Annotated in this window: 53 protein-coding genes, 6 tRNA genes and 1 other RNA gene (1 of these 60 running past the window's edge); 43 read left to right on the top strand and 17 right to left on the bottom strand. The window is 45.3% G+C overall.

Annotation, left to right across the window (positions count from 1 at the left end; translation table 11 throughout):
* From carB to dnaA, 17 genes are all read right to left on the bottom strand, one after another.
* Positions 1 to 3,262, bottom strand: the 5' portion of a protein-coding gene (gene carB, locus PHV44_04285) for a carbamoyl-phosphate synthase large subunit (protein ID MDD5592500.1). Its footprint begins 32 nt before the window's first position; 3,262 of the gene's 3,294 nt are visible here — the first part of the coding sequence; its start codon is at positions 3,260 to 3,262; its stop codon lies off the left edge, out of view.
* Positions 3,263 to 3,265: 3 nt separating this feature from the next.
* Positions 3,266 to 4,345 carry a glutamine-hydrolyzing carbamoyl-phosphate synthase small subunit gene (gene carA / locus PHV44_04280; protein ID MDD5592499.1) on the bottom strand — a complete coding sequence of 360 codons (1,080 nt, stop codon included), beginning with the start codon at positions 4,343 to 4,345 and terminating at the stop codon, positions 3,266 to 3,268.
* Positions 4,342 to 4,806, bottom strand: coding sequence for a TIGR00725 family protein (locus tag PHV44_04275; GenBank protein ID MDD5592498.1), 465 nt, complete (start codon positions 4,804 to 4,806; stop codon positions 4,342 to 4,344). Before PHV44_04275 ends, carA begins: the two co-directional genes overlap by 4 nt.
* Positions 4,807 to 4,828: 22 nt before the next feature.
* Positions 4,829 to 5,245, bottom strand: a complete 417-nt coding sequence (locus tag PHV44_04270; GenBank protein MDD5592497.1) for a hypothetical protein — start codon at positions 5,243 to 5,245, stop codon at positions 4,829 to 4,831.
* Positions 5,246 to 5,491: 246 nt separating this feature from the next.
* A tRNA-Arg gene (locus PHV44_04265) sits at positions 5,492 to 5,563 on the bottom strand.
* 4 nt (positions 5,564 to 5,567) lie between these two features.
* On the bottom strand, positions 5,568 to 6,806 hold the full coding sequence (locus tag PHV44_04260) for an endonuclease Q family protein (protein ID MDD5592496.1): 1,239 nt from the start codon (positions 6,804 to 6,806) through the stop codon (positions 5,568 to 5,570).
* Positions 6,807 to 6,836: 30 nt separating this feature from the next.
* Positions 6,837 to 8,117: a dihydroorotase gene (locus tag PHV44_04255; protein ID MDD5592495.1), complete on the bottom strand. Its 1,281-nt coding sequence runs from the start codon at positions 8,115 to 8,117 to the stop codon at positions 6,837 to 6,839.
* Positions 8,101 to 9,048 carry an aspartate carbamoyltransferase catalytic subunit gene (locus PHV44_04250; protein ID MDD5592494.1) on the bottom strand — a complete coding sequence of 316 codons (948 nt, stop codon included), beginning with the start codon at positions 9,046 to 9,048 and terminating at the stop codon, positions 8,101 to 8,103. The genes PHV44_04255 and PHV44_04250 overlap by 17 nt, the downstream gene beginning before the upstream one ends.
* Before the next feature lie 96 nt (positions 9,049 to 9,144).
* The gene (gene pyrR, locus PHV44_04245) at positions 9,145 to 9,684 is read right to left on the bottom strand and encodes a bifunctional pyr operon transcriptional regulator/uracil phosphoribosyltransferase PyrR (GenBank protein MDD5592493.1); all 540 of its coding nucleotides are present in this window, start codon (positions 9,682 to 9,684) and stop codon (positions 9,145 to 9,147) included.
* Positions 9,685 to 9,966: 282 nt separating this feature from the next.
* Positions 9,967 to 10,620, bottom strand: coding sequence for a 16S rRNA (cytidine(1402)-2'-O)-methyltransferase (rsmI, locus tag PHV44_04240; protein ID MDD5592492.1), 654 nt, complete (start codon positions 10,618 to 10,620; stop codon positions 9,967 to 9,969).
* A 65-nt stretch (positions 10,621 to 10,685) separates the two neighbouring features.
* Positions 10,686 to 12,527: a glutamine--fructose-6-phosphate transaminase (isomerizing) gene (gene glmS / locus PHV44_04235; protein MDD5592491.1), complete on the bottom strand. Its 1,842-nt coding sequence runs from the start codon at positions 12,525 to 12,527 to the stop codon at positions 10,686 to 10,688.
* Between the two features lie 150 nt (positions 12,528 to 12,677).
* Positions 12,678 to 12,752, bottom strand: a tRNA-Glu gene (locus PHV44_04230).
* A gap of 352 nt (positions 12,753 to 13,104) precedes the next feature.
* Positions 13,105 to 16,860, bottom strand: coding sequence for a DNA gyrase subunit A (gyrA, locus tag PHV44_04225; protein MDD5592490.1), 3,756 nt, complete (start codon positions 16,858 to 16,860; stop codon positions 13,105 to 13,107).
* A gap of 162 nt (positions 16,861 to 17,022) precedes the next feature.
* Positions 17,023 to 20,793, bottom strand: coding sequence for a DNA topoisomerase (ATP-hydrolyzing) subunit B (gene gyrB, locus PHV44_04220; GenBank protein ID MDD5592489.1), 3,771 nt, complete (start codon positions 20,791 to 20,793; stop codon positions 17,023 to 17,025).
* Positions 20,790 to 21,071, bottom strand: a complete 282-nt coding sequence (locus tag PHV44_04215) for a DciA family protein (GenBank protein ID MDD5592488.1) — start codon at positions 21,069 to 21,071, stop codon at positions 20,790 to 20,792. Before PHV44_04215 ends, gyrB begins: the two co-directional genes overlap by 4 nt.
* The gene (dnaN, locus tag PHV44_04210; protein ID MDD5592487.1) at positions 21,071 to 22,162 is read right to left on the bottom strand and encodes a DNA polymerase III subunit beta; all 1,092 of its coding nucleotides are present in this window, start codon (positions 22,160 to 22,162) and stop codon (positions 21,071 to 21,073) included. The genes PHV44_04215 and dnaN overlap by 1 nt, the downstream gene beginning before the upstream one ends.
* A 142-nt stretch (positions 22,163 to 22,304) precedes the next feature.
* On the bottom strand, positions 22,305 to 23,639 hold the full coding sequence (dnaA, locus tag PHV44_04205; GenBank protein MDD5592486.1) for a chromosomal replication initiator protein DnaA: 1,335 nt from the start codon (positions 23,637 to 23,639) through the stop codon (positions 22,305 to 22,307).
* Between the two features lie 440 nt (positions 23,640 to 24,079).
* Between dnaA and rpmH the strand changes: the two genes are divergently transcribed.
* From rpmH to PHV44_03990, 43 genes are all read left to right on the top strand, one after another.
* Positions 24,080 to 24,217, top strand: coding sequence for a 50S ribosomal protein L34 (gene rpmH / locus PHV44_04200; protein MDD5592485.1), 138 nt, complete (start codon positions 24,080 to 24,082; stop codon positions 24,215 to 24,217).
* Positions 24,217 to 24,432, top strand: a complete 216-nt coding sequence (yidD, locus tag PHV44_04195) for a membrane protein insertion efficiency factor YidD (protein ID MDD5592484.1) — start codon at positions 24,217 to 24,219, stop codon at positions 24,430 to 24,432. Before rpmH ends, yidD begins: the two co-directional genes overlap by 1 nt.
* A 63-nt stretch (positions 24,433 to 24,495) precedes the next feature.
* Positions 24,496 to 26,013: a membrane protein insertase YidC gene (yidC, locus tag PHV44_04190; protein ID MDD5592483.1), complete on the top strand. Its 1,518-nt coding sequence runs from the start codon at positions 24,496 to 24,498 to the stop codon at positions 26,011 to 26,013.
* Positions 26,010 to 26,240, top strand: coding sequence for a Jag N-terminal domain-containing protein (locus tag PHV44_04185; protein MDD5592482.1), 231 nt, complete (start codon positions 26,010 to 26,012; stop codon positions 26,238 to 26,240). Before yidC ends, PHV44_04185 begins: the two co-directional genes overlap by 4 nt.
* Before the next feature lie 90 nt (positions 26,241 to 26,330).
* Positions 26,331 to 27,143: a ParA family protein gene (locus tag PHV44_04180; GenBank protein MDD5592481.1), complete on the top strand. Its 813-nt coding sequence runs from the start codon at positions 26,331 to 26,333 to the stop codon at positions 27,141 to 27,143.
* On the top strand, positions 27,125 to 27,988 hold the full coding sequence (locus PHV44_04175; protein ID MDD5592480.1) for a ParB/RepB/Spo0J family partition protein: 864 nt from the start codon (positions 27,125 to 27,127) through the stop codon (positions 27,986 to 27,988). The genes PHV44_04180 and PHV44_04175 overlap by 19 nt, the downstream gene beginning before the upstream one ends.
* Positions 27,985 to 28,491: a nucleoside-diphosphate kinase gene (locus tag PHV44_04170; GenBank protein ID MDD5592479.1), complete on the top strand. Its 507-nt coding sequence runs from the start codon at positions 27,985 to 27,987 to the stop codon at positions 28,489 to 28,491. The genes PHV44_04175 and PHV44_04170 overlap by 4 nt, the downstream gene beginning before the upstream one ends.
* 15 nt (positions 28,492 to 28,506) lie before the next feature.
* On the top strand, positions 28,507 to 29,331 hold the full coding sequence (locus PHV44_04165) for a YicC family protein (protein MDD5592478.1): 825 nt from the start codon (positions 28,507 to 28,509) through the stop codon (positions 29,329 to 29,331).
* Positions 29,328 to 29,939, top strand: a complete 612-nt coding sequence (gene gmk, locus PHV44_04160; protein ID MDD5592477.1) for a guanylate kinase — start codon at positions 29,328 to 29,330, stop codon at positions 29,937 to 29,939. The genes PHV44_04165 and gmk overlap by 4 nt, the downstream gene beginning before the upstream one ends.
* A gap of 3 nt (positions 29,940 to 29,942) precedes the next feature.
* Positions 29,943 to 30,149, top strand: a complete 207-nt coding sequence (gene rpoZ / locus PHV44_04155; GenBank protein ID MDD5592476.1) for a DNA-directed RNA polymerase subunit omega — start codon at positions 29,943 to 29,945, stop codon at positions 30,147 to 30,149.
* A gap of 12 nt (positions 30,150 to 30,161) precedes the next feature.
* Positions 30,162 to 30,707, top strand: a complete 546-nt coding sequence (locus tag PHV44_04150) for a flavoprotein (protein ID MDD5592475.1) — start codon at positions 30,162 to 30,164, stop codon at positions 30,705 to 30,707.
* A gap of 4 nt (positions 30,708 to 30,711) precedes the next feature.
* Positions 30,712 to 30,786, top strand: a tRNA-Cys gene (locus PHV44_04145).
* Positions 30,787 to 30,814: 28 nt separating this feature from the next.
* Complete coding sequence (locus PHV44_04140) at positions 30,815 to 31,462, top strand: LAGLIDADG family homing endonuclease (protein MDD5592474.1); 648 nt, start codon at positions 30,815 to 30,817, stop codon at positions 31,460 to 31,462.
* Between the two features lie 6 nt (positions 31,463 to 31,468).
* Positions 31,469 to 31,551 (top strand) — tRNA-Leu (locus tag PHV44_04135).
* 13 nt (positions 31,552 to 31,564) lie between these two features.
* A tRNA-Val gene (locus PHV44_04130) sits at positions 31,565 to 31,639 on the top strand.
* A gap of 80 nt (positions 31,640 to 31,719) precedes the next feature.
* Entirely contained in the window at positions 31,720 to 33,444 is a 1,725-nt protein-coding gene (thrS, locus tag PHV44_04125) for a threonine--tRNA ligase (protein MDD5592473.1), read from the top strand.
* A gap of 80 nt (positions 33,445 to 33,524) precedes the next feature.
* Positions 33,525 to 34,040 (top strand): translation initiation factor IF-3, encoded by a 516-nt coding sequence (gene infC, locus PHV44_04120; GenBank protein MDD5592472.1) that lies wholly within the window; start codon positions 33,525 to 33,527, stop codon positions 34,038 to 34,040.
* Positions 34,041 to 34,093: 53 nt separating this feature from the next.
* Positions 34,094 to 34,294: a 50S ribosomal protein L35 gene (gene rpmI, locus PHV44_04115; GenBank protein MDD5592471.1), complete on the top strand. Its 201-nt coding sequence runs from the start codon at positions 34,094 to 34,096 to the stop codon at positions 34,292 to 34,294.
* Positions 34,295 to 34,383: 89 nt separating this feature from the next.
* Positions 34,384 to 34,731 (top strand): 50S ribosomal protein L20, encoded by a 348-nt coding sequence (gene rplT, locus PHV44_04110; protein ID MDD5592470.1) that lies wholly within the window; start codon positions 34,384 to 34,386, stop codon positions 34,729 to 34,731.
* Between the two features lie 106 nt (positions 34,732 to 34,837).
* The gene (locus tag PHV44_04105) at positions 34,838 to 35,482 is read left to right on the top strand and encodes a TrkA family potassium uptake protein (GenBank protein ID MDD5592469.1); all 645 of its coding nucleotides are present in this window, start codon (positions 34,838 to 34,840) and stop codon (positions 35,480 to 35,482) included.
* A 79-nt stretch (positions 35,483 to 35,561) separates the two neighbouring features.
* Complete coding sequence (locus PHV44_04100) at positions 35,562 to 36,224, top strand: NAD-binding protein (protein ID MDD5592468.1); 663 nt, start codon at positions 35,562 to 35,564, stop codon at positions 36,222 to 36,224.
* A 114-nt stretch (positions 36,225 to 36,338) separates the two neighbouring features.
* The gene (locus PHV44_04095; GenBank protein MDD5592467.1) at positions 36,339 to 37,844 is read left to right on the top strand and encodes a TrkH family potassium uptake protein; all 1,506 of its coding nucleotides are present in this window, start codon (positions 36,339 to 36,341) and stop codon (positions 37,842 to 37,844) included.
* The gene (locus PHV44_04090; protein MDD5592466.1) at positions 37,844 to 38,347 is read left to right on the top strand and encodes a DNA-binding protein; all 504 of its coding nucleotides are present in this window, start codon (positions 37,844 to 37,846) and stop codon (positions 38,345 to 38,347) included. The genes PHV44_04095 and PHV44_04090 overlap by 1 nt, the downstream gene beginning before the upstream one ends.
* Positions 38,317 to 39,363: a phenylalanine--tRNA ligase subunit alpha gene (pheS, locus tag PHV44_04085; GenBank protein ID MDD5592465.1), complete on the top strand. Its 1,047-nt coding sequence runs from the start codon at positions 38,317 to 38,319 to the stop codon at positions 39,361 to 39,363. Before PHV44_04090 ends, pheS begins: the two co-directional genes overlap by 31 nt.
* Positions 39,364 to 39,365: 2 nt before the next feature.
* Positions 39,366 to 41,438, top strand: a complete 2,073-nt coding sequence (pheT, locus tag PHV44_04080; GenBank protein MDD5592464.1) for a phenylalanine--tRNA ligase subunit beta — start codon at positions 39,366 to 39,368, stop codon at positions 41,436 to 41,438.
* 58 nt (positions 41,439 to 41,496) lie between these two features.
* Positions 41,497 to 41,656, top strand: a non-coding RNA gene (gene ssrS, locus PHV44_04075) — 6S RNA.
* Between the two features lie 118 nt (positions 41,657 to 41,774).
* Positions 41,775 to 43,106 (top strand): replication-associated recombination protein A, encoded by a 1,332-nt coding sequence (locus tag PHV44_04070; GenBank protein ID MDD5592463.1) that lies wholly within the window; start codon positions 41,775 to 41,777, stop codon positions 43,104 to 43,106.
* Positions 43,107 to 43,182: 76 nt separating this feature from the next.
* Positions 43,183 to 43,839: a methylenetetrahydrofolate reductase C-terminal domain-containing protein gene (locus PHV44_04065; protein MDD5592462.1), complete on the top strand. Its 657-nt coding sequence runs from the start codon at positions 43,183 to 43,185 to the stop codon at positions 43,837 to 43,839.
* 4 nt (positions 43,840 to 43,843) lie between these two features.
* Entirely contained in the window at positions 43,844 to 44,263 is a 420-nt protein-coding gene (gene nifU, locus PHV44_04060; protein MDD5592461.1) for a Fe-S cluster assembly scaffold protein NifU, read from the top strand.
* Positions 44,264 to 44,280: 17 nt separating this feature from the next.
* Positions 44,281 to 44,913 (top strand): 5-formyltetrahydrofolate cyclo-ligase, encoded by a 633-nt coding sequence (locus PHV44_04055; GenBank protein ID MDD5592460.1) that lies wholly within the window; start codon positions 44,281 to 44,283, stop codon positions 44,911 to 44,913.
* Between the two features lie 74 nt (positions 44,914 to 44,987).
* Positions 44,988 to 46,541 (top strand): ribonuclease Y, encoded by a 1,554-nt coding sequence (rny, locus tag PHV44_04050; protein ID MDD5592459.1) that lies wholly within the window; start codon positions 44,988 to 44,990, stop codon positions 46,539 to 46,541.
* 96 nt (positions 46,542 to 46,637) lie between these two features.
* Positions 46,638 to 47,417, top strand: a complete 780-nt coding sequence (locus tag PHV44_04045) for a TIGR00282 family metallophosphoesterase (GenBank protein ID MDD5592458.1) — start codon at positions 46,638 to 46,640, stop codon at positions 47,415 to 47,417.
* Positions 47,418 to 47,419: 2 nt separating this feature from the next.
* On the top strand, positions 47,420 to 49,246 hold the full coding sequence (locus PHV44_04040; GenBank protein MDD5592457.1) for a hypothetical protein: 1,827 nt from the start codon (positions 47,420 to 47,422) through the stop codon (positions 49,244 to 49,246).
* A complete protein-coding gene (gene xseA / locus PHV44_04035) occupies positions 49,227 to 50,537 on the top strand; it encodes an exodeoxyribonuclease VII large subunit (protein ID MDD5592456.1) in 1,311 nt (436 codons plus the stop codon). Before PHV44_04040 ends, xseA begins: the two co-directional genes overlap by 20 nt.
* Positions 50,515 to 50,754 (top strand): exodeoxyribonuclease VII small subunit, encoded by a 240-nt coding sequence (locus PHV44_04030; GenBank protein ID MDD5592455.1) that lies wholly within the window; start codon positions 50,515 to 50,517, stop codon positions 50,752 to 50,754. Before xseA ends, PHV44_04030 begins: the two co-directional genes overlap by 23 nt.
* A complete protein-coding gene (gene dxs, locus PHV44_04025) occupies positions 50,754 to 52,607 on the top strand; it encodes a 1-deoxy-D-xylulose-5-phosphate synthase (protein ID MDD5592454.1) in 1,854 nt (617 codons plus the stop codon). The genes PHV44_04030 and dxs overlap by 1 nt, the downstream gene beginning before the upstream one ends.
* Before the next feature lie 20 nt (positions 52,608 to 52,627).
* Positions 52,628 to 52,831 carry a 4Fe-4S dicluster domain-containing protein gene (locus PHV44_04020; protein ID MDD5592453.1) on the top strand — a complete coding sequence of 68 codons (204 nt, stop codon included), beginning with the start codon at positions 52,628 to 52,630 and terminating at the stop codon, positions 52,829 to 52,831.
* 88 nt (positions 52,832 to 52,919) lie between these two features.
* On the top strand, positions 52,920 to 54,014 hold the full coding sequence (locus tag PHV44_04015; GenBank protein ID MDD5592452.1) for a 3-methyl-2-oxobutanoate dehydrogenase subunit VorB: 1,095 nt from the start codon (positions 52,920 to 52,922) through the stop codon (positions 54,012 to 54,014).
* A gap of 8 nt (positions 54,015 to 54,022) precedes the next feature.
* Positions 54,023 to 54,751: a thiamine pyrophosphate-dependent enzyme gene (locus PHV44_04010; GenBank protein ID MDD5592451.1), complete on the top strand. Its 729-nt coding sequence runs from the start codon at positions 54,023 to 54,025 to the stop codon at positions 54,749 to 54,751.
* Between the two features lie 41 nt (positions 54,752 to 54,792).
* Complete coding sequence (locus PHV44_04005; protein MDD5592450.1) at positions 54,793 to 55,329, top strand: 2-oxoacid:acceptor oxidoreductase family protein; 537 nt, start codon at positions 54,793 to 54,795, stop codon at positions 55,327 to 55,329.
* Positions 55,326 to 56,633, top strand: a complete 1,308-nt coding sequence (gltX, locus tag PHV44_04000) for a glutamate--tRNA ligase (protein ID MDD5592449.1) — start codon at positions 55,326 to 55,328, stop codon at positions 56,631 to 56,633. The genes PHV44_04005 and gltX overlap by 4 nt, the downstream gene beginning before the upstream one ends.
* Before the next feature lie 38 nt (positions 56,634 to 56,671).
* Positions 56,672 to 57,490, top strand: coding sequence for an LAGLIDADG family homing endonuclease (locus tag PHV44_03995; GenBank protein ID MDD5592448.1), 819 nt, complete (start codon positions 56,672 to 56,674; stop codon positions 57,488 to 57,490).
* Positions 57,481 to 57,554, top strand: a tRNA-Gln gene (locus PHV44_03990). The genes PHV44_03995 and PHV44_03990 overlap by 10 nt, the downstream gene beginning before the upstream one ends.
* Positions 57,555 to 57,671: the final 117 nt, after the last annotated feature.

The following is a 57,671-nucleotide window of genomic DNA, read 5'->3' as shown; positions in this document are numbered from 1 at the left end:
TTCCTTTTTTATGGTATTCCTGCAGCGATTTTACCCCTAAGTCCTTTTTGGCTAAGGCCTCAATGCCGTTGACGGTAGCCTGCGCTCCGGAGATAGTGGTAGTATAAGGTATGTTGTAAAGAATGACCTGTGAGCGGATCTTCACCTCATCTTGCCGCGGGACCCTGCCCGACGGCGTATTAATCACCAGTTGAATTTTACCGTCCTTCATCAAATCCAGGATATTGGGCCTGCCTTCAGCTATCTTAGGAAGCACTAAAACTTTAATGCCATTCTTCTCTAAACCGATGGCCGTTCCGGAAGTAGCATAGATATGGAATCCCAAATCCCGCAGTTTCTTGGCAATAAATACCACTGCCCTTTTATCTTTATCCCGCACAGAGATAAAGACATTTCCTTTACGCGGTAGATTCTGGCCTGCGGCAATCTGGCTCTTAATATAAGCCCGGCCAAAATCCGCATCTATGCCCATTACTTCGCCCGTAGATTTCATTTCCGGGCCCAGGATAATATCCACCCCGGGGAAACGGCTGAAAGGAAATACTGATTCCTTAACCGCAACGTGCTTAGGTATAATCTCTTTGGTAAAACCCAAATCTTTTAGTTTGGCTCCTAAGATAACTTTAGTAGCTAGTTTTGCCAAAGGAACGCCGATGGCCTTAGAAACAAAAGGTATGGTCCTGGAGGCTCTGGGGTTAACTTCTAAGACATAGACTTTATCCTCTTTTACTGCATACTGTACATTCATCAGGCCCACGACCTCTAGCTCCTTGGCCATTTTGTAAGTCGCTTCCCTGATCTTCTCTAATATTCCGCCTGGTAAGGTATAAGTAGGAAGCGCCATAGCCGAATCTCCGGAATGGATGCCGGCTTCTTCAATATGCTCCATTATTCCGCCGATGACAAAGGTTTCGCCGTCACCAATCATATCTACATCCACCTCAATGGCATCCTCTAAAAACTTATCAATGAGCACAGGATGCTCTCCGGAAACTTCAGCCGCCTCTTTAATGAAGCGCTCTAAGGTGGATTCATCATAGACAATCTCCATGGCCCGGCCACCTAAGACATAAGAGGGCCGCACTAAAACCGGATAGCCTATTTTCTGCGCCACTTGCTTCGCCTCTTGGAAAGTGAAGGCCGTGCCATTATCCGGCTGCAGGAGATTTAATTTATGGAGCATCTCCTTAAAACGCTGCCTGTCTTCGGCAATATCGATATTCTCCGCGCTGGTACCTAAAATGTTTACTCCGGCCTTGCGTAGAGGTATGGCCAGGTTAAGCGGGGTCTGGCCGCCAAACTGCACAATTACTCCGATGGGTTTCTCTACTTCAATGATATTCAGGATGTCTTCCCGGGTGAGCGGCTCAAAATATAACCGGTCCGAAGTATCATAATCAGTAGAGACTGTCTCGGGGTTACAGTTAACCATAATACTGTCAATGCCCTCCTCTTTCAAAGCATAAGCAGCATGGCAGCAGCAATAATCAAATTCAATACCCTGGCCGATGCGGTTAGGCCCGCCGCCTAAAATCACTACCTTTTTATTTTTGCTGGGCCGCGCCTCATCCTGGGTCTCATAAGTAGAATAAAAATAAGGCTGCTTGGCCGGGAATTCTCCGGCGCAGGTATCCACTAATTTATACACTGCCGTAACCTCCTCTTTCTTACGCAATTCGCGCACCTTTTCTTCGCTGGAGTTTAAAAGATAAGCCAGTTGTTTGTCGGAAAAACCGTCCTGCTTGGCTTCTTTAAGCAGCTCTAAAGGCATGTCCAGCTCATCTTTAGGCTGGTTATGCTTAAACTTTTTGATTTTCTCCTCCATCTCTACCAACTCTTTCATATTTTCAATAAACCAGGGGTCAATCTTAGAGAGGCCGTATATTTCTTTGACCGATAAACCCGCCTTAAGTCCGTATCTGATATAAAATAGCCTCTCATCGTTAGGGATGCGGATTTTATCCTTGATAATTTTCAGCAAACCGTTCTGGGGCTTCTTGAGCATCTCATCGGTAATCTTATCCTTGCCGTCTGCGCCAAAACCAAAGCGGGAGATCTCCGTCGAACGGATGCCTTTTTGCAGGGCCTCTTTAAAATTACGGCCGATGGACATTGCCTCACCCACTGCTTTCATCGAGGTATTCAGCAGGCGCTCTGCCCGTGGGAATTTCTCAAAAGTAAACCTGCAGATTTTAAAAACACAGTAGTCTACGGTAGGTTCAAAGAAAGAAGTAGTCTTCCCGGTAATCTGGTTCATTACTTCCGGCAGCGTCAGGCCCACAGCCAGCTTTGTCGCTACTCTGGCAATAGGAAATCCGGTGGCCTTAGAGGCCAAAGCAGAGGAACGCGAAAGCCTGGGGTTGACTTCAATAATCACAATGTGGCCGTTCTCGGGATTCTGGGCAAACTGGATATTCGCACCGCCGCCGGTGATACCGACTCTGCGGATTATCTTCTTGGAAAGATTAACAAAATTATTGTATTCTTCAGTAGTCAGGGTCTGGCTGGGCGCAACTACAATGCTATCTCCGGTATGCACACCCATGGGGTCAACGTTCTCCATGGAGGTAATCATAATCACGTTATCTACGCAGTCACGCATGACTTCAAATTCAATTTCTTTCCAGCCCAAAACAGACTGCTCCACCAGAATTTGATGCACCGGGCTGGTCTCTAAACCTTTGTCGAGGAATTTTTCTAACTCTTCCTTATTATAAGCTGTGGCGCCGCCGCTACCGCCTAAGCAATAAGCCGGCCGCAGGATTAAAGGAAAACCGATGTTCAGGCCGATCTTCATCCCTTCTTCCACTGTAGTAGCAATGCCGCTTTTAGGCACGTCTATACCGATCTCCTGCATGGCCTTCTTAAAGAGCTCGCGGTCTTCGGCGCAAGCAATCGCTTCCACTGATGCCCCGATAGACTCTACCCCGTATTTTTTCAAAATACCTTCCTTCATCAGAAAGAAGGCCAAATTTAATCCGGTCTGCCCGCCTAAAGTCGGCAGGATGGCATCCGGCCGCTCTTTAGCAATAATCTTAGTCACTACATCTACATTCAGCGGCTCTATATAGGTAATATCCGCCAAGCCCGGGTCAGTCATAATCGTCGCCGGGTTAGAATTGACTAAAATCGTAAAGTAACCTTCCTCTTTCAGGGCCTTGCAGGCCTGAGAGCCGGAATAATCAAATTCACAGGCCTGCCCGATGACAATCGGGCCTGAACCAATCATAAGAACCTTTTTAAGATCTTTACGCCGGGGCATCTGTTACTCCTTTTTTAACATTTTCATAAATCTATTAAACACGTTGTTTATCTCATCAAAACCGGGGCTCACCGGATAATACTGGATACCGATAATTTTCAGTTTCCGGCTCTCTATTTCTTCGACGCTGCGGTCATTGAGGTTACGCGCCGTAATCTTTATCTCTTTTATTTTATGGAGCGAATCAGCGTCTACTACGCAGGCATGGTTCTGCACGGTGATCTCGCCTTTATAAGAAACGGGGTTATTTATAGGATAATTGACGCCGCGATGCCCCAGCCTTAACCTAGTTATCTTAGCACCCAACGCCGCTGCCAGGACCTGATGGCCGGTAGATATTCCTAGCATAGGCAGCTTATTAATCAGAGGCTTGATATTATTAGCCACTTCTTTTAAGGCCGGGTCTTCTTCGGGGCCGTTTGAAATAATCAACCCCTTAGGTTTGTGGCGCAGGATTTCCGCTGCCGGAGTATTATAAGGCAAAACTGTGAGAGAAAAACCCAGCGCTTCCAGTTGCCTGATGATACTATTAGCGATACCCAAATCCAAGATAGCTATTTTTTGCTTTGCCTTGGCCTTGCCCAAGTGCAGGGGTCTTGTAACGGAAATTTTAGGCAATAGGCTCTCTATGGATTTCTTTTTAAAGGTATTTATCTTGGCTAAGAGTTCCTTACTTTCAAAATTCTGAGTAGAAATTATCCCGAAGAGAGAACCCTTTTGCCTTAAATGCACGGCTAAAGTGCGCGTATCCACTGCGCTAATCCCTACCAGCTTATGCGCGATCATAAAATCTTCCAAACTCCCCTTTGCCTGCCAGTTAGAATAGACGCGCGAAATATTTTTCACTACCAGGCCGGAAAGCCAAATATTTTTGGACTCATTGAACTTTGGCGCGACTCCGTAATTACCGATTAAAGGATAAGTAAGGACCAAAATCTTGCCGGCATTAGCCGGGTCAGTGATCATCTCCTGATAACCCACTACTGCGGTATTAAAAATTACCTCGCCAATCCTTTCTCCTTCTGCGCCCAAACTCTCACCCGTAAAAATCTTACCATCTTCCAACATCAGAATTGCCTTCATTGCTTGCTCTCCTTTAAGAGTTGTTTGACTTTATCTACTGCCTCCTCAGCTGTCGCCACTTTGATTACACCTTTTATATCCCAAGAATGAAGACTGATTATTGGTATGCCAAACTGTATACAATAAGCAATCTCAGAAAGCGTCCCTGCTTCCCCGGGAAGCGCAACCACCACATCCGCGCTCTTTACCACTAAAACATTTCTCGCTAAACCCATACCTGTAGGGATAGCTATATCTACAAAAACATTGGCATCGTGCTTATCGTAACCTGGTAGAACGCCTATAGTTAGGCCTTCTCCAACCTTAAAACCCTGACAAACCGCCTTCATCGTTCCACTTAAGCCCCCACAAACCAGAATATCCACCACTTTTGCCAACTTTTTACCCAATTCTTGGGCTATCTGCTCCACTTCCTTCGTACACTCATGCCCCCCAATCACCCCTACCACCTTTTTACGCATATCTTCTAAAAATTAATCAGCGTTATTTAAACTGTTCTTTTATCCTAGGGCGGGTAAGAAAAAGAATAATAAGTAAACAAACTAACGCTGGAACGATACATAATATCCTCTTAAATAAAGGTTCTGCGCGAGCAAGAATAGCAAAGAGTAATCCAATTGGAACTGATAAATATAATCCCCAAGAATAAATAATTAAATTATATTTTCTTGCACTTGTTTTTAGTCTTAAAGATTGAATACCAGCCCAGAATATAAAAAAGCCTATAGAAATAAAAAACGGTGAGGCAATTAATGGCCCAATAACAAAACTTTCCATTTCTTTTGGATGTAATATAAAATGAGTAAGCAGGTTGCCGCAATATAATACTAAACGCGCCCCTATTATCAAATCTAATAAACCTATAATAAACATACATATTTTTATTTTCTTATCCATCATTTTGGCTACCTCCCTTTAAAATGAATCTGGCGAATTTTCATCCGGTTACTAATAAGCTAATTTTTGCGGGTGACGCGGGGGATGCCTCGAGGAAAATTTGACGAGAGGCTCACCTCGCGGTGAGGACCCGCAAAACTCAATTTCAGCACGCGAGCAAATCCCGCAGCAAAATCATTAAGTTATCAAAGTGCGCCTGGCGGGAGTCCCTGCCTGCCGGCAGGCAGGGAACCTGCACAGTGCTTACCTTGCGCCTGGACAGAGTCGAACTGTCACCACTAGCTCCGGAGGCTAGTGCGCTATCCATTGCGCTACAGGCGCGCGATTAAAATAAGCTTAATTGTTTCTCCGTAGTATCTTTTTTATCTTCATCCGAGAATATGGAAATTTTTCCATATTCTCCGTCGTAACCTGCCTGGATATTCACTTTACTTTCTCTCACCCTGAATATACCTTCGGCGATCCTGGGATTTACATTCTTTAACAAAACTTCTTTGGGTGTCCTATTTAAAATCTCAAATTCCGTCCCTAATCTCGCCAGGCAGGCGCGGTATTCTTTCTCTACGCCCTGCGAGGCCTTACCAATACCTTTTGCCTCGGCGATAATCTCATCCAAAGGAATCAGATTCTTAAAAGGGATGCTGTTTGAAGGAACGTATCCCTGCGGCCTATCGGCTAACTGCTCCACCCGGTTCATCACGCCCACAGTAACGTTTTTTCCGCACTTGGGGCACTTGCCTTTATTGGCGCGGGTTTCATCCGGAGAGAGCCGCATACTGCAAAGCCGGTGGCCGTCATAATGATATTTGCCTTCCTCCGGGAAGAATTCCACGGTGTATAAGAATCTTTTTTTGTCTTTGGTTTTGAGCACTTCCCTGATGGTTTTATAATTTAGCTCGCAATCAAAAACATTGGCCTCGCGGCCTATCTTAGAAGGCGAATGAGAATCGCTGTTAGATACGAGAGTATATTTATCCAGCGCGCTTAGCCGCCAATTCATGGCAGGATCCGAGGAGAGCCCGGTCTCTAAGGCAAAGATTTTGGGTGTCTGGTTCTCAAAACAATCTTCAATCCTGTTAAAACCGGACATGGAGCCAAACAAACTAAACCAGGGGGTCCAGATGTGCCCGGGTATAACCATGCAATTCTCATCAATATCAAAAATAATCCGCGCCAGCTCTTCGGCATCCATCCCTAATATCGGCCGGCCATCTGAAGCCAGGTTTCCGTAGCGGGCGAGGGTCTCGTTTATTTTATCCGTAGTTTTCAAAGAAGGGCTGAGCACCATATTATGGATACGGTAGGTCTTGCCTTTTTTAGAATAAATGCTGCTGATCTCCGAAGTCAGGATAAAATATACCTCCTTATATTTAAACAGGCCGTTACCCAAATCTTCTAAATTATTCCTTAATTCTTCCAGCCACAAATGGTGGGTAAAATCGCCTGTGCCCATTAAGGTGATACCTTTTAATTTCGCCCAGTCGGCAATATGCGCTACGTCCATATCACGGGAGGTGGCCCGGCTATATTTAGAATGAATGTGAAAATCAGCTATGAATTCCATTTTTGTTATTGGGTTACTTACGTTTAAACACTATAACGAATTTGTATATACGATCTTGCCCGCACAGATAGTGTATTCCACTATGCCGGACAATTGTTTCCCCAGAAAAGCCGAGTTTTTAGATTTGGAAACAAATTGTTCTTTAGTAACTATCCATTCCTTATCCGGGGAGACGATAATAATATCTGCGCCGCATCCGGCGTCTAATGTGCCTTTATCTATGCCTAAAATTCGCGCCGGATTAAGGCAGAGTTTTTTGACTAAATCTATCCAACCCAACAAGCCGGTCTTCACCAATTCGGTAATGCTTGCGGCCAGTTCAGTTTCTAAACCAATAGTGCCGAATTCTGCCCGCTGGAATTCAATCTCTTTTTCGTTTTCGGTGTGCGGGGCATGGTCAGAAGCAATGGCGTCTATTATCCCGCTCTTTAAGCATTCTTTCAAAGCCTCTGTATCTGACTTGCTTCGTAAAGGAGGGTTCATTTTCATATTGGCATCAAAACCCAGCACTGCCTCTTCAACCAAACTAAAATGATGCGGCGTAACTTCTGCCGTGATATTTATGCCTTTCTTTTTGGCGGCGGCGATTAACTGCACTGACTCTTTAGTGCTGACGTGCGCAATGTGCAGGCGGGATTTGGTTTCTTCGGCTAAGCGAATATCCCTTTCTACTCTTTTATATTCTGCCTCAGCCGGCATCCCCCGTAAACCCAGCCGCGTAGAGATAATCCCCAAGTTTACTACTCCCGAATTGCTCAGCGATTTATCTTCGCAATGCGAGATGACTAAAACGCCTTCATCTTTGGCTTTTAAGAGAGCTTGGCGCATCAGTTCTGCATTCTCTACAGACGCACCATCATCGGAAATGGCTACCACTCCTTCTTTTTTCAGGCTGGCTATATCGGTTAATTCTTTCCCCAGCCTTCCTTTAGTGATGGCGCCGGCAATAAAAACATTGGCCTGTCCGCTCCTCTGTATAATATTCTTGAGCAGTCTTATATTTTCCGGGCAATCCATAGCCGGCGCGGTATTAGGCATGGCTAAGAGGCTGGTGACCCCGCCCTTTAACGCTGCTTTGGTGCCGGTAGCAATGGTCTCCTTATCTTCCCTACCCGGTTCGCGTAGATGCACATGCATATCCACGATGCCCGGCATGACTATTTTACCCCTGGCTTCTATGACATTATCCGCATCCGCTTTAATGTTTTTGGCTACCCTGGATATTTTAGCGCCCTCCACTAAAATATCACAAATACCGTCTATATTATTTGCCGGGTCAATTACCTGCCCGTTTTTAATGAGTATCTTCATGGCTGATATTCTCATTCGCCTGCGCTACTAAAAAGAGCGCGGCCATCCTCACGGCAATGCCGTTGGTCACCTGTTCCAGTATCACAGAGTTTGCGCCGTCGGCTACGCCGCTGGAAATTTCAATCCCGCGGTTTAAGGGCCCCGGATGCATGACAATAATATTCTTCTTAGCCTTCTCTAACCTTTCTTCGGTAATCCCGAAGTTTTTAAAATATTCTAATTGCTCTGGGAAGGCATTACCCTCATCGCGCTCAAACTGCATCCTTAAGACATCCACTGCATCAGCATCTTTTAGCGCCTCATCTATATCATTAGTCACTCTAACGCCCATTTCTTCAATGGCCGGCGGCACCAACATTTTGGGCGCGCAGACCGTCACTTGAGCGCCTAATTTAGTCAACCCCCAGATATTGGAACGGGCCACGCGCGAGTGCGCGATATCTCCGACAATACTCACCCTTAACCCTTCAATCCTGCCTAGTTTCTCCTTTAAAGTAAAAATATCCAAGAGCGCCTGCGTAGGATGTTCGTGCCAGCCGTCTCCGGCATTAATCACGCTGGCCTTGACATGGCGCGCCAGTATTGCCGCTGCCCCGGAATAATTATGCCGCACTACGATAATATCTACTTTCAGGGCCTCTATGTTCCTGCCGGTATCAATTAAGGTTTCCCCTTTTTTGACGCTGGAGGTCTCTGAGGCAATATTAATCACGTCTGCGGATAAGCGTTTTGCTGCTAGCTCAAAAGATACCCTTGTCCTTGTAGAGGGTTCATAGAACAAATTCACCACGGTCTTACCGCGTAAGGCCGGGACTTTTTTAATCTCGCGGGTAGAAACCTCTTTAAAGGAATCCGCAGTAGCTAAGATAAACTCCAGCTCTTCCCGGCTTAAATCTTCTAAACCCAGTAAATCTTTTCTCGTCCAGACCATATTGAGTTTTTTGAGTTTTTTGAGTTTTTTGAGTTTTTTGAGTTATGATATATACAACTCAATGGACTCTATGAACTCAATAGACTCAATGAACTATTAGTCCTTTTCTACAATCACCACTTCATCGCAGCCGTCCACTTCGCTCAAGCGCACCTCTACGGTCTCCTTCTGGGCGGTAGGGACATTCTTGCCGACATAATCTGCGCGCACCGGTAATTCCCGATGCCCCCTGTCTACCAGCACAGCCAGCTGTATGGACTTAGGCCGGCCCAAATCCATTAAGGCATCCAGCGCTGCCCTGACGGTCCTGCCGGTATATAAGACATCATCCACTAAAACAAGGTTCTTATCTGTGATAGAAAAATCTATCTCTGTCTTATGCACCACAGGCTGGCTGGCAATCAGGGTTAAGTCATCGCGATATAAGGTAATATCTAAAACCCCCACCAATACGCTGGCATTATCAATTTTTTTAATGCAACCGGCAATGCGGCTGGCTAGAAAGGCCCCGCGGTTTCTGATACCTACCAGGCACAAATCCTGCGTGCCCTTGTTCTTCTCCAGGATCTCGTGGGCAATGCGCATCAGGCTGCGGTTAAGCATCTCTTTATCTAATATTTTAGCTTTTTCTCGCATGCCTAATCTGCCTCTGTTTATCCCGCTCTATGCGTTTAATGTAACCGGTATATACTGTTTAACGGGCGGGATTATTTCGCGCATATAACTTACTCACACTTTGTGTTCATAAGTTATGCGCTCAATAAAAAACCCAACCGCTTTCTTTTGCAGTTGGGTGTTCTGATTTTAGTTTACCCTGATTCATGATCTTGTCCTTGCTAGTTTCTCAAGAACTAGCTTAAAGGCCTCGTCTAATTTATTCAAATATACCATCTAAAGCGCTCCCTGTCAAGGAAAAATTTATACCACCACCACGAATTCTCCGCGCGGTTTTTCTTTTTCCAGTTGCCCTAAGATATCCTGGCTACTGCCCCGTTTTATCTCTTCGAACTTTTTGGTCAGTTCCCGGCAGCAGGCTATTCCTCTGTCACCGAAAACGCACCCCATATCCTCCAGGGTCTTCATGATTCTGTGGCAGGATTCATAAAATACAATAGTGCATTCTAGTTTTGCCAGTTCTTTCAGGCGGTTACGCCGGGCTAACGACGTGCGGGGCAGAAATCCGGCAAAGATAAAATTATGCGTGGGTTTGCCGCAGAGAACCAGGGCATTGATAAAGGCAGCCGGACCGGGGATACAAGTGATAGCGATATTATTCTTGATGGCTAAATTAATCAGGTGATAACCCGGATCGAGTATGCCCGGCGTGCCGGCATCCGAAATCAGGGCAATGGATTTGCCCTCTTTGAGCAGGTTGATAAGGTATCCACCTTTAGTAAGTTTATTATGTTGGAAATAGCTGGTAGTAGGAACATGGATACCATAATGCTCAAGCAGGATCCTGGTGTGCCGCGTATCCTCGCAGGCGATTAAATCTACGCTCTTTAATACCTCTAAGGCGCGCAAACTGATATCTTTTAAGTTACCGATAGGGGTAGCAACGATATAGAGCATTCTCTTTAAGGGACAGGTACAATCTCAGTTTCGCACCTGGTGCCCGATTGGATTTGCACCTGGTGCTATTCGACGGTTACGGACTTGGCTAAATTACGCGGCTGGTCCACATCGCAATCGCGCTTGACGGCAATATGGTAGGCTAATAACTGTAATGGCAGCGCTACTATTAACGGAGAAAATAACTCCTCTATTTTAGGCACATAGATAACTTCGCGGGTGAGTTCTTGTATGTTTTCATCCCCTTGGCTGGCAATAGCGATAATCTTGCCCTGGCGGCTGCGTATCTCCTGGATATTAGAGGCCATCTTTTCGTAGACGCCCGATTCAAGCGCAATACAGACCACGGCGCGGTATTCATCAATTAAGGCAATAGGCCCATGCTTCATTTCGCCAGCAGCATAGCCCTCAGCCGGAATATAAGAAATCTCTTTTAATTTCAGCGCGCCTTCCAGCGCCGAAGGATAATTGATGTTCCTGCCCAAAAATAAAAATGAACCGAAATGGGAATGCCGGCGGGCAACCTCTTTGATAACTTCCTGATTCTCCAGGACCTGCTTTTGCAGATGAGGAGTTTTCTTGAGAACGCTAACAATCCGCTCTATTTTATCCTCGGCTAAAACCCGCTTCAGGCCTGCCAGATACAAGGCGAACAGATACAGAATAGCTAGCTGCGCCGTATAGGCCTTGGTGGAGGCCACGCCTATCTCAGGGCCGGCATGGGTATAGATTGTAGCGTCAGATTCGCGCACCAGGCTGGCACCTAAAACATTACAAATAGCTAATACCGCTGCGCCTTTTTTCCTGGCTTCCCGCACTGCTGCCAGGGTATCTGCGGTCTCGCCTGACTGGCTGATAGCTACTACCAGTGTATCCGCATTAATCAGGGGGTTACGGTAGCGAAACTCACTGGACACATCTACGCTTACCGGCACCCTACAGAGTTCTTCTATAATATACTTACCGCATAAGCCCGCATGATAAGCAGTGCCGCAGGCCACAATAATAATATTTTGTTTTTTCTTCAGCTGCTCTTCGGGAATCCCCAAATCTTCAAAGAATATTTTGCCGGTTTCTTTCCTGATGGTCATACCCAGGATATTCTCCAGTATCTTGGGTTGCTCATTAATCTCCTTGAGCATAAAATGCCTGTACCCTTGTTTCTGGGCCTGGTCAATATCCCAGTTCAGGCGCACCGTATTCTTAGGGATGTTTTTGCCGCTAAAGTCCGTTACCCGAACACTATCCTTCTCCAGAACCGCCACTTCATTATCATTTAAAAAAATCACTTCGTTCGTAGCATCTAATATCGCCGGCGCATCCGAGGCAAGAAAATTCTCCTTCTTGCCCACGCCGACAATTAAAGGACTGCCTAGGCGCGCGCCGATTAGCTTATCGGGTTCTTTTTGTGAAACAACCGCAATGGCAAAAGAACCCTCTAATTTACCAAGCGCCTTCCTAAACGCCTCTTCTAAGGGAGTGCTGTTACAATAAAACTTTTCTACAAGATGCACGATTACCTCGGTATCGGTCTGGCTTAAGAATTTATGGCCTTCCTTAATAAGCTCATTTTTTAATTTAGCATAATTTTCAATGATGCCGTTATGGACAACGGCGATTTCGTCGTGACAATCGCTATGGGGGTGGGCGTTGATTTGGTTGGGCGCTCCATGCGTCGCCCATCTGGTATGGGCAATACCTAGATTCCCGGCCAGGGGCTTTTTATGCAGGAGATTTTCCAGCGCGCTGATCTTGCCCGCAGATTTTCTGACGGAGAGGGCATTTTTGCCAGACAGGATGATAGCCATGCCACTGGAATCATAACCGCGATACTCCAGGCGCTTCAGGCCGTTGAGTAAAATCTCCTGGGCTGACCTTTGGCCGATATAACCGATTATTCCGCACATAATATTAACGTCCCCAACCGGATTTTCCGCCTTCGTTCTTTGGTAGATTTCCTTCTTAGCTTTGGTGAGCTACGGCGGACCCGCGAAGTACACCATAGCGCTTTACGAAGTAAATTCAAGGTGCGTAGGCGGGGAACCGGTCAATATTAACGTCCCCAACCGGATTTGAACCGGTGTCGAGAGCTTGAAAAGCTCTTGTCCTAGACCAGGCTAGACGATGGGGACAAGCTCGTTATTAATCTATCAAACTTACTGTTGCCTTTGTAGCCCTTTAACTGGCTCTCTCGTTTACGTGCTTCTGTTTTTGTGGCACAATCTTCTTTGTAAACTATTATAAATGGCCCTTTATTTTTTGTCGAACTAACACAGTTTTGATTATGCTGTTTTAGCCGTGCCGATAGATTTTCGCAACTGCCTATATAGTACTTACCCTTCGCGTTCTCAAGAACATAAACATAGTACATGTCCTGCAACAATTTGTCATAGACCAGGCTTCCCGCCAAACAACCTATATATTCAGGCGGGATCCCGCCTGCTATTGCATAGAATGGCGGGAAGACGATGGGGACTTTAGGGGTTATTCTTCCTCTTCTGCAATCACCGGCGCCACGCAAGAAACGCGGTCTTTCTCCTGTAGCTTAATCAGCCGCACTCCCTGGGCAGACCTGCCGGTAGTGCGGATATCTTTGACCGCACAACGTAAGAACATGCCGTTCTGTGTAATAACCATCAGCTCGTCGTTGTCGCTGACAGTCTTTAAACTTACTGCCTCGCCGTTCTTACTGGTGACTTTTATATTAATAATGCCTTTGCCGCCGCGGCTGGTCAGGCGGTATTCTTGAATGGGTGTACGTTTGGCAAAGCCTAATTCCGTAACGGTTAATACTGTGGTATCCTTCTGGGCTAAAACCATGGCAATCACTTCGTCTTTCTTGGCTAAAGAGATGGCGCGTACGCCTCCTGCCTGCCTGCCCATATCCCGCACCTTGCTCTCAGAAAATCTTATGGCCTTACCCTGGCGGGTACCGATAAGCAGCTCCTGTTTTCCGTCGGTTAACTCTACGCCGATCAGCTCATCGCCCTTATCCAGGCTAATGCCGATAATCCCGCCCTTGCGCGGATTACCGTAGGCGTCAAGCCTTGTCTTTTTAATCTGGCCGCACTTGGTGACCATTACCAGGTATTGGTCAGCGGAGAATTCCTTCACCGGTATGGTCGAGCTGACTTTAGAGCCTGCTTCCATCTGTAAAAGATTAATGATGGCCTTGCCTTTGGAAGTGCGGCTGGCCTGCGGGATTTCATAAACCTTGAGCCAATGCACCTGGCCCTTATCAGCGAAGGTCAATAAATAATCTTTGGTCGAGGCCACAAAAAGATGTTCTATAAAATCCTCTTCTTTGACTTCTGCGCCCGTTGCCCCTGTGCCCCCGCGTTTCTGTTTACGGTAGGCGCTCACCGGCAAGCGCTTGATATAACCGCCGTGGCTTATTGTCACCACTACGTCTTCTTCGGCGATAAGGTCTTCCACCTCTAATTCTTCTGCTTCGGCGACCAGGTCGGTCCTGCGTTCATCGCCGTATTTTTTCTTTAAGGCCTCCAGATCCTCTTTGATGATGCCTTCAATTTTCTTCTCCGAGGCGAGTATGGCTTTACACAGTTCAATTTTTTTCAGGAGCTCTAAATATTCGGCGTCAATCTTATCGCGCTCTAAAGCAGTGAGGCGCTGCAACTGCATTTCTAATATCGCCTGCGCCTGCACATCAGAAAGGCCGAATTCCTTCATCAGGCGCTCTTTGGCATTCTCCGTATTCTTGGAGGTCTTGATGACCTTGATAATCCGGTCGATGTATTTCAGGGCAATCTTTAAGCCCTCTAAGATATGCGCCCTCTTTAAGGCCTTATCTAATTCAAATTGCGTCCTGCGCCGGATGATAATCTTGCGGTGCTCGATATAATATTCCAACATCTGACGTAACGTCAAAACCCGCGGCCTGTTGTCTACCAGCGCCAGCATAATAATCCCGAAGGTAGTCTCCAGTTGCGTATGTTTAAAGAGCTGATTCAAGACAATCTGCGCTTCCACGTCGCGCTTGAGTTCTACCGCGATACGCATCCCGTCTTTATCGGATTCATCGCGGATGTCAGAAATACCCTCTATTTTTTTATCGTCCACCAAAGCGGCGGCGGCCTCAATTAACGCGGATTTCTGCACCTGGTAGGGAATCTCAGTAATTATAATCAGGTCCTTGCCGTTCTTCTGGCGCTCGATAGTGGCCCGCGCGCGCACGGTGAGCTTACCTTTTCCTGTGGTATAGGCATCTTTGATACCGTTCCTGCCGCAGATTACGCCGCCCGTCGGAAAATCCGGACCCTTGATATAACGCATCAGGTCCTTGATTTCGGTTTCCGGATGATCTAATAGATAGATAATGGCATCGGCCACTTCATTCAAATTGTGCGGGGGGATATTGGTAGCCATACCCACAGCTATACCGCTTGAGCCGTTCACTAACAGATTAGGCAAGGCCGCGGGCAATAAAAGCGGCTCTTTGAGGGAGGAGTCAAAATTGGGCCCGAAATTTACGGTGTCCTTATCAATATCCGCGAGTATCTCATCGGAAATAGCAGCCAGGCGCGCTTCAGTATTATGACTTATGAATCCATTGGATACAAATGAGTGGCACGGGCTATCCACTTTAATTGAATAGACTCTTTTCTTACCAGCATCTTCTACCGAAACAATTTTATCAAAGATATATCTATTTTTTATCAAACCCTCAAACAAACTAACATCGTCTTTATCAAGAACCCTTCTTAGCCTGGGCCAGTATTTTTCTATTTTTGGGTACCTATCGATGTTGTGTTTTTTTAGCCATTCTATGTTCCCCCAATATTTTCTCTTGCACCGTGTGCTTTTTTTACGAAGATAGTCGGCGATGTAGGGAATACAATCTGTCTTGGACATAACCCAATCAGTTTTATTGCGATTACAAATATCTATCAACCTTTCACGACTTTTCCTAGTAGCAAAATTTATTTGATTTTTAAATAAATCGAGATTGTTGCGGCCTCTAATAAACAACCTAAAATAGTTTTTTTGCTTATGAAATCTATGCGAAGAATCAATGCCAAACATTAGGAGGAAAACCTGTAAACCTTGAATCAATTTTCCGCTGGTTGATATCAAGCTGATATCAGGGTTTCTTTTGCCAACACAAATACTACCATCTCCCTCTGCATAACCTTTTATAAACGCGGCAACCGATTTTTTCGAGGAAGAAAAAATTATATCTGGAATGGTTTTATCATAAGCTCGCAACTGACGTAACCCTAGATTTTTCAAAAAATCTATAACATGCATTGAATGAATTTCTAAATAAGTACATTTCTTTTTCCCATAACTCAACGGTTTTCTTACAAATTCATGCAGCCTGCAATCGGGGAATACTCGCTGGAAACACGATTTAAATTCCCGTAGAAACTCTTTATCCCCATTACAGAATCCAATTTGTTCCCTGCTTATAGAACCTTCTGCAATTAGCGCTCCCAAAATAAAAGCCAGATCTACATTCATAGCGCGAGGAAGCTTATGCTCCTGCCTTCTGTTTCGAAGTTCTGGATAAAATTTTTTTAATAAAGGTTCCCTTGAAGGGAATAACGAACCGCTCCTACTGACTACGACAAAATCGCCATTTTCTACATTATTCAATAGTGTCCAAACTAATTTTGGCTTTGTTCCATTACGTTGCCACGTTAAAATAGGATGATTCCGGCTCCCGCATAAGCTAAAACCTCTAAAGGTAGTAATTTTTTTAGTTAAATGCTCTCCGGAATCAAACCATTTTGAAACATGATTTATCTTATTATTTAATGAAAGTACCCGAAAATCTGTTTTGGAATGATGAGGAAGTTTGTCTATTCTTTGCAGTCCTTTATCTGTAACAATCAGAGTATCTCCGGTGACGCAATATCTCATCGCGGCAGCTGCATCCCCGTCGACCGATCCAAAATTTCCCTGCCCGTCTACCAAAGGATAGCGCAGGGAAAAACCCTGGGCCATCCTGACTAAGGCATCATAAACCGCGACATCGCCGTGGGGATGGTATTTACCCAGGACCTCGCCGACGATACGCGCGCATTTCTTATAAGGCTTAGAGTGGTCAAGATTAAGCTCCTGCATGGCATAAAGAATGCGCCTGTGCACCGGCTTTAAGCCGTCGCGGATATCGGGCAGGGCGCGGCCGACGATGACGCTCATGGCATAATTTAAATAAGAGTCCTTGACCTCATCCTCAATATAAACCGGGATAATTTTTTCGTTACGCGTATACATTTTTAATAAAAGTTAAGGGGCTGCGTTTCTGTGTAACGTTAAATGTGTAACGTGTAATGTAGGTTTAATATTTTACCGTGTAATGCAAGTGTTTTCCCCATTACACCTATCTTTTGCATTACACCCGCTTTACACATTACACTTTACACATTACACAAATTTTTATATATCTAAATTCTTAACCTGATGGGCGTAATTCTCGATAAATTCGCGGCGCGGTTCAACCGCATCGCCCATTAAAACCGTAAACATCTTGTCCGTTTCCACCGCATCCTCTAAGGTGACCTTTAAAATCGTGCGCTTTTCCGGGTCCATAGTAGTCTCCCACAGCTGCTGGGGGTTCATTTCGCCTAAGCCTTTATACCTTTGAATATGCATGCCTTTAGTCGCCATCTCTTTGATGTAGGCCAGGACGTCTTTGAGCGCCAAGAGGTCTTTATATTCTTTCTCATTACTAATCCGGTATAAAAACTTGGGCTTCTTCTCTGCTACCTTAGCGGTAACATCTTTTTGGCTGAATTCCCCTGCGCCATAACTAGAGATCTCTAAACCCATCTTCTCTATCTTGGTGACCACCTTCTCTACTTCCTGCGCTTCATAAAGTTCCAGCACATCCTTTTCCATATCCTTGTCTTCTTTATCCGTCAGACTAGCTAATTCCTTATCTGAATAGAGAAAATGGTCTTTTCCCTCCACTTTTACCCTATAAATAGGCATTTTTTTGGTCTTAGGATGCCTAAATTCCAGATATTTTATTAATCCTACTCCCTTTTTCTCTAAAATCTTGCCCAATTTCTCTAATTCCACCAGCAACTCTAAAAGGTCCTTAAATTTATTGTCGGTAAAAGCCTCTTTATCTTTCAGGCGCATAAAGGTATGGCCCTCTCTGCCTAATTCTAAAAGCAGCTCATCCATCTGCTGTTCGGTCTGGATGTATTCCTCGCGCTGGCCCCGCTTTATCTTATATAAAGGCGGCTGGGTAATATAAACATGCCCTTCTTCTATGAGTTTAGGCATATGCCGGTAGAGTAGCGTCAAAAGCAGGGTCCTGATATGCGAACCGTCTATATCCGCATCTGCCATGAGCATGAGCTTATGATAACGTAATTTAGTCAAATCGAATTCCTCGCCTACGCCTGTACCCAGGGCAGTAATGATGGTGCGGATTTCTTCGTTGGACAATATCTTATCCAAGCGGGCCTTCTCTACATTTAAAATTTTTCCTTTAATGGGCAGGATGGCTTGGAATCTCCTGTCCCTGCCCTGTTTAGCGCTATTATGCACAAAGACGCCGCTAGCCAAAGCAAAATTATGCGTATTGGGGACTTCTATATCATAAACGTCCGCTTTCTCTTCTATTTTTTCTATGCGCTTTATTTTGTGGTTGTAATTCTTCACTACTTCCAGCAAATCATTTTCGCTATTAGAAAAAAACCTGTTTAAAAGTGTGCTGAATTTTACCACGTTGTTATCACGTAAGGGGAGCACGCTTCTTTCGTCATCATAAAAAGAAAGGCTGCCATGGCTTTCATAAACCATTCTGGCAAACGCCAGGCTATGTTCTAAATAGGTCCGGTCATAAGCGAGCCTTCTTTTTTGCCTAAAGCTGTTTGTCCATTGCTCTCTTGTCTTTTGTCTTCTCCACTGCAGAAGCTTGGCATCAGACCATTCGGATTTTGCTTTCTGCAATAAATATTCTTTAGCTTCAGGATGGTTCATAAAATACTTTTTGGCCTTATCAGCCTGTTTTAATCTGTTTTCTTTTTGAGACCAGTAATTTTTCTGTGCCGAGTTCAAGGTTTGAGAGTTTTTAGTCTGGTAATCTGGGTGGCTACGATAAAATTCTAAAAACTTCTTAGTCATATAAGCCTTATAGGCCGGGTTTTCCCACTGCCTCTTGGCCCTTTCGCTTAACATTTCACGCATCTGGGGCGTTGTCATAATGTTTCTTACCTTTTCCCGGTATGCCGCTGATTGATGGGCTTTTTTGGCTTTTTCTTTTATTGCGTTGCTGTGAAGCGTCTTTTCAAGAATAGTCGTATGATATAAAAAGTGTTCCCTATTATTCATCCTTATTAAATTATCTGGATTATTATTTAATTTGTTGAAGTCTCTATGATGGATCGTATCTCCTCTTTCTTTTAAATAAGCACCTTTATCTAAATTATATCTATCGGATAATACATGGGTAAAAAACCATCTATTCGTCTTGGGATCAAAAACCATTTCGTACCCTTCAATAGTAATTCTTCCGCCAAGACTAGAATACCGGCGATAAAGTGGCATTAAAGAGTCGCCCGGAGTTAAATCTTGTGCCATCTTATAGCTGCCATCCCTTAACATAAACTTATGGTCGGGAGTACAAATGATTTCTTCGTTATTATCCAGTGCGACTTTGATAACACTAGCTGCGTGTTTTGTTATTCTTGGGTTTTTTATTTCTTCAACCTCGATTGTTCCGCCGTGACCGAAGGTATAACAATAATTTTTTTTGCCAAGCCCGTCTTCCCTGACCAATTCTTTAAAACTGATATTTCTCCCGTCGGTTAGGGCCACCTTGGTATCTCCAAAAAAACAGCCTCCAGCGGAATCGCCTTCCACAATATACAATTCGCATAAAGCCGCGTCTCTTTCGGAACAGTCAGCTAATTTCCCGGGCAGGCCGGCGCCTTCCAATGCCCCTTTTCTACGCGTAAGTTCCCGCGCCTTACGCGCTGCTTCGCGCGCGCGCGAAGCCACAATCACCTTATCAATAATTTTATTGGCTACCGCAGGGGTCTCTTCAAAATAACTGGCCAGGGCATCAAGGCTGGCTGAGGCCATTAACCCTTCTACCTCGGAATTGCCGAGCTTAGTTTTGGTCTGGCCTTCAAACTGCGGGTTAGGCACTTTAACGCTCACCACCGCGGTCAGGCCTTCGCGCACATCTTCTCCGGCGATGGCAATCTCGTTATCCTTGATTAAGTTTTTATTTTTGGCGTATTGGTTGATGGCCCGGGTCAAGGCAGACTTAAAGCCCGAAAGGTGGGTGCCGCCTTCAACGGTATTGATATTATTGGCGAAGGAGAACAGGGTCTCGCTATAGCCATCATTATACTGCAGGGCTACTTCAATAATAACGTCGTCCTGCTCTTTCTGGAAATAAACCACCTTGTTGTGCAGGGGGTTTTTGTTTTTATTGAGGTACTCCACGAAAGAAACGACCCCGCCGGCAAATTCAAAGACCGCCTCTTTATCCGTACGCTCGTCCTCTATCTTGATCTTCAGGCCCTTGTTCAAAAAGGCGAGCTCTCTTAAGCGCTGCGATAATATGTCGTAAGAAAAATCCACCTTATTGAAAATGGTCTTGTCAGGTTTAAAGGTTACTTTTGTACCCGTAGAATTACTCTTGCCTATTACCGTGAGTTTGGAAGCGGTCTTGCCGCGCTCGTAACGCTGGTGGTAAATTTTCCCGTCCCTTTTGACTTCCACTTCCAGCCAATCCGAAAGCGCATTCACTACGCTCACGCCTACGCCGTGCAGGCCCCCTGAGACCTTATAAACCCGGTGGTCAAATTTACCGCCGGCATGCAACGTAGTCAGGGCCACTTCTACGGCAGGTTTTTTTTCTGTCTTATGCATATCCACGGGGATGCCCCGGCCGTTATCGGTAACGCTTACGCTATTGTCAGGATGGACCACTACACCGATATAATTACAGTAGCCTCCCAGGCTTTCATCTACGCTGTTATCTACCACCTCATAGACTAAATGGTGCAGCCCGCGTACCGAGGTGTCGCCGATATACATAGCAGGCCTGCGCCTGACTGCTTCTATACCCTCCAAAACCTGGATATTGGTAGCGTCGTAGACTTTGTCTTTGGGGGCGGCAACAGTTACGCCCGCAGGCGCCTCAACCTTGGGCTCTTTTTTCCTGGTGGTTTTTTGTTTCATGTTGTTTCTCCGATATAAAAACGTATATCTTTGATCACCGGTGATTTTTTCGCCAATTTAGCCAAGAGGCCGGATTTGTGCAGATTTAAATTATAAAGCCGCACGGATGAATCTACCGCAATACCCAGTATGCCGCGGCGGAAATAGCGGAATTTGGTATGCCGCAGCTCCTCTTTGGATAATGCCTTTTTTAAAAGTAACTCCGGGTCATCTTTGGGGGGCTTGCGGTTTTTTAACCCCCGCATCAAATCCGCCACTATATCTTTTACGCTATCCATCAACTTAAACGCATGGGCAGCACAATATAAACATATCCACTCAACCGTATAACCCCGGGTTTTTCGCTATCGGTTAATTCCAGCTCCACATTCTCATCCTGTAAATTCTTCAAGACATCCGCCAGGTACGCGGGGTTAAAACCAATGGCCATCTCTTTGCCCCGGTATTCTACAGCCAATTCTTCCCGGGATTCCCCGATATCAGGAGTAGATTTTGAAACCACTAATTTATTTTTGAAGGTCTCTAATTTTACCGCCTGGTAATCCGGCGTTGACAACAAAGCCGCCCTGCGTACAGCCCATAAAAACTGTTCGCGGGGGATATGTATTTTATTCTCTGATAATGGCGGGACTACCTGCTGGTAATCCGGAAATTCCCCCTCAATAAGGCGGGAAATCACTATGGTACCATTAAAATCAAATAACACCTGATTATTCCCTAACAATAACGCCAGCTCTCCTTCTTCTTTAAGATTGCGGTTCAATTCCTGTATGGCCTTCAAAGGCACAATAATTTGTATGTCTTTCTCTAAGGGCTGCTGTAGTGTTTTCTCAGCTACCGCCAGTCTTTTACCGTCTGTGGCTACTAAGGTCAGGCTATTATGATGGAGTTTAAATAATATACCATTTAAAATATACCTGGTTTCGTCCAATGATACCGCAAATGCGGTTAAATTCAACATTTCTTTTAAGGTAGCCTGCTCTAAGTGGATTACTGCCATATTTTTAAACTCGGGTAGTTTGGGAAAATCCTCGGGAGCTAAACCCATAATTTTAAACTGACAGGTTTCGGTCTCCACAATTACCAGGTTATTTTTTTTGGTATTAATACTAACATTATCTCCGGGTAATTCTTTAATAATATCGCTAAATCTTTTAGCGGGGACTGTTATGATTCCGGGTTCCTGGGTTTCCACAGGTATTACACAGCTTATCCCTATGTCTAAATCGGTTGCGGTTAACTTAAGATTGTTCTGTTGCGCTTCAAGTAATATATTGGATAATATGGGTAATGTAGCTTTAGAGGTAATAACATTCTGTACTTTTTGTATGCCGCTTAATAAAACATCTTTTGTAACCTTAATTTTCATTTAAAACTCCTTTTATTATTAATTATTATATATAATATATATCATATTAAAAGTAATAGGGTTTTGTTTTATGTGTAAAATTTTTTAAGTGCATTATTTTACGTTGGTTATATAAAACACATTACTATCATAACCCTTGGATTTACTGTTGAATAACTTGTATAACCCTTTCTACCTTGTTTTTTAATATCTCGTTACTATTTAAATCATTTTTGATTTTATTATAGGAATGTAATACGGTAGTATGATCTTTGCCCCCGAAAAAATTACCTATTTCCGGCAAAGACAGGTCTGTAAGTTCCCTGCTCAGATACATAGCTACTTGCCGGGGCAGGACAATATTTTTGCTCCTACGCCTGGTCTTTAAGTCCGCAAGCGACACCCCGTATTCTTCCGCCACGCAACGCTGTATAAAATCCACGGTAATTAATTTTTGTGGTTCTTTTAAGAGGTCTTTTAAAACCTCTTTGGTTAATTCTAAGGTAATTGGTTTCTCTTCCAACAGAGAATAAGCTATGGTGCGTATGAGAGCGCCCTCCAATTCCCGGATATTAGTTTTAATCAGCTGGGCGATAAAAAATATGACTTCATCCGGCACTGCCACCGGCTCTCTCTCGATTTTTTTCTTTAATATCGCCACCCGCGTTTCTAAATCCGGGGGCTGTATATCCGTAGTCAACCCCCAGCCAAACCTGGAGACGAGCCTGTCTTGCAAGTTAGATATCTCTTTGGGCGGCCTATCGGAGGAAATAATAATCTGCTTGTGGGCGTCGTATAATGTATTAAAGGTATGGAAGAATTCTTCCTGGGTAGATTCCTTGCCGGCAATAAAATGTATATCATCTATGACCAATATATCCACGTTTCTGTATTTCTGCCTGAAGGCAGGTGTAGAATGGTGCTGTATGGCGTCGATGAGCTCATTGGTGAACCGCTCTGAAGTCATATAGCAGATCTTAAGATTCCCCCCGGCCTTGTTTTTAGCATGATGGCAGACCGCCTGGATCAGGTGCGTCTTGCCCAGGCCCACCCCGCCGTATATAAACAAAGGGTTATAAGTTTTGGCCGGGGATTCTGCCACTGCCAGAGAATAAGCATGGGCATGGCGGTTAGACGGGCCGATGACAAAATTTTCAAATGTATAACGGGAGTTCAGGCCGGAGATATCCTTTATATCCTGGATTTTAGTTGTGGCCAGTGGGGGTAGTCGGGATAAACTATCCTTGGCAGCAGAGGCGGCTTCTAAATGCAGACGGATTACCTGCTTGGCGAAACCATTAATTGCTTCCTGGATGGGTTGGCCATAGTGCGTATTTACCCAGTCCCGGAAAAAAGTATCCGGGGCTGCCAGGGTCAGCTCAGTTTCGCTTGTGTATTTTGGCTTCAGAGGCAGTATCCACGTGTCAAAAGTAGTCTTACCCAGCTTATCTTGTAAATGGCTCTTCGCCTTCTCCCAAAGCCCTTGGACGTCCAGCATGGCTTAATTGCCCCACTTATCTACATTATTCACAGCTTATGCACAACTTGGATAAACCTGTGGAAATATTATAACAAAGCCCAATAATAGCGCAAGAGAAAATAAGGTGTGTGCATTATTATACAATAATTTTTGTGTCAGTCAACAAAAATCAAGTTAAGTTTAAAATTAGCATACTGTTTATAGATAATGCTTTTAGCGGGTGACGCGGGGGATGCCTCGAGGAAAATTTGACGAGAGGCGCCCCCGCGGCAGGACCCGCTAAAACCGTTCGCCCATGGATCAATACTTTAAATATCCTTTTCACCCGTGGTTATCTTGATTCAAGTGGTTAGGGGGCGCGGGATAATATTTTAAAAAGCGGTATTGACTTGGCGTTGGCTTATGTTATAATTACTGCACTATTCTAAACGCCATACAATACAAGGACGAGCCCCCGCATGAAAAAAAATTTAAAGACGCCCACAAATATCGTCGGTCAACGACGGCACGGGTTCCGGCGCCGCATGGCCACAAAGGCAGGCAGAGCAGTTTTAGCCCGTCGGCGCCAAAAAGGCAGACACAGTATTTCTCTTTAATGTTAAAAAGAGCAGCGCTCGGTCTCCTTAATATATATCAAAGCTGCATACGCAGGATGCTGCCTTCCTCTTGCCGCTTTCTGCCCAGCTGTTCAGAATACACTAAACAGGCGATCAGCAAATACGGTTTCTTGCGCGGGACTTTAAAGGGTGCGCAGAGGCTATTAGCGTGCCATCCTTTCTCGCGTAAAAGTGGTTGGGATCCCTTACTATAAATAATCACTCCCGCCAAAGAATGTGGTTGCGGCGGGATAACCTTTATCTAGCGGGGTAAAATTATGGATAGACGTTTAATTTTAGCTATAGCGCTTTCGTTGCTGGTTTTATTAAGCTGGTCCGCCTTGGTTTCTAAGACTTATAATATTGATAATAAAGGAGTTACACAAAATATATCAGCGCCGGGTGCGGTTAAGCCAGTAGTTGTAGAAGCGTTGGCGTTACCCAAACCCGACCCCATTACTCCTACCCTATTGAAATTTTCTCAAGCAAAATACGACCTTATTTTTAATGAATCTCAGGCAGCGATTCAGGAGGTAGTCTTTAAATCTTATCAGGATTATGCCTTTCCCATAAAATACGGGCTCTTATCAGGCGATGCCAACCTTGTCTTCCGTAAGGAAAGCATTACCCCGCAAGGCGTGAATTTTATCTATCGCGATAACGCCAAACAGATTACCAAACGCTTCGTTGCCGTCGGAGATTACGAAATCCGCCTGGAAATTACAGCGCAGAATTTATCCGGTCAGCCCCTCTTTGTTGGCCTGCCTTTAACCCTGGGTGTCTTAAATTTCGCAGCCGGGCCTGCGCAGTCCCGGTTGCAGGATCTCACCATAGCCGCCGGTGATAAGATAGTGCATTCTAATCTGCGCAAAGAAATTAATTTTAGTGCTGTGAAATTTATGGGTTTGCGGGATAATTATTTTTGTATGATTGTCGAACCGGATCCTGATAATTACACCGGCTTTGTGAAAAAACTGAATGCGCAGGAATCACTGGTAGGTTTAGCTAGTGGGGAACTTGCTTTAAATCCCGGTCAACAAGCGCGGCGTACATTTCGTATCTATTTGGGGCCGCAAGAGTTGCGACAAATCACTGCGGCGAAATCAGAGTGGGCAGCAGTGATGTATTATGGCACCTTTGATTTTATTGCCCGGCTCCTCTTGAAATTATTAGACCTGCTCTATTCTTTAGTGCATAATTGGGGCGTTACTATCATTATATTAAGCTTTTTGATCTATTTGCTCCTCTATCCCCTCTCCATAAAACAAATGCGCTCTATGAAGCAGATGCAGGCCTTACAGCCTGCCATAGAAGAATTAAAGAAACTCCACAAAAACAATCCGCAAAAACTCAATACTGAGATTATGGCTTTATATCGCGAGTATAAAGTAAACCCCCTCAGCGGTTGCCTGCCTATGGTCCTGCAAATACCCATATTCTTTGCTCTTTACCAAGTGCTTATCCGCTCTGTAGCCTTAAAAGGCGCTAACTTTTTATGGATCAAAGACTTATCCTCGCCGGACCGCTTATTTGTTTTGCCGACATCTATCCCCATATTAGGCAATGAAATTAATATCTTACCGATATTAATGGCTATCGGGATGTTTTTCCAGCAAAAAATGTCCATGTCTGCTGTCAGTGGTGGTTCTGCCGACCAGCAGAAATTAATGATGATTATTTTTCCCCTGATGTTCGGCTTTATTTTTTATCGGATGCCTTCAGGGTTAGTCTTATATTGGTTTATTAATAGTACGCTGATGTTGTTACAGCAGGTGCTGATGAGCAGGAAAAGATGACCCCTAAATTTAGCCTGGAAATTGAAGGTAGTACTGTAGAAGATGCAATCAAGAAGGCCTTAAAACAACTCAAGCTTCCGCGTTCTAAAGTAAAAATAGAGGTGCTCTCCGAGGAAGAAAAAGGGCTTTTTGGTATGCCTGGCGCCAAGCCCGCAAAAGTCAGGGTAAGTATTATAAGAGATTCCGCCGCAGGCGGATCCGCCTTCGGCGGAAAAGAAAATACTTGACAAGCTGTTTTCTTGTAATAAAATAAAGATAAAATAAACGTTAGTAAATATATGTTCCCCGTACAACAATTTGTAACTATATAAATTGCAATGGGTAAGGTAATCAGTATCTGTAATCAGAAGGGTGGCACAGGTAAGACTACCTCAGCCATTAATTTAGCCACTTATTTTGCCTTAGCCCAAAAAAAAGTTTTACTTATTGATTTAGATCCTCAGGCCAATGCTACCAGCGGCATAGGTATCAATAAGCATGATATCAAAAAGAGCACTTATCACGTCCTTTTAGAAGAGCTGGACATTAAAGAAATATTGCAGCCTACTGCTGTGCCCAATCTTGTTTTAGCGCCGTCTAATTTAGATCTTACCGGTGCCGAAGTGGAATTAGTAGGCACGCTCGGCCGGGAATACAGGTTAAAGAGGGCCCTTGCCAAAGAGCGGGAAAATTTTGATTTTATCATTATTGATTCCCCGCCTTCTCTGGGGCTTTTAACTATTAATGCATTATGCGCATCTGATTCTATTCTTATCCCCGTGCAATGCGAATACTATGCCCTGGAAGGATTAACGCAACTCGCTAATACTATTAAACTTGTGAAAGAAAATCTTAATCCTGGCCTCGACATTGAGGGAGTATTATTAACTATGGCAGATTTCCGTACCAACCTCACCAAAGAAGTAATCCAGGAAGCGCGGGTTTATTTTAAAGAGAAAGTTTATAATACAGTCATACCCCGTAGTATCCGTTTAACTGAAGCGCCGAGTTTCGGCAAGCCCATTGCCCTCTATGATAAAGAATCTATCGGCGCGCAAAAATACGAGGAATTAACCAAAGAGATTTTGGGGATTCCTCTTGCCGGCAATACTCAGCCAGAAGGAGAAGTAGAATGGAAAGAAAAGCCTTAGGCAAAGGAATAAGCGCTTTAATCCCCGGTAAGGAATTGCCGGATTCCGTCGGAAAACAGGCAGGAGTCCTTTACGTTGAATTAGGGCATATCAAGCCCAGCCCTTTTCAACCGCGCGAGGATTTTGATGGCCAGGGTATGGAAGAGCTGACCCAGTCCGTAAAAGAAAAAGGGGTAATCCAGCCGGTCTTAGTCAGGCGCCGGGGCGATGATTATGAATTGATTGCCGGAGAAAGGCGATTCCGTGCAGCTAAGTTATTGAATTTAAAAGAGATACCAGTTATCGTCAAAGACGTGGAGGACCGCGATTCCCTGGAGATTGCCTTAATAGAAAATATTCAAAGGCAAGCGCTTAACGCCATTGAAGAGGCACATGCCTACCAATTTCTTATTGAAAAATTTCAGGTTACGCACGAAAAAATTAGCCAGGTCCTGGGTAAGTCCCGGGTTTCGGTGACCAATACCTTGCGCTTATTAAATCTACCGCAGGAAATTCAAGAGGAGATTAAGAAGGGGCGTATTTCTTTTGCCCATGGCCGGGCCCTGCTGGAGGTAGAAGATTTAAACCAACAGCGCCGCTTGGCCCAGGAGGCTATTTCTAAGAGCCTGTCGGTCAGAGAGCTGGAGAACCTGATCAAAACACAGCGTAGGAGAATGCCCAAGCGCAAGATAGGCCAGGGATTACGCGACCCTTATGTAGCGGTTTTAGAGGAAGAGCTGCAGCACATCTTAGCCACAAAAGTCAGGATCAGCAAGCGCAAGAAACGCGGGCACATCCTTGTGGAATTTTATTCACAGGAAGATTTAGAAAGAATTCTGAAGATTGTCAGAGGAGGCTCGTTATGACGAATCAGGCAACCTTAATTCTGATCAAGCCCGATGGCCTGAAAAAATCTTTAACCGGGAACATCCTCACTCGTCTCTCTGAGACAAAACTGGAGATTGTGGCAGCCAAAATTGTGCGTGTGTCTAAGGGTTTGGCAGAAGAGCATTATCAGCACCTTAAAGATAAGCCATTTTTCGGGGAGATAGTAAAGTATATCTGCGGGGAGCTGCATAACCGCCGTAAAGTCATGGCATTGGTTTATTGGGGAGAGAACGCGATTACTAAATGCCGGCAGCTCGCCGGAGCCACCAATCCCGAGGAGGCCGACCCCACGAGCATCCGGGGTTCTTACGGCAGGATCACTACTTCCGGGGTTTATGAGAATGTGATACATGTCTCGGCAAACGAGGCTGATACCGAAAGGGAAATCAAACTCTGGTTTACGCCCGATGAGATTATTGTAAATTTATATCCCACCAAAGAAGTAGTGGAAAAAGAGAAGAAGGTTAAGGTCTGGGCCTAAGGAGAGGTTATTAAGATGAAGAGCATGACTGGCTTTGGCAGTAAAGAGATGCTGATTTTGCCTTTTGGCAAAATTTGTCTGGAAATCAGGAGCACTAACCATAAATTTTTAGAGACGGTCTTTCATCTTCCGGCGGGGTTTTTATCGCTGGAGGATAAGTTAAAGCAGGAAATAGAGGCGCGCGTCAAAAGGGGCCGGGTGGTATGCGCGATGAATATCACAGGCGGGAGCGCCAATAATATTTTTGTTAATAAGAGGCTGCTAAAAAATTATATTTCCACGCTGCGTAAAATCCAGAGAGATTCCCGCCTGAAAGATGAAGTGCGCCTGGATACGTTAATACACTTACCCGGAGTTTTATCTTTGGCGGAAAATCAAATTTCCAAAACCCGCATCTGGCCGCGCTTGAAGGTGCTAGTACAGAAGGCCCTCGATGAATTGGTGCGCATGCGCCGTAAGGAAGGCCAGGCCTTGGGGCGTTATTTAAAAATAAGGGCGCAGGCATTAGAAGCGTACCTCAATAACATAAAGAGGAGATTGGGCAGGGTTATACGGGATAAGGCCACGCGCTTTAAAACAGAGGAAGAGCGCAGCAGTTTCTTAAAAGATGCCGATATCTCAGAAGAGATGGAACGGTTGATTTTTCATGCCCATAATTTTCACGAGCAACTTTTGAAGGACGGCCCTATAGGCAAGGAACTGGATTTTATTGCCCAGGAGATGCAACGCGAGGCCAACACTATGGGCGCTAAGTCCTGCGATGCAATGGTTTCTTCACAAGTGGTGCAGGTCAAGAGCCAAATCGAGAAGATGCGCGAACAACTGCAGAATATAGAGTGAGCAAAAGCCAAAAGCGTAAAGGATTGATATTTGTCGTGTCCGGGCCGTCGGGTTCGGGTAAAACCACGCTTGCTAAAAGGCTGCTCTCTGACAAAAGCCTGCGCAATAAACTGGTGAAGTCTGTTTCCTGGACCACGCGGCCGAAGCGCTCCGGCGAGCGGAGGGGGAAAGATTACTTTTTCGTGAGCCAGAAGCAATTTGCCGAAGCGCGCAAGGCGCGTAATTTACTTGAATGGACCGAATATCTGGGGTATTATTACGCCACACCCGGGGATTTTATTGACGGGCAGATTAAAAAATCCAAAAATGTTATTCTTTGTTTAGATTTAAAGGGTGCGCTTACCCTGAAGCGGCTCTATCCACATAATGCCGTAACAATTTTTATCATGCCCCCATCACTAGGTGCGCTTTTAGAGAGGATGACAAAACGCTGCCGTAAGACCAAGGGTGCAGAGGTCAGGCAGCGCCTGAAACTGGCGCAGGGAGAGGTCAAGGCAGCAAGCAGGTATGATTATTGCCTGGTGAATAAGGACCTGCGCCAGGCAGTAAGGCAGTTAAAGGATATTATATTAGAAGAAATTGCAGGCCTAAAAACAAGGAAAGGTTAAAATATGGTTTACGTGCCCTTAGAGAAACTCTTGGATAAGAGCGATAACTCAATTTATAAACTAGTCATCCTGGCCTCTAAAAGGGCCCTAGAGATTGCCGAAGGCCAACCCAAACTTGTGGAGGTAGATGCGTCCATAAAGCCCTCCACCGTAGCTTTGTTTGAGATTGCCGAAGGCAAGGTGCGTTATAAGAAGGCCAAGGCTTCTTAAAGAAGGTGCATAATGGCGGATAAAGAGAAGAGCGTTGTTTTAGGGGTAACGGCAAGCATTGCTATTTATAAGGCCTGCGATATTCTCCGGCGGCTCAAAAGCGGCGGGTTCTCGGTTACGGTCGTCATGACGCAGGAGGCAGAGGAGTTTATCCGGCCCGCGCTCTTTCAGGGGCTCTCCGGGAATAAAGTCTATCGGGGCTTATTTGAGGAGCCAGAGATTTGGGAGATAGAGCACGTGGCTTTGGCTGAGAAGGCGGATCTTGTTTTAGTTGCGCCGGCAACGGCGAATATTATTGCCAAGATCGCCTCGGGGATATGCGACGATTTATTGACCTGCGTCTGTTGCGCAACCCGCGCGCCGATATTGATTTGCCCGGCGATGAACGAGAATATGTATAAGAATCGCATTACCCAGGCTAATATTCAGAAATTAAAATCATTAGGGTTTAGATTTGTCGAGCCGATAAAGGGCAGGCTTGCCTGCGGTAGAGTGGGTGCGGGTTGTTTGGCAGAGGTTGAGACGATAGTTAAAGAGGCCAAAAAAATTTTGAGATAATGTTGGCGCGGTAGCCAAGTGGCAAGGCAACTGTCTGCAAAACAGTTATTCAGCGGTTCGAATCCGCTCCGCGCCTCCAAAATTACATGCCGAATAAGCGAAAAGAATTGAAAATTGAAGGTTCAAATCTTTGGTATTTGGTAGGTTTGATTGCAACTGATGGGTGTTTATGTCCGGATGGGAGACATATAGACATAACCTCTAAAGATTCTCAATTCCTTCAGGCGATTAAAGACGCAACCGGGCTCAAGAACAAAATTGGTATCAAATATAATAGTAAAAATCAGAGATGTTTTCATATTCAGGTAGGAAACAAAAATTTATACAATTTCCTTTTATCGATTGGGCTAACACAAAATAAATCTCTGACATTGGGTGCTCTAGAAATACCAAATCAATATTTCGTTGATTTTTTAAGAGGAGTAATTGACGGTGACGGATGTATCCGTCGCTGGGTACACCCGACCAATAAAGGAGAACAATGGAGCCTGAGGATATATTCTGGCTCCGAAGAATTTGTTCACTGGTTAAGCGACACAATAGCGGGGTTATTAGAAGTTTTCGGTAAGATTCATAACAGCAGAAATAATTTTTGGGTATTAAAATACGGTAAAATGGCGGCAAGAGAAATTGCTAAACAGTGTTATTATAAACATTGCTTTGGGCTTGAGAGGAAGATAAATTTGGCTCAACAGTGCTTGAGTTCGTATACAGGTTGGGATAAAAGCACAACTGTTTATTGCGAACCATCATGAAAATTTGGGCAAGTGGTGGAATGGCTTACACGATGGCCTTAAAAGCCATTGGCCGCAAGGTCATGAGGGTCCGACTCCCTCCTTGCCCACTTTGAATTTATCGGGCGCTTAGCTCAGTTGGTTTAGAGCGTTTCCTTGACATGGAAAAGGCCACAGGTTCAAGTCCTGTAGCGCCCATTTTAGTTATTGGTTAATAGTTAATCGTTAATGGATAAGTTAGCCATCTAATAACGATTAACGAATAACGATTAACGACGATGAATTTAGATACCTTAAGACATTCGTGTTCCCACATTATGGCTCAGGCGGTAAAAGAGCTCTGGCCGCAGGCGAAGCTGGGCATCGGCCCTTCTATCGAAGACGGCTTTTACTATGACTTTGATAAGAAAGAGCCATTTACCGACGAGGATTTAGAAAAGATAGAAAAAAAGATGCGCGCAATAATCGCTAAGGATGAGCCTTTTATCAGAGAAGAGCTCTCCAAAAAAGAGGCGCTCGCCTTATTCAAAAAATTAAAAGAGGATTATAAAATAGAACTTATCCAGGCGCTCCCCGGGGAGACAGCCTCCATCTACAAGACAGGCAAAGATTTTATAGACTTATGCCGCGGGCCGCATCTGGCATCCACCGGCAAAATCCAGGCCTTTAAATTGCTCTCTGTTGCCGGATCTTATTGGCACGGGATTGAGACAAATCCGATGCTGCAGAGGATTTACGGGACTTGTTTTGAAACCAAGCAAAAATTAGAAGAATATTTAAAAAATTTAGAAGAGGCAAAGTTGCGCGACCACAGGAAGCTGGGGCCGGCAATGGAATTATTTGATATCTATCATGAAGAGGCAGGGGCAGGGCTGGTCTTTTATCATCCCAAGGGCGCGCTACTGCGGACGATAATCGAGGATTACGAAAAGCAGGAGCATCTGCGCCGCGGCTATCAGATAGTGATTACCCCGCATATTATGCAGGCAGAGCTCTGGAAGACCTCCGGCCACTATGAATATTACAAAGAGAACATGTACATCTTAAAAATCGAAAACCGGGAGTTTGTTTTAAAGCCGATGAACTGCCCTGGCCATATCCTGATTTATAAATCCAGGATACGCAGTTATAAAGACCTGCCTATACGGTTATTTGAACTGGGCACGGTTTATCGCCATGAAAAGACAGGGGTCCTCCACGGCCTGCTTCGGGTGCGTGGCTTTACCCAGGACGATGCGCACATATTTTGTTTACCCGAACAACTGGTGCAGGAAATACAGATGATTATAGAATTTGTCTTTGATACGATGAAGGTCTTCGGTTTTAGTGACGTGGGGATTGAGTTAAGCACGCGTCCGGAAAAATATATCGGCTCAGAAGAAGACTGGCAGCTGGCCACCGAGGCGTTGGAGGCGGCATTAAAAGAAAAAGGCTTAACCTATACGGTAAATGCGGGAGAGGGCGCATTTTATGGGCCGAAGATTGATATAAAATTAAAGGACGCCCTGAAGCGCCAATGGCAATGCGCTACTATTCAATGCGATTTCGCGCTCCCCAAAAGATTTAATCTTACCTATGTGGACTCTCAAGGAAAAGAAAAACAGCCTATAATGTTGCACCGCGTGCTCTTGGGCAGCCTTGAGCGTTTTATCGGCGCTTTGGTAGAACACTATAAGGGTGCGTTTCCTCTGTGGCTAGCCCCCACGCAAGTCATGGTTATCCCGGTAAAAGATTCATTAGAGGGGTATATCAGGGGCAAGATTAAACCCGAATTAGAAAAATCTCATATAAGATTTGAGGTGGATGAGCGTAACGAGACTCTGAACAAAAAGATACGCCAGGCAGAATTAGCAAAGGTTCCTTATATCCTGATTGTGGGCGAGCGCGAGGAGATAAACGGGACCGTTGCCGTGCGCCAAAGAGGCAAGGGTGACTTAGGGGCAAAGCCTATAGAAGAATTTGTAAAACAGATAAGGCAGGAAATAGAAAATAAAGTTCATTGAGTTTATAGAGTTTGTAGAGTTCATAGAGTTAACTCAACTAACTCAACAAACTCAAAGAACTCAACAAACTCCAAAAGGAGGTGGTTACGATAAAAAAGTTTATCCGCACCAACGAAAGAATACGCGTACCAGAAGTGCGCCTGGTGGGGCCAGACGGTAACCAGTTGGGAGTAGTCCCTATTCAGCAGGCCCTGGAGATAGCAAATCAACACGAGTTAGACTTAGTTGAGGTTGCGCCTGCGGCCAGCCCTCCGGTATGCCGGGTAATCGATTTTACTAAATTTAAATACGACCAGGAGAAGAAAGAACGCGAGGCCAAGAAGCACCAGCACCAGTCCCGCATAAAAGAGATCCGCCTTAAGCCTAATATCGACGAGCACGATTGCCAGATAAAAGTAAAACATGCCATCAGTTTCCTGAAGAAAAAAGACAAGGTCAAGGTGAGCATGTTCTTCCGCGGCAGGCAGATGGAGCATCTGGATATAGGCCGAAAGGTTATCGATAAATTTATTCTGGAATTACAGAACGACGGGCAGGTAGAAAAAGAGCCTATGTTAGAAGGCAGGGTTATATATTTCATTGCCGGCCCGAAATAAACAAGGCAGAGGGTTCATTAATAGATTAATAACGACGATTGGGGTGAGGTAAAATGCCAAAATTGAAAACCAAAAAAGGCGTAGCGAAAAGATTGCATCTGACCAAGAAGGGTAAAATCAAATATTCGCCTTGCGGCAAGAGCCATCTTTTGACCAGCAAGGACACCAAGAGGATCCGTTCCTTAAGGCGCGCAAGGATTGTGGGAGGAAAGAAAGATATCAAGTATATCAAAAGGATGTTACCATACGGTTAGTGTCAAGGTGTCAAGTATCAAAGTTTTCCTTTGACACTCTGACACGTGATACTTTGATACAAAACGGAATACTATAAAGGAGTAATATTATGGCGAAAATCAAACACAGCGTAGCAACAAGGAGAAGGAAGAAGAGGGCCTTAAAGAAGGCCAAGGGCTTTTGGGGGGACCGCAGTAAACAATACCAGCAGGCGCGCCGCGCGCTCCTGCATGCCTTGGTGTATGCCTATCGCGATAGGCGGGTCAAAAAAAGAGAATTCCGCAGGTTATGGATCGCGCGCATCAATGCCGCCTGCCGCAGCGCAGGCATTACCTACAGCCGTTTTATGCAGGGCCTAAAAAAAGCCAAGGTGGGTTTGGACAGAAAAGTTTTGGCGGATCTGGCAGTAAAAGACACCCAGGCATTTAAGAAATTAGTGGAAATAGCCAGAGGATAATATAATAGTTATTTGAGCCTGTTGAGTTTTTTGAGTTATTGAGTTCGTAAGGTTAACTCAATAAACTCTATAGACTCAACGAACTCAATGAACGGCGAGGTTGATTATGTATGTGATAATAGTAGGTTGCGGCAGAGTAGGTTCGGAATTAGCCAAACTCTTATCAGCAGAAGGGCACGACGTAGTCGTGATTGATAAGAGCCAGGCGTCTTTTGACCGTCTTGGCGATACTTTCAACGGAGTAACTCTGGTAGGCAATGGTTTTTCTTTAAGCCTGCTAAAACAAGCGGGCATTGAAAAGGCGGATGCCTTCTGTGCGGTAACTAACGGCGACAATACCAATTTAATCTCCGCGCAGGCAGCCAAAAAAATCTTCAAGGTCCCCAAGGTTATCGCCCGCGTATATGACCCCCAGCGCGCGCATATCTATGCCGCATTGGGCCTTGAGATTATCAGCGGAACAATCTTGTTTGCCGCGATGCTCAGGGACAAAATCATCGAGAGCCGCTTTTCCAGTTACCTCATTGAGACTAAAGAACTGGGGGTTATCGAGATAGAAGCCAAAGATAACCTGATAGGCAAGACCATACAGGATATCAATATCCCCGGAGAATTTTTGGTTGTGGCCATCAGGCGGCTGCACGGCGTCATTATCCCGGAATCCTCAACTACATTAAGAGAAAGAGACATATTAACAGCGGCAGTGAAGGTGGCCAGCCTAACTAAAGTAAGAGAAAGGTTTGGGTTATAGTGTTATAGGGTTATTGCGTTATAGCATTCGAACGCAATAACGCTAAAACGCAAGTAACGCAATAACGAAGAGGGCGATTATGTATATCATAATAGTAGGTGCGGGTAAGGTGGGTTATTTTTTAGCCAAGAGGCTAAGCCTGAATAAGCATACGGTGAGTATCGTGGAGAAAAACAAGCAGATTTGCGAAGAGATAACCAAGGAATTAGAGGCCATGGTAATTAACGGCGACGGCTGCGAGCCGCGCATCCTGGAAGAGGCAGGGATTGCCCACGCGGAAGTGTTGGCTGCGGTCACGGGCGACGACGAAGACAATCTCATCATCTGCCAACTAGCCAAGGAGATCTTTAAAATCAGCCGTACCGTAGGCAGGGTGAACGATCCCGAGAACGAACACACCTTTTCTGAATTAGGGGTGGACGTACCCATTGATTCTACTAAAATTATTTCCAAGATTATCGAAGAAGAAGTCTCCTTCTCGGATTTCGTCAACTTGATGAGTTTTAAGCGCGGGAAACTGGCCATCGTACGCCTGGACTTGCCCCCTGATTCGCCGGTAATCAACAAACAGGTTCAGGATGTCCAACTACCGCAGGATTCGGTCTTGGTTTCTATTGTCCGGGGAGAAGAGGTAATCGTCCCCAAAGGTAATACAGTCCTTAAGCCCGGGGATGATATTATTGCCCTGACGCTGATAGGCAACGAGCCGCAGCTGTTAAATTTACTGGCAGGAAAAATATAAAATGAGGTTAAAACCGTTTTTAAATGCTACTTCGGGCATTGCCATAGAAGTTTTATATGCCCTGGCCATAATGCTGGCTGCGTTTTTAATCTCCCTAGCCTTATATTTTAAAATATGATCCTCAGGCCCCACATAGACGACGTTAAAAACATCGGTTACTATTTAGGCAAGATTATCCTGAGCCTGGGCCTGACGATGTTTTTGCCGGTCATCATAGCATTAGCTTTTAACGAGATAAATCCCGCATTAGATTTTTTAATCAGCATAGAGATAGCCCTGATATTCGGTTTAATCTTAACCAAATTGTGTTTCACGGGAAAAGACCTGAACTGGATGCAGGGGATGATCGTCGTGAGCCTCTCGTGGCTGGCGGCGATGTTCTTAGGCGCTATACCCCTGTACTTAAGCGGGCACTGGAAATCATACCTGGATGCCTGTTTTGATGCTATGTCCGGCTTTGCGACCACGGGCCTGGTTTTAGTGCAGGACCTTGACCATTTGTCTTTTACCCATAATCTCTGGCGGCACCTGATTATGTTTATCGGAGGCCAGGGTATTGTCATTGTCGCGCTCTCTTTCCTAGTGCGGGGGTTCTCTGGCGCACTTAAGATGTACGTTGGCGAGGCGCGCGACGAGAGGCTCCTGCCCAATGTTATCCATACTGCCAGATTTATCTGGTTGGTAAGTATTGTTTATCTGATTTTAGGTACCCTGGCCTTAGGCATTGTAGGCCTGTTAAACGGCATGAGGCCGGTAAATGCCTTCTTCCACGGCGCCTGTATTTTTATGGCTGCCTTTGATACCGGCGGGTTTGCCCCGCAGTCGCAAAACATCCTTTATTATCACAGCCTCACCTTTGAAGTAATCACGGTGGTCATTATGATTCTGGGCGCGCTGAATTTTAAACTGCATTACCATCTCTGGATGGGCAACCTCAAGGAAATATTTAAGAATATTGAAACCAGGACGCTTTTTATGACTGTGATGCTTACCTTTTTCCTTACCGCAGTGGGCTTAAGCCATACCGGCGCATACCCCAAGGCTATGGTGCTCTTTCGTAAGGGCTTTTATCAGCTCATTTCCGGGCATACCGGCACAGGTTATATGACCATCTATGCCCGCCAGTTTATCAATGAATGGGGAGACCTGGCCTTAGTAGCGGTTATCTGCGCCATGGCCTTAGGCGGAGGGGTCTGTTCTACTACCGGCGGCATTAAAATGCTGCGTATCGGCATTATCATTAAGGCCCTGAAGCAGGATTTAAAGCGGATTATTTTGCCGGAGAAGGCAGTGGTGGCCCAGAAATTCCACCACATCAAAGAAATTTTTCTGGAAGACAAACAGGTCAGGTCAGCATTATTAATTACCTTAGCCTATCTCTTTTTATATGGCATAGGCGCGATTATAGGTATGTTATTAGGGTATCCTTTTTTAGCCTCTCTCTTTGAATCCACTTCTGCGGCAGCAAACGTGGGGTTATCTTGCGGGATTACCGATATCCATATGCCGGCGGTTTTAAAACTTACCTATATATTGCAGATGTGGGCAGGCCGCTTGGAGTTTATGTCAGTGTTTACTTTGATTGGATTCTTTATTGCAGCAATAAAAGGGAAGAAATAATGAAAAAAGCCGTTGGTCGTTGGTCGTTAGTCGTTAGTATATTATTTTTACTTGTAACTTGTGGCTTAGGGCTTACTACTGCCTTTGCCCAACCCATCTCTAGCACCGAATTAATTAATAACGCCAAGCTTTACGACGGCAAAGTAGTCGTCTACGAAGGCGAGATAATCGGCGATGTCATGGTGCGCGGGGAATTTGCCTGGGTCAATATCAATGATGGTTCCAACGCTATCGGTATCTGGATAGAAAAAAACTTAACCCGGGATATCATTTATACCGGCAGTTATAAATCTAAAGGTGAGTGGATGGAGATTACGGGTGTTTTTCATCGCGCCTGCTTGGAGCACGGGGGGGATTTAGACATCCATGCCCAGGCTATACGTAAGATTAAACCGGGTAGGCCCGCTATAGAAAAACTAAACCCGGGTAAAAGAAACTTAACCCTTATTTTATTGGGAGGGTTGTGTCTGGTATGGATATTGAGGCTATTAAAAATCAAATAGATTCCGAAATCAAAGATATAGCTTCTGCGCAAGGCCTGGATGAATTCCGCCTGAAGTATTTGGGGAGAAAAGGCATTATTGCCCAGTTAACAAGTGAAATCCCCGGCCTTCCTCAAGGGGAACGCGCGGCATTTGGCCAAGAGGCCAATGCCTTAAAAAATAAAATACTTTCTCTCATCGACGAGAAACAAAAAGTTATCGCTACCCAGCCTACCCGCGAGAAAGCAAGTGCCTGCGATATCACTATGCCGGGTATTGCCCAAGAGCTGGGCAGGTTGCATCCTCTGACCCAGGTGACGGATGAGATCTGCGATATCTTTATGCGTATGGGTTTTGCTGTGGTAGAGGGCCCTGAGATAGAGACCGAATACAATAACTTTACCGGCTTGAATATTCCCCTAGAACACCCCTCCCGGGATGTGTTTGATACGTTTTATATTAAGTTACCGGTTAAGACCAGCGGCCGGCGGCCGGCGGCCAGCGACCGTTTATTACTACGCAGCCACACCTCGCCGGTGCAGATTAGGGTGATGAAATCCCGTAAACCTCCATTAGCAGTGATTGTCCCCGGCCGGGTTTATCGTCCAGATGCTGTGGATGCCAGCCACTCTTTTATGTTCCATCAGATAGAGGGCTTTATGGTGGATAAAAATATCCGGTTCTCTGACTTAAAAGGCGTATTAGAAGTTTTAGCCAAGTCTATTTTTGGGCCAGGCATAAAGATGCGTTTTCGGCCGCATTTCTTTCCTTTTACTGAACCCTCCGCAGAAGTAGATATCTCCTGCATTATCTGTAAGGGCAAAGGTTGTTCTGTGTGCGGCAGGAAGGGGTGGCTGGAGATTTTAGGTTCCGGCATGATCCACCCCAATGTCTTTAAACACGTCGGCTATGACCCCAAAAAATATACCGGCTTTGCCTTTGGCATGGGCATTGAGCGAATTGCGATGCTGAAGTTCGGTATTGATGATATCCGTTTATTCTTTGAAAATGATCTGCGTTTCTTAAAACAGTTCTAAAGATGAAAGTAACCTATAATTGGCTAAAGGATTTTGTAGAGATTAAAATTGCGCCTAAGGCCCTGGCGGATAAGCTTACTATGGCGGGCCTAGAGGTAACTTCTTTAGAAGAGAAAGAAGGCGACTCTGTTTTTGAGATAGAAGTTACTTCTAACCGTCCGGATTGCTTAAGCATAATTGGCATTGCTAGGGAAGTTGCTGCCATTACCGGTAAAAAGTTGAAATTACCAACGACCAACGACCAACGACCAACGACTCGAAATGGTGGGATCGTTTCTATTAAAATCGAGAATAAGAAAGACTGCCCGTTTTATACAGCTAAAATCATCCGCGATGTGAAAGTATGCCCGTCGCCGGATTGGTTAAGGAAAAGGCTGGAACTCATCGGGTGCCGCAGCGTGAATAACATTGTTGATATTACCAATTATATTTTATTTACTTACGGCGAGCCTTTGCACGCCTTTGATTTGGATAAAATTATTAGTCCGTTATCCGGTTTGCCTGTTAGCCCGTTAGAAATAATTATTAGAAGAGCAAAAAATGGCGAAGATATAATTACAATAGATAACGCAAGAAGAATACTTAGCGAAGAAGTTTTAGTCATTGCGTCTGGAAGCGATAAGCAAACCGGCAAACCTATCGCCATCGCCGGCGTAATGGGCAGTAAAGATACAGAGGTAGTTGAGGGGACAAAAAACATCCTTTTAGAGGCAGCGGTTTTTAATCCTGTTATCGTGCGCCGGGGCAGACAGAAACTCGGGATACAAAGCGACTCTTCTTATCGGTTTGAAAGGGGCGTAGATACGCAAATAGTAGAAGGAGCGTCTGGGCGCGCAGTAGACTTAATCCGGAAATTAGCAGGCGGCGGCTGTGCGTTAGCGCAGCGCTCGGGCCTACCCAAAGCACAGAGGAAAAATATTAAGTTAGGCGTATCTACTGTAAATAAGATTTTAGGTTCCAAGATTACGGTTGCTGAGGCCAGGAAAATTTTAAATAGCTTAGAGTTTAAGGCCAGGGGAGGGGCCAAAAATACTTTTCAGGTAGGGATTCCTTCGCACCGGCCTGATGTGAATTCAGAGATAGATTTAATTGAGGAGGTCGCCAGGATCTACGGCTTTGGGTTAATACCGCAGACGCTACCTCAGGCCAGCCCCCAGGTAACTTCTGGCCAGCCAAGAGGTTTAGTCTCTGTAATAAAAAATGTCCTTACGGGTTTAGGTTTAAACGAGGTCATTACCTATAGCCTCATAGATAAGGATTTGCTCCGGCATTTCACCGGCCAAGAGGTTGATGAGGCCATAGAAATTCTCAACCCCTTAAGCAGGGAACAGGAAATTTTAAGGCCTACGCTTATACCGAGCCTCAGCCTCTGCGTGGCCCATAACCTGAATCAGAAACAGGACTACGTGAATATCTTTGAAGTGGCCAAGGTGTTTACAAAATCTTCTTCAGGGCCGCGAGAAGAGTTGTATTTAGGTATTGCCCTTTGCGGGGCGAAATCTTTATTGCTGGAGGAGGGCTCAATAAAAGACGATACCGGGCTCCTGCATTTAAAAGGAGCTATCGAGGTCGTCTTGGCGCGCCTGGGTATCAGGGCCTATAATTTTCAGGCAATGGATAACGGCAGGATAGCTATAAATGTGGGTAGAGAAAGGGCGGGTTTTCTCGGCAAGCTGCCCCAGCAGATTTTAGACAGTGTGGATATAAAAAACAAAGATGTTTTTGCCGCAGAATTATCTTTAGATAAATTCTTATCTGATGTTGAGTTGGAGAAAAAATTTGTCCGCCTTCCTTTATATCCGGGTATATCCCGGGATATCAGCCTGATTATAAAAGAAGAGGTTGCCGCGGGTGATATATTAGAGGCGATAAAAAAGCAGGGCGAGCCCCTGCTTCGGGAAGTGAGGGTGATAGATTATTATAAAGGTAAACAGATCCAGCCCGGTTTTAAAGGGCTTACTCTATCCTGTTTTTACCGCAGAGAGGAACGCACCTTAACCGAAACAGAAATCACGCCTTTACATTCCGGGATCTGCGCGTTTTTAAAAGACAGATTTGGCGCCCAGATCAGATAGCCTTGATTTTTTTACATAATGTGCTATACTTTGTTTGTAGATAAAAGCGTTCTTTTCGATATCCCTGCCGTGCACGTTGGGTGTGCGATAATTGGTGAACCAACACCACTATAAAGGGAGCTTAACTCTCTTGAGCGTTTAGGCGCCAAGGGGAAAGCACCCACTTGTAAAGAAACCGGTTCACAACCTTCCAATCCAACGGCACATGCGGGGATTTTTTTTGAATTCGCCAGCTATCTGTTATGGGCGAATTCAATCCTCCGAAGCCCACCATAACTATTACTTGTAAATTCCAAGGGCGTAGGAGGATGGGCGTTGGATTAATAGTGATTTGTCATGGACCTATTCCAAGAAGAAAAGAAAGTCGACGATAAAGACCTTCCCCTGGCAGTGCGCATGCGGCCGTTGAGCCTTGAGGAATTCATCGGCCAGGAGCATGTATTAGGCAAAGGTAAACTTCTGCGCCGGGCGATTGAAGCAGACCGCATCAGCTCCCTGATATTATACGGCCCTCCCGGAGTAGGCAAGACTTCCCTTGCCTGGTGCGTCGCCCACATTACTAAGGCTCGATATACGGCTATAAACGCCACTACCTCCAATGTCGAGGAATTAAGAAAGGTTATTGCCCAAGCCAAGCACAAAAAAGCCTCAACCGGCGATAAGACCATACTTTTTATCGACGAGATACACCGTTTTAATAAGGCCCAGCAGGATGTGCTCATGCCTGATGTGGAAGAGGGTAACCCCATCCTCATCGGCGCCACCGTGCACAACCCTTTCTTTTCCCTGGCCTCGCCGCTTTTATCGCGTTCAATTGTAATTGAGCTGAAATCCCTGAAGGAAAACGAAATTGTAACCATACTCGCCTCTGCCTTAAAAAATAAAACCAGGGGTTTAGGCGGCCTTAAAATCAAAATCGAAAAAAAGGCACTGGCGTTTTTAGCCAAGGCCTGCGAGGGAGATGCGCGCAGGGCCCTCAATGCCTTGGAAGTGGGCGCGCTCACTACGCCTAAATCCAAAGATGGCTTTATCAATTTTAATTTAGAAGTAGCCGGTGAATCTATCCAGAAAAAGCCCGTTGTTTATGATAAGGATGAAGACGCCCATTATGACACTGCCTCGGCATTTATCAAGTCCATGCGCGGCTCAGACCCCGATGCGGCTTTATACTGGATGGCCAAGATGCTCTATGCCGGCGAGGACCCGCGTTTTATCGCCCGTCGGATTTGTATTTTGGCGGCAGAGGATGTGGGTAATGCCGACCCGCTGGCCTTAGTTTTGGCAAACGCGGCTTTACAAATCTCAGAATTTGTGGGCATGCCGGAGGCGCGCATTGTTTTGGCGCAGGCATGTATTTATGTCTCCTGCGCGCCCAAATCTAATGCCAGTTACCTGGCGATTGATAAAGCCCTGCAAGATATGGAGAGTAAAAAAGTCCAGGAAGTGCCCGACCACTTAAAAGACGGCACAAAAGATGGCGAGGCCCTCGGCCACGGCAAAGACTATAAATATGCCCATGATTATGCGGATCATTATGTAAAACAAAAATACACCAGGGGAAAGGTTAAATACTACACGCCTACGGATATCGGCTACGAGGCCAAGATTAAACAGCGCCTGGAGAAGTTGCACGCTAATCAGAAGACAGGACCCGCTAAAGATGCATAGGCAAACAATTCCCGTTTAATTTTTCTTGAGCGATCCATACAGGTATGATAGAATTTAATATTGGATAGGAGAAGAAATGATTATAACAGAGCAAAAACCATTTCAGGAGATTATAGATAGCTTAAAAGGATATACCAAAATATTCCTGGTGGGTTGCGGCGAGTGCGCCACTACCTGTAAGACCGGCGGCCAGGATGAACTCAACCATATGAAAACCGAATTAGAAGCCCAGGGTAAAAGCATAGTAGGTATGTGCATCCCCAGCGCCCCCTGCGCGGCCAGCCAGATAAAAACTGAGTTAGCCAAAAATATCAAATCCCTGCGGGAGGCAGAAGCAATTTTAGTCCTGGCCTGCGGCTTAGGTACGCAGTCGGTAAAAGATAATGACCGGCTGGAACTTGCAGTTTTTCCGGCGTGTAACAGCCTCTTTGGCGCCGTAATGGATAGCCAGGGTGGCTTCTATGAAAAATGCTCCTTATGCGGTGAATGTGTCTTGGATATTACAGGAGGGATTTGTCCCATTACGCTCTGCGCCAAAGGCCTCTTGAACGGCCCTTGCGGCGGGATGAATAAAGGTAAATGCGAAGTGGACCAGGAGAAAGATTGCGCCTGGGTTTTAATCTACAAAGAGCTGGAGAAAAGAAATAAACTCGGGGGCTTTAAGAAAATTCAGGAAGCCAAAGATTTTAAGAAAACAACTAAACCCCATAAGCTAATCCTGACGAAAAAATAGACAGATGGCAGGGCAACCTTATTCGGAAAAAGTAATGGACCATTTTCTACACCCCAGGAATGTGGGAGAGATTCCTGATGCCAGCGGCATTGGCACCGTCGGAAATCCGATCTGCGGGGACGTGATGAAGATGTTTATTAAGGTAGAGAATGACATTATCGTGGATGCCAAGTTTAAGACTTTCGGATGTGGAGCGGCCATAAGTACAAGCTCGATGGTCACTGAGATGGTTAAAGGAAAAACCATCAAAGAGGCGTTAGAGATTTCCAACAAAGCCGTAGCCGAGGCGCTGGGAGGCCTGCCGGCGATTAAGATGCATTGTTCTGTCTTGGCTGAGGAGGCCCTGAAGTCAGCGATAAAGGATTATTACCAGAAACAGGGTAAGGCTGTTGATTTTGATATCCCTGAACACGAACACCATTAATTTCGCGTAAAGTTGTTATGTTGACACATTCGGCGGCCATGCATAATGCGGAATCGCCTCAGTGTCAATCCCGAAGAAACAGCATTTATCGGGGTTGTTCTGAGGGATTGACAAAACAGCAAATCCGTAGTAAAATTCTCTTGAAACTCAAATTACAGAAGGAGGAGAACCGAGAGAAAAAGAGTAATCTGATAAAGGATAAACTTTTTAGAAGCACGGAATTTATTAAGGCAAAAAGAGTGATGTTCTATATCGCGTTTGATGGCGAGGTTAATACGGCAAATATGATAAAAGAAGCAAAAAAATTAGGTAAGATAGTCGCGGTGCCTGTTTGTGCCAAGGGCAGCAATAAGGTTATGCCGTGCCTGTTATCAGATAGGGCTAGGCTTAAAAAGGGCCCTTATGGCGTGCTGGAGCCTGCGATTAAAAAGCCTGTTAGATTAGAAGATGCAGACCTTGTAATTGTGCCGGGGGTAGCTTTTGACAGAGAGGGCCGTCGTTTAGGAAGAGGCAAGGGTTGTTATGACTCTCTCTTGAAAGAGCTGCCGTGTAATATAGCCTCGATTGGCCTGGCCTTTGACTTCCAAATCTTACCTGATATACCCGCCACAGCGACGGATAGAAGCGTCGACAGAGTCCTCTTTGCCTGATTCCGTTTCATTTCGCGATTTTTAGTTCCTCTTTAAACAAAACTTTACTTTTAAGACGGGAGGTCAAGTTAGATATGTTGAATATCATTATATTTATAGCTATCGCCTTAATCTCGGTAGGCCTGGGCTATTTTTTCAGGAGGTATGTCGCTGAGAAAAAAATCCAGGATGCCGAGGCCAGGGCGAAACAGATATTAGAGCAGGCAAAGAAAGAAACGCAGGATAAGCGCCGGGAAGTAGAACTGGAGGCGAAGGACCTTTTATACCGCATGCGCCAGGATTTTGAGCGCGAGACCAAGGACAGGCGCCAGGAGATATTGAATTCCGAGAAGAGGCTCACCCAGAAAGAAGAAAACATCGAACGCCGCCTTGAACTCTTAGAGAGAAAAGAAAAAGAAACCGAGGCCAGGCAGGAGAACATTAGAAAACAGGAAGAGGCAGTAAAGGCGAAAGACGGCCAGTTGCACGCGCTCATTGCGGAAGAAAAAGAAAGATTGCAGAAGATCGCTTCTCTCTCGGCCGAAGAGGCAAAGCAGATCCTGCTTAGCCGGCTGAATGAGGAGTTAAATTCCGAGAAGGCAGTACTTATCAAGAGGCAAGAAGAGGATTTACGCAGCATTATGGACAAGAAGGCCAGGGAAGTCGTCAGCCTCGCCATCCAAAGATGCGCCGCCGAGCACACCGTGGAGTCGACCGTAAGCGTGGTCGCCTTGCCTAACGACGATATGAAAGGCAGGGTTATCGGCAGGGAGGGCCGGAATATCCGCGCCCTGGAAATGGCCACAGGCGTAGATGTAATCATTGATGATACGCCTGAGGCAGTGACTTTGTCTGCTTTTGATACCGTGCGCCGGGAGATAGCGCGGCTGAGTTTGGAAAAATTAATCAGCGACGGAAGGATTCACCCGGGGCGGATTGAAGAGATAGTGGAAAAGACCAAGAAGGAGATGGATGAGAAGATACGCGAAGAAGGCGAGCACGCGGCATTTGAGACAGGAGTGGATAATTTGCACCCGGAGTTAATCAAGCTCATCGGCCGCCTGAAATACCGCACCAGTTTTGGGCAGAATGCCCTGCAGCATTCCAAGGAAGTAGCCTTCTTATTAGGGGTGATGGCTTCAGAGTTGGGGTTGGACTTTAAACTGGCGCGCAGGATAGGCCTCTTGCATGATATCGGCAAAGCCATAGACCATCAGATAGAGGGCACGCACGCAAAGTTAGGGGCTGACCTGGTTAAGAAATTTAACGAATCCCCCGAGGTTATATTTAGTATCGAGGCGCATCACGAAGAGATAGAGCCGAAAAGTTTCTATGCGGTATTGGCAGTAGCAGCGGATGCCATCAGCGCTGCCCGTCCGGGCGCGCGCCGAGAGACGCTGGAGACATATATCAAGAGGCTGGAGAAGTTAGAATCCATTGCCAATCTCTTTAAGGGCGTGGAAAAATCTTTTGCCATACAGGCAGGGCGCGAGATACGCGTTATTGTCCAACCCGAAAAGATTTCGGACAGCGATGCGGTGAATCTGGCGCGGGATATCCGCAAGAAAATAGAAGAGGGCATGGAGTACCCCGGGCAGATTAAAGTTACCGTGATTAGAGAAACAAGAGCGATAGAATACGCAAAATAAATTTAGTTCATTGAGTTTATTGAGTCCGTAGAGTTTATTGAGTTTAACTCAACAAACTCAAGCAACTCAACAAACTCAAAAAACTAGGTGTAATTTATGAATATATTATTCATAGGCGACATAGTCGGTAATCCTGGCAGAGAGGCAGTTAAGCAGTTGTTACCTGGCTTGAAAAAAGAATTCAACCTGGATTTTGTCATCGCCAATGCCGAAAATTCCGCCGGCGGCTCCGGAATCACCCCAAAGATTGCCGAAGAGTTATTTCAGGCAGGGGTTAATGTGCTGACCTCAGGAGACCATATCTGGAAAAAACGCGAGATATTCGAAATTATTGGCCAGGAGGAGAGGATTTTAAGGCCGGTTAATTTTCCCAGTGGCGTAGCCGGCAGGGGCTGGGGATTGTTTAAGTTAGAAAACGGCCTTAAGATAGGGGTGATTAATGTAAACGGCAGGGTTTTTATGGAGGCGCTGGAGTGTCCCTTTAAGACTACGCGCCAGGCGATAGAGGCCTTGGCTAAAGATACAAAGGTAATCATCGTCGATATCCACGCCGAAGCAACTTCGGAAAAAGTAGCCTTGGGCTGGTATTTAGATGGAGAGGCCTCTGCGGTTTTAGGCACGCACACGCATATACAGACTGCGGATGAAAAAATCTTACCCGGCGGCACTGCATATATTACTGACGTGGGTATGGCCGGGCCATTAGATTCGGTTATCGGCAGAAGAAAAGAGGATGTTTTAGAGAGATTCCTTACCGGCGTTCCCGTCAGATTTGAGGTAGCTTCGGACGATGTTCAATTACAAGGCGTAGTTGTTGAGATTAACGAATCAACAGGTAAGGCAAAATCGATTGTCAGGATACAGAGAAAACTCTAAAGATGCATAAAGTTACAAGTCACAAGTCATTAGTTCTTAAAGTTGTTTTGTTTTTTCTCTTTACTTACAGCTTACAGCTTACAGCTTACAGCTTATTTGCCCAGCAGGCCGAAGACCTGGAGTTTACCTTAGACGCTAATTCCGCGACCATACCTTTACCAAAGATCTTCAGGCCTAATATTGATTTAAGCGGCCGGGGCTTTCACCGTCATACTTCTTGGCCGCAGGGGCTCTCTGCAGCCGAGGCCTTGGACACCTGGGAAAAAGACTTAGGGTTCGGCAATATCTACCGCCTGCAATATAACCTGTGGGAGATAAAACAGCTCGCCAAAGATAAAGACGCCCAGGCTAAATTATTGGCCAATTATGAAGATATCATTAAACGGATAACCGATGCCGGCGGCATAGTTATCCTGGATATATTCAGTACCCCTCCGGGTTTGGGTAAGGCCCTGGATAAGAAGAGCCCGCCGTGGAATTTTAAGGTCTTTAAAGAACTGATTAAAGAGCAGATGAAGAGTTTAAGCTGCGATAAAAGGTATAATGTCTGGTATGAGGTCTGGAGCGCCCCTGACCTGGACGATTTCTTTCTGGGCAGGAAGCAGGAATATCTTAATATATACCGGGCGGTAGCCGAGAGCGCAAAAGAGCTGACTTCTGAAACAAAAATTTATATACCCGTAGGTGGCCCGTCAGTAAGTTGGTGGTTCCAGGACTTTGATGCCAACAGCATTATCACACCCGAAAGAAGCCTTATTTACGAACTGATTAAGTTTTGTTATCGTTATCATCTGCCTTTGGATTTTATCACCTGGCATGCTTATTCTACTGACCCCAAGGTGGAAAAAGAAACTACGCGCTATAAAAAGACAGCCGCTAAGCTGGTGCGGGAATGGCTCTCTTATTTTAATTTTAATAAGGACACCCCCTTGTTAGTAGATGAATGGAATTATGATACCAGCGCTAACATATTGCCCGAGAGGCAGGAAAAATCTTTTATCGCTGCCAGTTATATCCTGAGCCGCGTCAAGAATATGTATGAAGCAGGCATTAATTATCAGCTTTATTTCTGCCTGGAGGATTTCCAGGACAATAAAGAAGGTGTGGTCAGGAATGTGGGCGTCTTTAGTTTTGATTCCGAGGCCTCCGGGTACAAAGGCGCGCCCAAAGCCACATATAATGTTTTCAGGATGCTCTCCGGCCTAGGAAGCAATATGTTCACGGCACCCTCTTTAAAAACTAACGATGAATTTGTGAATACGGTTGCCACCAAGACGCAAGATGGCCTGGCTATTATCGTCTATAATTATATCGATCCGGAAATAAGCAGGAATTATCTATCCCGCAATATCGCCACCCTTAACGGTGCAGAACGCAAGGCGCTCCTTAATTTGATAACCACAGACAAGCTGGATAAGATTATGCAGCGGCAGTTAGAGATTTCTAAGCTGCGCGCAACCGTTAAGCTAAAAAATTTATTGAAGAAGGCGCAGGAACTCTATGATAAAGCCGCGAAATTTAAGTCCGAAGCGCGCAAGCTGAATGTAAGTATTAAAAATATCAAAGGGGATTATTTATACCAAAGATACGCCGTCGATTCATCCTGTGCTAAAAACTGCGCATTCACTCCGGCAGAAAAAAAAGAGCTCAATTTATCCGGCCCTTATCAGGAGGCCCTTAACCTTAGCCCTTATTCAGTAGAGATGATTATTTTGGCCAGGAAACCCGAGGGCGCTGCTGAGCCGCAGCCGCCAGCCGGAGTAAAGGCAGAAAACGTTATTCCTGCTGGCGCACAAGCAAGCAAAGAAGATGCCCAAAGCCATAACTGACCTTTTCGCTTCAGAAGCAACTCCTGAAAAAGGCAGGCACATCTATACTATCTCTGAAGTCACCCGGGACATCAAAATAATCCTGGAGAATACCTTCGGCGAGGTTTGGATAGAGGCAGAGGTTTCAAATTTTAAGGCTTATCCTTCAGGCCATTTTTATTTTACGCTTAAGGACGAAGGCGCGCTGCTTGCGGCGGCGATGTTTAAGAATGCGAATAAGGCCGTAAAATTTAAAATCGAAGACGGCCTCAAGGTTATCTGTTTCGGTAGAATTGAGGTTTACGCCCCGCGCGGGCAATACCAGTTAATTGTAGAGAAGATTGAGCCTAAAGGCATAGGCGCGCAACAGTTAGCCTTTGAGCAACTGAAGGATAAGTTGTTCAAAGAAGGGTTATTTGACCCCAAGCACAAAAAAGAACTTCCTCTGATGCCTTTTCGCGTCGGCATAGTTACCTCTAGCGCAGGCGCAGCAGTGCGCGATATATTACAGATACTTAGAAAAGGTTCATCCTGCACAGATGTCGTGATCCGTGCCGTAAGGGTCCAGGGAGAGCGCGCCGCGAAAGAAATAGCCGAGGCGGTGGATGACTTTAATCAATTCTCCCGCCAGACGAATAAGGGTGAAGGCGGGATCCCGCAAAATGCGGGAAGGCAGGTGGATGCGCTCATCATCTGCAGGGGAGGAGGCAGCACAGAAGACCTCTGGTCATTTAACGAGGAGATAGTCGCCAGGGCCATATATAATTCCCGGATACCGACGATTTCAGCAGTGGGCCATCAGATAAATGTGACCCTTTCTGATTTGGTTGCTGATGTCTTTGTGGAGACGCCTTCAGCCGCGGCAAAGGTGATAGTGGACAAGAAGAACGCCCTGCTTGCCGATTTGGATAGTTATAGATATGAGTTGAATGCGCGCCTTTATGATGTCCTTTACCATTTAAGGGATACCCTTACTACCCTCAAGGGTATGTTGAAGAGCCCTCTAGACAGGCTCTTAGAAAAACAGCAATTACTGGATGAAGTAACCAGCAGAATGGACTCGCATATCCGGCATGCCCTGGATATGGCCAAAGAAAAATTTAATTCCTTTGTTGAGAGGTTAGAGGCATTAAGCCCCTTGGCAGTATTATCGCGGGGGTATAGCCTCAGTAGCTTAATGCCCGAAGGCAGGATTATCAAAGATGTATCCGAACTTAAACCTAAAGACCTGATCAAAACAATTCTGGCGAAAGGGGCATTTTTAAGCTCGGTTCAGGAGGTAATCACAGATGAGAGAAAAACAAAACTTTGAGGATGATATCAAAAAGTTGCAGAAGATAGTCGAAGAACTCTCCGGCGGGAAGCTGACGCTGGGTGAGTCGTTGAAGAAATATGAAGAGGGTATAAAATTGGCCCAGGGCTGTTCAGCTGCCTTAAATGAGGCGCAGCGCAAGGTTGAATTGTTGATGAAAAAAGAAGGAAAATATTCTTTAGAAAAATTTGAAGAGCCGCCTCTAAACGAGAAATAATGTATTTAGAAACCCTTAACCTTCCCCAAGGCCTGAAGAAACTCTCCCCGGAACAACTATCTCAATTAGCCGTTGAGATCAGGCAGAGAATCGTCGCTGTGGCTTCCCGTACCGGCGGCCATCTGGCCTCAAGCCTGGGGGCAGTGGAAATAGCCATCGCCTTACATTATTGTTTGGAAACACCCCGCGATAGAATCATCTGGGACGTCGGACACCAGTCTTATGCCCACAAGATTTTAACCGGGAGGAATAAGGATTTTGCTACCTTGCGCCAATACCAGGGGATAAGCGGTTTCCCCAGCCACGAGGAATCGGCGTATGATACCTTTACTACCGGCCACAGCTCAACTGCCGTATCTTTGGCCTTGGGCCTTGCCTGTGCCAGGGATTGTTTAGAGAAAGAAAAATATTTCAAGGTAGTAGCAGTAATCGGCGACGGCTCTTTAAGCGGAGGGCTATGTTTTGAGGGATTGAATAACGCCGGGCACCTCAAAAAAGATATTACGGTGATCCTGAATACTAATGAATTGAGCATCGCCCCTAACGTCGGGGCCTTAAGCACATACTTGAATAAACTTATCTCCTTACCTATATATAACCGCTTTAAGAGTTCCCTGGAGGGTTTTGCCAAATCGCGTATCCCCAAAGGGAGCCGGCTCTTAAAGCTTGCCAATAAATTTGAAGAAGGCTTGAAAGGTTTATTTGTTCCCGGCATATTATTCGAAGAGCTGGGGTTTCGTTATTTCGGGCCCTTAGACGGGCATAATCTAAACACTTTGATCCCCAGGCTGAAAAATATTTTAAGCCTTAAAGGCCCGGTAATAGTGCATGTAGTAACTAAGAAAGGCAAGGGCTATGCGCCCGCAGAGAATGAACCGGTAAGGTTTCATAGCGTCGGCTCTTTTGAAATTGCAAGCGGCAGACCGCAAGCCCCGCAGCCCAAACCTAAAACTTACACCGATGTCTTCGGCAATAAGCTGCTGGACCTGGCCAAGAATAATAACCGGATTGTGGCCATTACCGCTGCCATGGCCGAAGGCACTGGTTTGGATAAATTCCGGGATTTATACCCAGAGAGGTTCTTTGATGTGGGTATTGCCGAGGGTCACGCTGTTTGTTTTGCCGGGGCCTTTGCCAGGGAGGGCTTTAAGCCGGTGGTGGCGGTATATTCTACATTTTTACAGAGGGCCTATGACCAGATTATGGAGTGCGTATCATTACAGAACGCGGGGATTATCCTCTGCCTTGACCGCGCAGGTATCGTCGGAGAGGACGGCGTAACGCACCAGGGTATCTTTGACATCGCTTTTTTAAGGAGCGCGCCTAATTTAGTAATTATGGCGCCCAAGGACGCCGCGGAATTAGAAAATATGTTGGAATTTGCTCTGACTTTAGGTATGCCGGTAGTCATAAGGTATCCCAAATGCGTTATCCCGCCATCTAATTATCCGGCCAGTCCTTTAGAACTGGGCGGCGTGGAAGTTTTACGGGAAGGGAACGATTTTGTTCTCCTTGCCTTAGGCAGCATGGTGATGCCATCTCTTGAGGCAGCGGGTTTATTGGCGGAAAAAGGCTTATCCGGCGCCGTAATAAATGCGCGCTTTGTTAAACCCTTAGATGATAGGCTCTTGACGGGTATTGCCTCAAGGGCAAAATTTATTTTTACGGCGGAAGAAGGTATTGCAGAGGGTGGGTTTGGCAGCGCAGTAAGCGAAGCTATGGCCAGGCCGGTGACCAGAATCGGTTTACCGGATGAATTCATCCCTCATGGGCCGAGAGGGCTTTTATTAGCCAAATATGGATTAACCGCGCAAGGTATCGCCGATAAGATTGAATCTGTTCTGCAGGGATAGCGTATAAATATAATACGGATATGGGCAAGATAACTATAAATAAAGATAAATGTAAAGGATGCCTGCTTTGTATCAGTGTTTGTCCTAAGGGCTTGATTGTTGTGGATAAAAATTTCAATGCACTCGGTGTCCGGCCGGTAAAATTCCAAGAGAGCACAGAATGCCTGGGTTGCAGCTTATGCGCTATTATTTGTCCGGATTGTTGTATTGAAGTTTTTAAATAAATCCGTTATAGCGTTATAGGGTTATAGCGTTATAGCGTAAAAAAATAAACGCAAGTAACCCAATAACGCAAGTAACGCAATAACGAAGATGTCAAAATCAAAAGTTTTAATAACTGGCAATGAAGCCATTGCTCAGGGCGCCATAGATGCAGGTTGCCGTTTTTATGCCGGCTATCCGATTACGCCCCAGAATGAGCTGCCCGCATATATGGCAAGACAGATGCCTGCGGCAGGCGGAATATTTATTCAGGCAGAATCAGAACTGGCAGCCATAAATATGGTCTTTGGCGCTGCGGCAGCCGGCGTAAGGGCAATGACTTCGTCCTCCAGCCCCGGGATAAGCCTTAAACAGGAAGGGATATCCTATATTGCCGGAGCAGAATTACCCGCAGTAATCGTCAATATCATGCGCGGCGGGCCCGGCTTAGGCAATATCTGGCCGGCACAGTCTGATTATTTTCAGGCCACGCGCGGCGGAGGGCACGGAGATTACCGCTCTATAGTCCTTGCGCCTTCTTCTATTCAGGAGGCATATGAGTTAATGTTCCTTGCTTTTGATTTAGCGGATAAATACCGCATTCCCGCGATTATTTTAGGCGACGGCATACTCGGCCAGATGATGGAACCTTTATTAGTCGATAGTCGTTTGTCGTTAGTCGTTAGTGAGCGACCAGCGACCAGCGACCAACAACCAACAACTAAAAATTGGGCGCTGACAGGCGCTAAAGGCAGGCCCCCGAATATCGTGAAATCTTTTTATATGAAGGAAGGCGACTTAGAGAAATTTAACCTTTGCCTGCAGGAAAAATATAAGGTTATTCAGGGAAAAGAAGAACGTTTTGAGAGTTTATTTTTGGATGATGCCAAACTTATCCTGGTCGCCTATGGGACAATGGCGCGTATTGCTAAAAGCGTAGTGCAGAGATTAAGAAAAGAAGGTAAAAAAGCGGGTTTAATCCGGCCTATCACGCTCTGGCCCTTCCCTCAAAAAATATTTCAGCGATTAGCGATTAGCGATAAGCGATTAGCGTTTTTAGTAATTGAGATGTCTTATGGCCAGATGTTAGAAGACGTAAAATTAGCAGTCTGCGGCAAGGCAAAGGTTGAATTCTTTGGCCGTTCAGGCGGAGGCGTACCGACGGAAGAAGAGATTATAAAAAAGTTTGAAAGTTTGAAAGTTTGAAAGTTAAGATGCAAAAAGTATTCGGGTATCCTAAATCTTTACGGAATATATTAACCCACTATTGCGCCGGTTGCGGCCACGGTATCGCGCACAGGCTTATTGCCGAGGTAGTGGATGAATTGGGGATCAGGGAGAAGGTTATTGGTGTCGCGCCTGTGGGCTGCGCAGTCATTGCCTATGATTATTGGGATTTTGACTGTTCCGAGGCAGCCCATGGCCGGGCTTTGGCAGTGGCTACCGCTATTAAAAGAGTAAGGCCGCAGAATATCGTGTTTACCTATCAGGGCGACGGAGACTTAGCCGCTATCGGCACCAACGAAACCATACACGCTGCTAACCGGGGCGAAAACGTCACGGTTATTTTCATCAATAATGCTATCTACGGGATGACCGGAGGCCAGCTTGCCCCTACGACGTTATTGGGCCAGAAGACAGCTACAACCCCTGCGGGTAGAGAGGCGAAATTTCATGGCTACCCTTTGAAGATTTCCGAGATGTTGGCGTTGTTACCCGCAGTAAAATATGTGGAGCGGGCCGCTTTATCTTCTCCCCAAGAGATTATCAATGCCAAAAAAGCCGTGAAACTCGCTTTTCAGAACCAGATTGATAATCTGGGTTTCTCTTTAGTGGAAATTTTATCTCCCTGCCCGACTTACTGGGGTATGTCTCCAAAAAAAGCGCTGGAGTGGATGAGAGATGTGATGGTAAAAGAGTTTCCCTTAGGAAGAATTAAATGATTGTTTTAATGTTTAAAAGTTAAAATGTTAGTTGTAAAGCTATGACTGAACGGGTAATAATTGCGGGCGCAGGAGGCCAGGGTATAATGCTTTTGGGCAGGGTTTTGGCAGAGGCAGCTATGCGCGAAGATAAATACGTAACCTGGCTGCCTTCTTACGGCGCAGAGGTGCGCGGCGGGACAGCCCACTGCATGGTCACTATCTCTGATAAAGAAATAGGCTCGCCTTATGTCCTCAAGGCCGATGCCTTAATTATTATGAACGGGCCGTCTTTAAAGAAATTTAAAGAAAGGATAAAAAATAAAGGTTTAGTAATTGTAAACAGCTCTTTGGCAGCAAGCGATATAGAATTAGATAAACATTTGGATGTCTTAAGGCATCCTTTTACCGATATAGCCATAGGGTTAGGTAATATCAAGGTGGCCAATATGGCCGCTCTAGGGTGTCTTATCGCTAAAAAAAATGTGGTGGATTTAAAGAGCATCCTAAAGGTAATACAGGCCATCGCGCCAGCGGATAAGAAAGGGCTTATTGAGATTAACCAGAAGGCATTAGAAGAAGGAGCGAAGTTGAAATGATCAGGGTCCGTTTCGCACCTTCCCCGACGGGAAATTTACACATAGGCGGTGCGCGTACCGCCCTATTTAGCTGGCTCTATGCTAAGGCCAAAGAGGGAAAATTTATTCTGAGGATAGAGGATACGGATAAAAAGCGCTCCAAAAAGAAATATCTGGATGAAATATTGTTCAGTTTAGAGTGGTTGGGGTTTAAGTGGGATGAGGTATATTATCAGAGCCAGAGGTTTAATATTTACAAAGAGTATGCGCAGAAATTACTGGCTCAGGGGTTGGCTTACGTAGAAAAATCAAAGGATAAATCCGAGGCCGTCATTTTTAAAATCAAACCACAGAAGATCAAGATAAATGACCTCATTCATTCTTTGATTGAGTTTGATACCGAGAACATCAAAGACCAGGTTTTGATAAAATCCGACGGCACCCCTACTTATAACTTTGCTTGCGTGGTAGATGACGCCACTATGGGTATCACCCACGTTATAAGAGGGGACGACCATATCTCCAACACCCCTAAGCAGGTTATTCTTTATCAGGCATTGAATTTTCCTGTACCCGAATTTGCGCATTTACCTTTAATACTGGGTAAGGAAGGCGGCAGGCTCTCTAAGAGGACCGGCGCTACCGCCATTTCCGATTACCGCAAAATGGGGTATTTGTCGCCGGCGCTGGTGAATTATCTTTTGCTTTTAGGCTGGGCCCCGGGCGGCAACCGCGAAATCATTGATATCCGGGAGGCGATTAAATTATTTGATATCAAAAACGTCAATAAAACCGCGGCTATCTTTGACCTGGATAAACTTAAATGGATTAATAACCAGTATCTGAAAAAAGCGGATACGCAGCAATTGACCGACGAGGTAATCCCCCTGTTGATACAGAAAAAATATATCGGAAAAGATAATTTTGATAGAAATTACATCGCTTCTTTAGTAAAATTATTCCAGGGCAGGCTCCCCACGCTAAAGGATTTTGCGGACTGGGCGGATTTCTTCTTTGTTAAAAATATCAAGATAGACCCCCAGGCAAAGAAAGAGCTTTTAACCCAGGATTTGTCTAAAGAATTCAGCCTCTTTATAGAAAGGCTGGATAAGCTGGAGAGTTTTGATATCATTACTATTGAGGCGTGTTTTCGCGAACTGGTCAAAGAGCTGAATATTGAAGCCAAGGCCCTTATCCATCCCATCAGGCTGGCTGTCACCGGTAAAACCATCGGGCCGGGGTTATTCGAGGTGATATATTATTTAGGCAAGGAGCGTACCAGAGAAAGGCTGTCTAAATTTATAAAAGGTAAGAAGCCCAAATAGAATTTGCCCTGTCGTCTAATGGTAGGACAAAGTTCGCTATGGTAAAATGCAATCTTTGTAATCAAGGGTTCGGAAGGATTACTGAAACACATTTGTGGCACAAGCATAAGGTGCGCTACCATGAATTTATAAAACGGTTTCCAAGCGCAAATATAGGATTGATTCCTTGGAATAAAGGGAAGTCGAAGAAAAACCACCCGAGTTTATTAAGGTTATCTCAGGCGTTAAAGGCAAAAAAAGAGTGGAATTTCAGCGATTGGCAGATAAAAAGAAAACTACAATACGCAACACGGTATAGAGAATTAGAAAAAGATAACAACCTAGCAGAGTTAATCGGGATAGTCTTAGGCGATGGCAATTTGAATAAACATCCAAGAACAGAAAATTTAAGGATAACCTGTAATTCTAAAGATGTAGGATATATAAAACATATCGGCATTCTTATAAAAAAAGTTTTTTATAAATCACCATCTATACGTAAACGGAATGATGTAAATGCAGTAAGTGTGGATTTGTATCAGTGTAAGATAAGTGAAAGATTAAATCTTCCGTGCGGAGATAAAATAAGAAATAATGTTGGTATACCTTCTTGGATTTTTTCTGATAAGAGGTATATTCTTAAATGCCTCAAGGGATTGTTTGAAACCGATGGTTGTTTTCACGAAGACAGAGATAATTACACGCGAATTATTGAATTTAAAAATAATTGTAAGAAATTAAGACAAGACGTTTATGATAGTCTGATAAAGCTCGGTTTCAAGCCGCAATTTGGGTGCAATTATATACGATTAGCAAAAAGAAGCGATGTTTATACATTCAAGGAAATAATAGATTTTAGAAACTACATTGCCCTCTAGTGCAACGGTAGCACGACTGGCTCTGGACCAGTTAATTGTGGTTCGAATCCACAGGGGGCAGCCATTGTTGACAACTATCCGAAACTCCGGGTAGTGATGCAGTGGCAACAAGCGCCTTACAGGCTTCTGTAGGGCGCTTTTCGTTTATAGCGGCTATTTCGTCGGGGAGGATGCCCTCAAG

The sequence above is a fragment of the Candidatus Omnitrophota bacterium genome (assembly GCA_028717245.1).
GTDB lineage: Bacteria > Omnitrophota > Gorgyraeia > Gygaellales > Profunditerraquicolaceae > JAGUYA01.
The sequence above is the reverse complement of the archived record's forward strand: the minus strand, read 5'-3'. Positions and strand labels throughout refer to the sequence as shown.

Bases quoted from the DNA above. Each gene is read 5' to 3' on its own strand.
- xseA (MDD5592456.1), top strand. From the start codon at position 49,227: ATGCCCAAAGCCATAACTGACCTTTTCGCTTCAGAAGCAACTCCTGAA.
- dxs (MDD5592454.1), top strand. From the start codon at position 50,754: ATGTATTTAGAAACCCTTAACCTTCCCCAAGGCCTGAAGAAACTCTCC.
- PHV44_04260 (MDD5592496.1), bottom strand. From the start codon at position 6,806: ATGGAATTCATAGCTGATTTTCACATTCATTCTAAATATAGCCGGGCC.
- rpoZ (MDD5592476.1), top strand. From the start codon at position 29,943: ATGGTTTACGTGCCCTTAGAGAAACTCTTGGATAAGAGCGATAACTCA.
- PHV44_04275 (MDD5592498.1), bottom strand. From the start codon at position 4,806: ATGCGTAAAAAGGTGGTAGGGGTGATTGGGGGGCATGAGTGTACGAAG.
- PHV44_04005 (MDD5592450.1), top strand. From the start codon at position 54,793: ATGACTGAACGGGTAATAATTGCGGGCGCAGGAGGCCAGGGTATAATG.
- gyrA (MDD5592490.1), bottom strand. From the start codon at position 16,860: ATGTATACGCGTAACGAAAAAATTATCCCGGTTTATATTGAGGATGAG.
- PHV44_04020 (MDD5592453.1), top strand. From the start codon at position 52,628: ATGGGCAAGATAACTATAAATAAAGATAAATGTAAAGGATGCCTGCTT.
- yidD (MDD5592484.1), top strand. From the start codon at position 24,217: ATGTTAAAAAGAGCAGCGCTCGGTCTCCTTAATATATATCAAAGCTGC.
- PHV44_04255 (MDD5592495.1), bottom strand. From the start codon at position 8,117: ATGAAGATACTCATTAAAAACGGGCAGGTAATTGACCCGGCAAATAAT.
- rplT (MDD5592470.1), top strand. From the start codon at position 34,384: ATGGCGAAAATCAAACACAGCGTAGCAACAAGGAGAAGGAAGAAGAGG.
- PHV44_04270 (MDD5592497.1), bottom strand. From the start codon at position 5,245: ATGATGGATAAGAAAATAAAAATATGTATGTTTATTATAGGTTTATTA.
- glmS (MDD5592491.1), bottom strand. From the start codon at position 12,527: ATGTGCGGAATAATCGGTTATATCGGCCAAAGGTCAGCCCAGGAGATT.
- PHV44_04055 (MDD5592460.1), top strand. From the start codon at position 44,281: ATGTTGACACATTCGGCGGCCATGCATAATGCGGAATCGCCTCAGTGT.
- dnaN (MDD5592487.1), bottom strand. From the start codon at position 22,162: ATGAAAATTAAGGTTACAAAAGATGTTTTATTAAGCGGCATACAAAAA.
- PHV44_04090 (MDD5592466.1), top strand. From the start codon at position 37,844: ATGAAAAAAGCCGTTGGTCGTTGGTCGTTAGTCGTTAGTATATTATTT.
- rny (MDD5592459.1), top strand. From the start codon at position 44,988: ATGTTGAATATCATTATATTTATAGCTATCGCCTTAATCTCGGTAGGC.
- PHV44_04070 (MDD5592463.1), top strand. From the start codon at position 41,775: ATGGACCTATTCCAAGAAGAAAAGAAAGTCGACGATAAAGACCTTCCC.
- PHV44_04185 (MDD5592482.1), top strand. From the start codon at position 26,010: ATGACCCCTAAATTTAGCCTGGAAATTGAAGGTAGTACTGTAGAAGAT.
- PHV44_04040 (MDD5592457.1), top strand. From the start codon at position 47,420: ATGCATAAAGTTACAAGTCACAAGTCATTAGTTCTTAAAGTTGTTTTG.
- gltX (MDD5592449.1), top strand. From the start codon at position 55,326: ATGATCAGGGTCCGTTTCGCACCTTCCCCGACGGGAAATTTACACATA.
- PHV44_04030 (MDD5592455.1), top strand. From the start codon at position 50,515: ATGAGAGAAAAACAAAACTTTGAGGATGATATCAAAAAGTTGCAGAAG.
- PHV44_04095 (MDD5592467.1), top strand. From the start codon at position 36,339: ATGATCCTCAGGCCCCACATAGACGACGTTAAAAACATCGGTTACTAT.
- PHV44_04045 (MDD5592458.1), top strand. From the start codon at position 46,638: ATGAATATATTATTCATAGGCGACATAGTCGGTAATCCTGGCAGAGAG.
- dnaA (MDD5592486.1), bottom strand. From the start codon at position 23,639: ATGCTGGACGTCCAAGGGCTTTGGGAGAAGGCGAAGAGCCATTTACAA.
- PHV44_04015 (MDD5592452.1), top strand. From the start codon at position 52,920: ATGTCAAAATCAAAAGTTTTAATAACTGGCAATGAAGCCATTGCTCAG.
- PHV44_04170 (MDD5592479.1), top strand. From the start codon at position 27,985: ATGACGAATCAGGCAACCTTAATTCTGATCAAGCCCGATGGCCTGAAA.
- pheS (MDD5592465.1), top strand. From the start codon at position 38,317: ATGGATATTGAGGCTATTAAAAATCAAATAGATTCCGAAATCAAAGAT.
- PHV44_03995 (MDD5592448.1), top strand. From the start codon at position 56,672: ATGGTAAAATGCAATCTTTGTAATCAAGGGTTCGGAAGGATTACTGAA.
- PHV44_04065 (MDD5592462.1), top strand. From the start codon at position 43,183: ATGATTATAACAGAGCAAAAACCATTTCAGGAGATTATAGATAGCTTA.
- PHV44_04175 (MDD5592480.1), top strand. From the start codon at position 27,125: ATGGAAAGAAAAGCCTTAGGCAAAGGAATAAGCGCTTTAATCCCCGGT.
- PHV44_04165 (MDD5592478.1), top strand. From the start codon at position 28,507: ATGAAGAGCATGACTGGCTTTGGCAGTAAAGAGATGCTGATTTTGCCT.
- gyrB (MDD5592489.1), bottom strand. From the start codon at position 20,793: ATGAAACAAAAAACCACCAGGAAAAAAGAGCCCAAGGTTGAGGCGCCT.
- rpmI (MDD5592471.1), top strand. From the start codon at position 34,094: ATGCCAAAATTGAAAACCAAAAAAGGCGTAGCGAAAAGATTGCATCTG.
- PHV44_04180 (MDD5592481.1), top strand. From the start codon at position 26,331: ATGGGTAAGGTAATCAGTATCTGTAATCAGAAGGGTGGCACAGGTAAG.
- thrS (MDD5592473.1), top strand. From the start codon at position 31,720: ATGAATTTAGATACCTTAAGACATTCGTGTTCCCACATTATGGCTCAG.
- PHV44_04150 (MDD5592475.1), top strand. From the start codon at position 30,162: ATGGCGGATAAAGAGAAGAGCGTTGTTTTAGGGGTAACGGCAAGCATT.
- PHV44_04010 (MDD5592451.1), top strand. From the start codon at position 54,023: ATGCAAAAAGTATTCGGGTATCCTAAATCTTTACGGAATATATTAACC.
- rsmI (MDD5592492.1), bottom strand. From the start codon at position 10,620: ATGCTCTATATCGTTGCTACCCCTATCGGTAACTTAAAAGATATCAGT.
- yidC (MDD5592483.1), top strand. From the start codon at position 24,496: ATGGATAGACGTTTAATTTTAGCTATAGCGCTTTCGTTGCTGGTTTTA.
- carA (MDD5592499.1), bottom strand. From the start codon at position 4,345: ATGAAGGCAATTCTGATGTTGGAAGATGGTAAGATTTTTACGGGTGAG.
- nifU (MDD5592461.1), top strand. From the start codon at position 43,844: ATGGCAGGGCAACCTTATTCGGAAAAAGTAATGGACCATTTTCTACAC.
- PHV44_04105 (MDD5592469.1), top strand. From the start codon at position 34,838: ATGTATGTGATAATAGTAGGTTGCGGCAGAGTAGGTTCGGAATTAGCC.
- pheT (MDD5592464.1), top strand. From the start codon at position 39,366: ATGAAAGTAACCTATAATTGGCTAAAGGATTTTGTAGAGATTAAAATT.
- PHV44_04250 (MDD5592494.1), bottom strand. From the start codon at position 9,048: ATGGTCTGGACGAGAAAAGATTTACTGGGTTTAGAAGATTTAAGCCGG.
- pyrR (MDD5592493.1), bottom strand. From the start codon at position 9,684: ATGCGAGAAAAAGCTAAAATATTAGATAAAGAGATGCTTAACCGCAGC.
- PHV44_04100 (MDD5592468.1), top strand. From the start codon at position 35,562: ATGTATATCATAATAGTAGGTGCGGGTAAGGTGGGTTATTTTTTAGCC.
- rpmH (MDD5592485.1), top strand. From the start codon at position 24,080: ATGAAAAAAAATTTAAAGACGCCCACAAATATCGTCGGTCAACGACGG.
- PHV44_04215 (MDD5592488.1), bottom strand. From the start codon at position 21,071: ATGGATAGCGTAAAAGATATAGTGGCGGATTTGATGCGGGGGTTAAAA.